The sequence below is a fragment of the Pseudomonas sp. Xaverov 259 genome, assembly GCF_019352915.1.
Taxonomy (GTDB): domain Bacteria; phylum Pseudomonadota; class Gammaproteobacteria; order Pseudomonadales; family Pseudomonadaceae; genus Aquipseudomonas.
In genome coordinates, this window is record NZ_JAAAFV010000031.1 from 758,182 (window position 1) to 815,852 (window position 57,671).

General features: G+C 58.9%; 41 protein-coding genes and 2 pseudogenes. 16 read left to right on the top strand and 27 right to left on the bottom strand.

From position 1 onward, the window contains the following. From K0H48_RS13890 to K0H48_RS13950, 14 genes and pseudogenes are all read right to left on the bottom strand, one after another. A pseudogene (locus tag K0H48_RS13890) lies at positions 1 to 1,998 on the bottom strand (hypothetical protein); the annotation flags it as partial. A 225-nt stretch (positions 1,999 to 2,223) separates the two neighbouring features. Beyond that, positions 2,224 to 2,379: pseudogene (locus tag K0H48_RS31050) on the bottom strand (ESPR domain-containing protein); the annotation flags it as partial. Positions 2,380 to 2,688: 309 nt separating this feature from the next. Beyond that, entirely contained in the window at positions 2,689 to 3,831 is a 1,143-nt protein-coding gene (locus tag K0H48_RS13895; RefSeq protein WP_257626940.1) for an EAL domain-containing protein, read from the bottom strand. 170 nt (positions 3,832 to 4,001) lie between these two features. Continuing rightward, positions 4,002 to 7,682: a transporter substrate-binding domain-containing protein gene (locus tag K0H48_RS13900; RefSeq protein WP_219267916.1), complete on the bottom strand. Its 3,681-nt coding sequence runs from the start codon at positions 7,680 to 7,682 to the stop codon at positions 4,002 to 4,004. Continuing rightward, positions 7,683 to 8,309: a response regulator transcription factor gene (locus K0H48_RS13905; protein WP_200432928.1), complete on the bottom strand. Its 627-nt coding sequence runs from the start codon at positions 8,307 to 8,309 to the stop codon at positions 7,683 to 7,685. Positions 8,310 to 8,462: 153 nt separating this feature from the next. Then, complete coding sequence (locus K0H48_RS13910; RefSeq protein ID WP_257626941.1) at positions 8,463 to 9,629, bottom strand: EAL domain-containing protein; 1,167 nt, start codon at positions 9,627 to 9,629, stop codon at positions 8,463 to 8,465. Between the two features lie 489 nt (positions 9,630 to 10,118). Next, positions 10,119 to 11,828 carry an SMEK domain-containing protein gene (locus K0H48_RS13915; RefSeq protein WP_219267918.1) on the bottom strand — a complete coding sequence of 570 codons (1,710 nt, stop codon included), beginning with the start codon at positions 11,826 to 11,828 and terminating at the stop codon, positions 10,119 to 10,121. A gap of 219 nt (positions 11,829 to 12,047) precedes the next feature. Continuing rightward, complete coding sequence (locus K0H48_RS13920; protein WP_219267919.1) at positions 12,048 to 12,629, bottom strand: DedA family protein; 582 nt, start codon at positions 12,627 to 12,629, stop codon at positions 12,048 to 12,050. Positions 12,630 to 12,712: 83 nt separating this feature from the next. Further along, positions 12,713 to 13,012, bottom strand: a complete 300-nt coding sequence (locus K0H48_RS13925; protein WP_219267920.1) for a hypothetical protein — start codon at positions 13,010 to 13,012, stop codon at positions 12,713 to 12,715. A 74-nt stretch (positions 13,013 to 13,086) separates the two neighbouring features. Then, entirely contained in the window at positions 13,087 to 13,701 is a 615-nt protein-coding gene (locus K0H48_RS13930; protein ID WP_219267921.1) for a dTMP kinase, read from the bottom strand. A 33-nt stretch (positions 13,702 to 13,734) separates the two neighbouring features. Then, positions 13,735 to 14,967 carry a phosphopentomutase gene (locus tag K0H48_RS13935; protein ID WP_219267922.1) on the bottom strand — a complete coding sequence of 411 codons (1,233 nt, stop codon included), beginning with the start codon at positions 14,965 to 14,967 and terminating at the stop codon, positions 13,735 to 13,737. Continuing rightward, entirely contained in the window at positions 14,964 to 16,271 is a 1,308-nt protein-coding gene (gene deoA / locus K0H48_RS13940; RefSeq protein ID WP_219267923.1) for a thymidine phosphorylase, read from the bottom strand. The genes K0H48_RS13935 and deoA overlap by 4 nt, the downstream gene beginning before the upstream one ends. Positions 16,272 to 16,281: 10 nt before the next feature. Then, the gene (locus tag K0H48_RS13945) at positions 16,282 to 17,547 is read right to left on the bottom strand and encodes a NupC/NupG family nucleoside CNT transporter (RefSeq protein ID WP_017135630.1); all 1,266 of its coding nucleotides are present in this window, start codon (positions 17,545 to 17,547) and stop codon (positions 16,282 to 16,284) included. Between the two features lie 54 nt (positions 17,548 to 17,601). Beyond that, positions 17,602 to 18,000, bottom strand: a complete 399-nt coding sequence (locus K0H48_RS13950; protein ID WP_219267924.1) for a cytidine deaminase — start codon at positions 17,998 to 18,000, stop codon at positions 17,602 to 17,604. Between the two features lie 266 nt (positions 18,001 to 18,266). Here K0H48_RS13950 and K0H48_RS13955 point away from each other — a divergent pair, with 266 nt between their 5' ends. Next, positions 18,267 to 19,469: a M48 family metalloprotease gene (locus K0H48_RS13955; RefSeq protein ID WP_219267925.1), complete on the top strand. Its 1,203-nt coding sequence runs from the start codon at positions 18,267 to 18,269 to the stop codon at positions 19,467 to 19,469. Then, the gene (locus K0H48_RS13960; RefSeq protein ID WP_219267926.1) at positions 19,457 to 24,895 is read left to right on the top strand and encodes a WGR domain-containing protein; all 5,439 of its coding nucleotides are present in this window, start codon (positions 19,457 to 19,459) and stop codon (positions 24,893 to 24,895) included. The genes K0H48_RS13955 and K0H48_RS13960 overlap by 13 nt, the downstream gene beginning before the upstream one ends. 51 nt (positions 24,896 to 24,946) lie before the next feature. Here the strand turns inward: K0H48_RS13960 and K0H48_RS13965 are convergent, their stop codons facing one another. Together K0H48_RS13965 and K0H48_RS13970 are read right to left on the bottom strand one after the other, a co-directional pair. Then, on the bottom strand, positions 24,947 to 26,260 hold the full coding sequence (locus K0H48_RS13965) for an LLM class flavin-dependent oxidoreductase (protein ID WP_219267927.1): 1,314 nt from the start codon (positions 26,258 to 26,260) through the stop codon (positions 24,947 to 24,949). Further along, a complete protein-coding gene (locus K0H48_RS13970; protein ID WP_219267928.1) occupies positions 26,257 to 27,228 on the bottom strand; it encodes an ABC transporter substrate-binding protein in 972 nt (323 codons plus the stop codon). The genes K0H48_RS13965 and K0H48_RS13970 overlap by 4 nt, the downstream gene beginning before the upstream one ends. 258 nt (positions 27,229 to 27,486) lie before the next feature. Here K0H48_RS13970 and K0H48_RS13975 point away from each other — a divergent pair, with 258 nt between their 5' ends. The 6 genes from K0H48_RS13975 (at position 27,487) to K0H48_RS14000 (ending at position 37,595) form a co-directional block, all read left to right on the top strand. Further along, entirely contained in the window at positions 27,487 to 29,067 is a 1,581-nt protein-coding gene (locus K0H48_RS13975; protein WP_219267929.1) for an efflux transporter outer membrane subunit, read from the top strand. A gap of 94 nt (positions 29,068 to 29,161) precedes the next feature. Then, positions 29,162 to 30,274: an efflux RND transporter periplasmic adaptor subunit gene (locus K0H48_RS13980; RefSeq protein ID WP_219267968.1), complete on the top strand. Its 1,113-nt coding sequence runs from the start codon at positions 29,162 to 29,164 to the stop codon at positions 30,272 to 30,274. A 9-nt stretch (positions 30,275 to 30,283) separates the two neighbouring features. Further along, positions 30,284 to 33,340, top strand: coding sequence for an efflux RND transporter permease subunit (locus K0H48_RS13985; RefSeq protein ID WP_219267930.1), 3,057 nt, complete (start codon positions 30,284 to 30,286; stop codon positions 33,338 to 33,340). Between the two features lie 138 nt (positions 33,341 to 33,478). Beyond that, positions 33,479 to 35,836, top strand: a complete 2,358-nt coding sequence (locus K0H48_RS13990; protein WP_257626942.1) for an ATP-binding protein — start codon at positions 33,479 to 33,481, stop codon at positions 35,834 to 35,836. After that, a complete protein-coding gene (locus tag K0H48_RS13995; RefSeq protein WP_219267931.1) occupies positions 35,833 to 36,618 on the top strand; it encodes an HNH endonuclease in 786 nt (261 codons plus the stop codon). Before K0H48_RS13990 ends, K0H48_RS13995 begins: the two co-directional genes overlap by 4 nt. An 80-nt stretch (positions 36,619 to 36,698) precedes the next feature. Further along, on the top strand, positions 36,699 to 37,595 hold the full coding sequence (locus K0H48_RS14000) for a LysR family transcriptional regulator (protein WP_219267932.1): 897 nt from the start codon (positions 36,699 to 36,701) through the stop codon (positions 37,593 to 37,595). 213 nt (positions 37,596 to 37,808) lie between these two features. Here K0H48_RS14000 and K0H48_RS14005 read toward each other — a convergent pair whose 3' ends face one another. Beyond that, positions 37,809 to 38,726, bottom strand: coding sequence for a cupin (locus tag K0H48_RS14005; RefSeq protein WP_219267933.1), 918 nt, complete (start codon positions 38,724 to 38,726; stop codon positions 37,809 to 37,811). A gap of 280 nt (positions 38,727 to 39,006) precedes the next feature. Here K0H48_RS14005 and K0H48_RS14010 point away from each other — a divergent pair, with 280 nt between their 5' ends. Beyond that, positions 39,007 to 39,876, top strand: a complete 870-nt coding sequence (locus tag K0H48_RS14010) for an oxaloacetate decarboxylase (RefSeq protein WP_017135623.1) — start codon at positions 39,007 to 39,009, stop codon at positions 39,874 to 39,876. Between the two features lie 58 nt (positions 39,877 to 39,934). Here K0H48_RS14010 and K0H48_RS14015 read toward each other — a convergent pair whose 3' ends face one another. Further along, positions 39,935 to 40,570, bottom strand: coding sequence for a hypothetical protein (locus tag K0H48_RS14015; protein ID WP_219267934.1), 636 nt, complete (start codon positions 40,568 to 40,570; stop codon positions 39,935 to 39,937). 464 nt (positions 40,571 to 41,034) lie between these two features. Here K0H48_RS14015 and K0H48_RS14020 point away from each other — a divergent pair, with 464 nt between their 5' ends. Next, complete coding sequence (locus K0H48_RS14020) at positions 41,035 to 42,357, top strand: OprD family porin (protein ID WP_065930055.1); 1,323 nt, start codon at positions 41,035 to 41,037, stop codon at positions 42,355 to 42,357. A gap of 73 nt (positions 42,358 to 42,430) precedes the next feature. Here the strand turns inward: K0H48_RS14020 and K0H48_RS14025 are convergent, their stop codons facing one another. Further along, positions 42,431 to 43,228 carry a hypothetical protein gene (locus tag K0H48_RS14025; protein ID WP_219267935.1) on the bottom strand — a complete coding sequence of 266 codons (798 nt, stop codon included), beginning with the start codon at positions 43,226 to 43,228 and terminating at the stop codon, positions 42,431 to 42,433. Positions 43,229 to 43,375: 147 nt separating this feature from the next. Here K0H48_RS14025 and K0H48_RS14030 point away from each other — a divergent pair, with 147 nt between their 5' ends. Both K0H48_RS14030 and K0H48_RS14035 read left to right on the top strand, forming a co-directional pair. Then, positions 43,376 to 43,756 carry a RidA family protein gene (locus K0H48_RS14030; protein ID WP_017135617.1) on the top strand — a complete coding sequence of 127 codons (381 nt, stop codon included), beginning with the start codon at positions 43,376 to 43,378 and terminating at the stop codon, positions 43,754 to 43,756. A 194-nt stretch (positions 43,757 to 43,950) separates the two neighbouring features. Then, the gene (locus tag K0H48_RS14035; protein ID WP_219267936.1) at positions 43,951 to 45,930 is read left to right on the top strand and encodes a U32 family peptidase; all 1,980 of its coding nucleotides are present in this window, start codon (positions 43,951 to 43,953) and stop codon (positions 45,928 to 45,930) included. Here K0H48_RS14035 and K0H48_RS14040 read toward each other — a convergent pair. Next, entirely contained in the window at positions 45,908 to 46,813 is a 906-nt protein-coding gene (locus K0H48_RS14040) for a DMT family transporter (protein ID WP_219267937.1), read from the bottom strand. The genes K0H48_RS14035 and K0H48_RS14040 overlap by 23 nt on opposite strands. A 109-nt stretch (positions 46,814 to 46,922) precedes the next feature. Here K0H48_RS14040 and K0H48_RS14045 point away from each other — a divergent pair, with 109 nt between their 5' ends. From K0H48_RS14045 to K0H48_RS14055, 3 genes are all read left to right on the top strand, one after another. Further along, complete coding sequence (locus tag K0H48_RS14045; RefSeq protein ID WP_219267938.1) at positions 46,923 to 47,363, top strand: Lrp/AsnC family transcriptional regulator; 441 nt, start codon at positions 46,923 to 46,925, stop codon at positions 47,361 to 47,363. 101 nt (positions 47,364 to 47,464) lie between these two features. Further along, a complete protein-coding gene (locus K0H48_RS14050; protein ID WP_219267939.1) occupies positions 47,465 to 48,322 on the top strand; it encodes an NmrA family NAD(P)-binding protein in 858 nt (285 codons plus the stop codon). A 286-nt stretch (positions 48,323 to 48,608) separates the two neighbouring features. Continuing rightward, complete coding sequence (locus K0H48_RS14055) at positions 48,609 to 49,067, top strand: transposase (RefSeq protein ID WP_219267940.1); 459 nt, start codon at positions 48,609 to 48,611, stop codon at positions 49,065 to 49,067. A gap of 235 nt (positions 49,068 to 49,302) precedes the next feature. Here K0H48_RS14055 and xylB read toward each other — a convergent pair whose 3' ends face one another. The 6 genes from xylB to K0H48_RS14085 all read right to left on the bottom strand — a co-directional run bounded on the left by xylB (position 49,303) and on the right by K0H48_RS14085 (position 56,009). Beyond that, complete coding sequence (xylB, locus tag K0H48_RS14060) at positions 49,303 to 50,757, bottom strand: xylulokinase (RefSeq protein ID WP_219267941.1); 1,455 nt, start codon at positions 50,755 to 50,757, stop codon at positions 49,303 to 49,305. Between the two features lie 7 nt (positions 50,758 to 50,764). Then, positions 50,765 to 51,766, bottom strand: coding sequence for a LacI family DNA-binding transcriptional regulator (locus K0H48_RS14065; RefSeq protein ID WP_219267942.1), 1,002 nt, complete (start codon positions 51,764 to 51,766; stop codon positions 50,765 to 50,767). A gap of 18 nt (positions 51,767 to 51,784) precedes the next feature. Further along, positions 51,785 to 52,717 carry an ABC transporter substrate-binding protein gene (locus K0H48_RS14070; protein ID WP_056860049.1) on the bottom strand — a complete coding sequence of 311 codons (933 nt, stop codon included), beginning with the start codon at positions 52,715 to 52,717 and terminating at the stop codon, positions 51,785 to 51,787. Positions 52,718 to 52,750: 33 nt separating this feature from the next. Continuing rightward, positions 52,751 to 53,728: a ribose ABC transporter permease gene (locus K0H48_RS14075; RefSeq protein ID WP_219267943.1), complete on the bottom strand. Its 978-nt coding sequence runs from the start codon at positions 53,726 to 53,728 to the stop codon at positions 52,751 to 52,753. Beyond that, entirely contained in the window at positions 53,721 to 55,253 is a 1,533-nt protein-coding gene (locus K0H48_RS14080) for a sugar ABC transporter ATP-binding protein (RefSeq protein WP_219267944.1), read from the bottom strand. The genes K0H48_RS14075 and K0H48_RS14080 overlap by 8 nt, the downstream gene beginning before the upstream one ends. Positions 55,254 to 55,514: 261 nt before the next feature. Next, positions 55,515 to 56,009, bottom strand: a complete 495-nt coding sequence (locus K0H48_RS14085; RefSeq protein ID WP_219267945.1) for a hypothetical protein — start codon at positions 56,007 to 56,009, stop codon at positions 55,515 to 55,517. Positions 56,010 to 56,180: 171 nt separating this feature from the next. Here K0H48_RS14085 and K0H48_RS14090 point away from each other — a divergent pair, with 171 nt between their 5' ends. Continuing rightward, positions 56,181 to 56,873: an aspartate/glutamate racemase family protein gene (locus K0H48_RS14090; RefSeq protein ID WP_219267946.1), complete on the top strand. Its 693-nt coding sequence runs from the start codon at positions 56,181 to 56,183 to the stop codon at positions 56,871 to 56,873. Here the strand turns inward: K0H48_RS14090 and K0H48_RS14095 are convergent. Beyond that, positions 56,870 to 57,382 carry a GNAT family N-acetyltransferase gene (locus K0H48_RS14095; RefSeq protein WP_219267947.1) on the bottom strand — a complete coding sequence of 171 codons (513 nt, stop codon included), beginning with the start codon at positions 57,380 to 57,382 and terminating at the stop codon, positions 56,870 to 56,872. The two genes, K0H48_RS14090 and K0H48_RS14095, sit on opposite strands and share 4 nt — an antisense overlap. Between the last annotated feature and the right edge of the window lie 289 nt (positions 57,383 to 57,671).

A 57,671-nucleotide genomic window follows, 5' to 3' on the forward strand; every position in this document is an offset into this window, starting at 1 on the left:
ACTGCTGGTGGCGTTCAACGCACCCGGTGCCACGTTGGTCAGCGTCGTCGCCGCACCACTTGGGTTGAGGGTAATTTGATTTTTTGTAGCCCCATCGTCGTATTTCACAGCAACCGCTGCGGTGTTGGTCAACCCGGCATTGAGGTTGCCCAGCACTGCACCGACGTTGTTGCTGGTCAGTGCGCCAGTGTTGGTACCGCTGGTATTGATGCTGTTAGTGACATAGCTCGGTGCGGTCCAGGTACCGGTCGTAGGGTCGAGCGCTGCGCCACCGCCCAAGGCAGTGGCCGTGTCCTGCCCTGCCTTGTTCAACTGACTGACGTTGACCGCGTCGGTGGCCGAAGCACCCGCGGCAAGGCCGGTGATGCGCCGACCGTTGGCGCCGTAGGCCACGTTGACTTCACCACCTGTGATGGCAGTGCCGCCGACGCCATAGGCAGCGGTGCCCAGGGTCGTGCCAGTGGCGGAAGACCCGCTGCCCAGGGCTACAGAGTTAGCCGATCCTGCCGTCGCGCCATTGCCCAGGGCTACAGTGTTATTGGCAGTGGAGCTGGCGGTGGGTCCCAGTGCGATGCTATCGACACCGGTGGCGGTGCTGTCAGCCAAGGTCGAGTTGGCGTGGAAGTATTTGATACCCGCGCCGTTGTTGATGTTATTGACAGTGGTGTTGGTGGCAAACAGCTGCGACCCGTTCACCGCATCCGTACTGGTGGCATTCAACGTCGCCGGTGCCACGTTAGTGATCGTCACCGGAGCACCTGCTCCGGCGCCACCCGTCGCACCCAAAGTAATCTTGGTGCCGCCGGCGGCATCGTATTTGACGGCGATATTGGCCGTGTTATTGACACTGGTGTTGAGCGCTGTCAAGGCAGCGGCAACGGTCGTCTGCGCTGTAGGTCCAGCCACGGCACCGGTCACGCTGACACTATTGATCGGCTGGCTGAAGCCGGAGATATTGCCCGTCGCCGGACTGTAGGTCGCGCCACCGCCCAGCGTGCTGGCTGTTGTGGTGCCCAGGTTGTTGACGCCGGTGACGACCGAATTCAGTTGAGAGCCGTTAATAGCATCGGTGCTGGTGGCAGAAATCACGCCTGCCGCAACGTTCTGGATCTGGCGCTCAGTACCTGCCGCACCCACCGACACCACACCATTGGTCGAAGCCGCTGCTTGCACGCCCGCTGCAGTAGCACCAAATTGCGCAGTAGTACCTGTATGCGGAGCAGCTGTCGTTGACTTCGAACCTAACGCCACATCGTTGGTATTGTTAGCCACTGCGGTATCGCCCAGCGCCACGGCGCCTGCTGCAGCCGCATGGCTGGCATTCCCCAGTGCCACCGAACCTTGACCGATCGCAGTATTACCGTTGCCGATGGCTACGGCGCCATTGGCTGCGATCGTGCCGGCCAGGTTGCCTGCCGCCGTATTATCAGCACCCATCGTCACCGCGCCGGTACCGTTCGCTACGTTCGGATCGCCGATCGCAACCGCGCCGTTGCCCGTGGCTTTCTGTCCGCGTCCGATGGCCACTGCACCGCCGGCAGCCGTGCTGGAATTAGCAGTGGTGCCGGACGAACCAATCGCAACGTTCTGGCCGGTTGCGCCACTGGTGATGCCGTCGCCCTGTGCAATACCGAAAGTGCCATTGACTGTGGCGCCATTGCCAACGGCTATGCCTGATGTAGCAGTCGAGACGACAGATGACCCGCTGCCGACTGCAATTGCATTCGTCGCAGCCGCTTGCGCGCCCACAGCGTTCGCAACGCCCGCAGCAGGGTACCCGCCGATTGCAATAGCTCCAGCTGCGGAAGTCTTACTCAAAGTGCCAATGGCGATGCTGTAGTCGAATGCGGTGGCTTGCGCGCCCATAGCGGTAGCCTGTATTCCTGCCTGACTCAGATAGCCAACCGCGGTGGCGTAGCTTCCAGTCGCGACCAAACCTGTGCCGGACAAGGTTGTGCCGATGAAGGTAGCTGCATTGCTGTCACAACCGTAAAGCATCGAAGTACTTCCCGCCCCATCCCCAAAAGTTCGAGTTTGGGTGGTACCGTCTACACCCGTATATTTAGCGGCACCGCCGTTGCAGCCTGCCCCGCCAGATGGAGGGTTGTATGAGGCATGTCCCGTTAACGGCAGCACCAAGATTAACGCCGCCACTAAACCTTTCAGCAAAAAAACGTCCCCGAGGGAAGCCCAACATGCTGAATCCCCCGACGACATGCCCCCGCCAAGGGCGCAACTGGACCCCGATCTCTTTCCTTTGGCCGAAACCAACTCAGAAACCACCGCCCAGCAACCTATCGAAGCGTTCCAAACAACAGAGTAAATTTTGTTCATTTTGTTAATTTGGCGAGAGCCAACCTCGAAATCCGCGTCATCCATTGCGTGATGACTTCCGCCTTCAATTCGATTGCGGATACAGAGCCTCGTCGACAGACATCGAATCCCCTCCACAAACGACGAGAATCGAACTTCGCTGACGTAGCGAGCAGACAACACAATGGAATTAAGTAAACGTATTTTCTCGACTGTCTGCACGGATTAAGTCAGGAAATTTCCGACTGTTTGTAGGAAGTTTCCCAGCAAATTCCACTCCAAATGCAAAAAAACGCCAAAGAACAAGTAATAAACGTTCTTTGGCGTTATTCGTTATTCTGAATAAGTTCAAGCAATGCGCATTGAGTGACGCGCTCAATAATTTGCTGTAATCCCTCGCTGAAGTTCCAGCCAATTCAATAAAATGGCCGCCGACATCGGCCGTGCACACAAGTAGCCCTGCCCTTGCTTGCAACCCAGTTCCAACAACACTTTGCGTTGCTCTTCGGTTTCGATTCCCTCGACCACCACCGACATGCCCAGCGCCTCGCCGAGGGCCAGCGTGGTACTGATCACAGCCCGTCGACGCGGTTCATGTTCCAGCCCGCGCACGAACTCGCCGTCAAGTTTGATTTCGTTGAACGGCAACTGGCACAGCCGCTGCAACGAAGAAAAACCCGCACCGAAATCATCGATAGACAGGCTGCAGCCCATCATTCGCAAACGCACCAGGCTTTCCAGGCTGATCGCCGGCTCTTCGAGCAATCCCGTTTCGGTCAACTCAAAGGTCAACCCCGACCCCGGTAGGTCATGAGCCACCAAGGCGCTCTGAATCTGGCCGGTGAGTTCCGGTTTGACCAGTTGCCCCGCATGCAGATTGAGCGCGACATTCAGGGCAAAGCCCTGATTGATTGCTTGGCGCTGGAGCCTCAAGCAGTGTTCCAGCTGCTGGAACAGCAACTCGTCCAGCAAGCCGCACCGTTCGATAACCGACATGAACACCGACGGTGGCAAGACCCCTTTGAACGGATGGTGCCAACGCGCCAGCGCTTCGACACTGCACACCTCACCCGTCTGCAGATTGAACTTGGGCTGAAAATACGTGTGCAGTTGATGGTCGGCAAGCGCCCGACGAACCTCTTCCTCGGTGGCCGGTACGACAGGCGGCACACCCGATTCGTTAATAGGCTCGTTCAAGTGTTTGGCTAGCAAAAAACGTAGCGCCCCAGGTTGCAAAGGCTTGCTGACATCGTCCAGCAGCGCCATGCCGAGCAGCGAAATCAGTGGCCCCAGCACACTGCGCGTATTGGCTGACAGCCTGCGGCTGATGATGATCGACCCCGTCAGCCCGGATCGGCTCATGGTCTGCACAAAGTCCTGAGCGCTCATACTTTCCATAGGCAAATCGCATAGCGTGATATCCACTGGACCGTTCTGCTCAAGGAACGCGAGAGCTGGCACGCTCTGGGTGGCCACAAAGACTTCCTGGCACCCGGCCTGGCGCAGGCGGTTGGCCAACTTTGAGCCACCGCAAGCCGTTTCGACAAGAACTAGAATGCGAAGAGGGAGCATGGGCATGGAAGCCGCTCACGTTGAAAGGAATGAGCCTATTGTCTGTGCCGAACCAGCAGGTATCGTTAGGAAACGTCCCTGTGGATGTAGGAGTTTTCCCAGTGACGCGACCAGCTCTAATCGACGTCGACGCTGTCCCCCTTCTCGACTGCGTCTGGATCAGCTATGTGCTGCTCCAGCGTATGCCCCAATCGCTCCATCGCTTGTTGCAGCGCATCCACGGTTTCTGTCAGCGCGGCATTGTCAGCCCCCCTGCAGACCTCTTCCAACCGCTCGCAACACTGAATCAGAATGCCTGCCTTGATAATCCGCGCCCCGCCCTTGACCCGGTGGGCGAGCGCGCAAAGGCCTGACAAGTCGTGCTCTCCGAACAACTTGATAAGCCGCAACATGTCCTCTTCGTTGCTGCTGGCCAGATTCCTCAGCAACTTCCTGATCGCGGTCTGATCGCCAAGGTTGAGTTGATGCAGGCTACTCAGGTTGATATCGCCCTCGACAACCGGGCTCACCACGGCGCCCTTCACCAGTGACTCTTCCCCAGGCTGTACAGAGGCGAGTCTGACACTCAGATCACTCAGGCTGATCGGTTTAAACAGGCAGTCATCCATGCCTTCGGCCAGGCAGCGCTCTTTTTCCTCCGGCTGAGCATTGGCGGTAAGGCCGAGGATCAGACACGGTTGCGCCCCCGATGAGCGTTCTTCGTCACGGATGGCCCGCGTCAATTCATAACCGTTCATGACGGGCATGTTGCAGTCCGTGATCACCACATCGAAATGGTCATTTCGCCAGGCACGCAGGCCATGGGCGCCGTCCTCGGCGTCGCTGACGTTGTGCCCGAGGTAGGACAATTGCTGCGAGAGCAGCAATCGGTTGGCTGGGTAATCGTCGATCACCAGGATGTTCAGTACGCTCATCTGGTCCGGGATTTTAGCGACCGAGCGCTCCGCAGCAGGCACGGGTTGCAGGATCAGAAGGTCGAGGCGGATATCAACCTGCGTGCCCTTTCCCGGCAAACTGGTCAGGTGCAAATGCCCATCCATCATTTCACACAAGGTTCGGCTGATGACCAGCCCCAACCCCGAACCGCCCCGCGCCGCCTGATGATTATTGCGGGCCTGGCCGAACGGGTTGAACAACAGCGCTTGATCCTCGGCGCAAATGCCGATGCCGGTATCCTTCACTTGAACATGAATCGCCAGGCGCTCGCCGCACGCGCTCAGTACCGCCTGAACGCTCAAACGCACCTCGCCTTCATCCGTGAACTTGATCGCGTTACTCAACAAGTTGGACAGTATCTGTTTGAAACGCAGCGGGTCGATTAATACATCGCGACAGGCCTTGAGGTCGAAATCCAGCAACAGTCGCACCCCCTTCTGCCTTGCCACGCCTTCGAACATGCGCACCACAGACTCGACCAGCTCGCGCAGGCTGGCGCGTTCCGGGGTCAGGGACAGGCGGCCGGATTCGATGCGTGATATGTCGAGAATATCGCCAATCAGGTCCAGCAACCCCTGGGCCGCGCCTGAGGCCACTTCGATGGCGAAGCGGTCCATGACGCCTTGGTCGGCCTTCTTCATCGCCAGTTCGAGCATGCCGATCACGGCATTCATCGGTGTGCGGATTTCATGGCTCATGGTCGCCAGAAAGGTCGTTTTCGCCCGGTTGGCGTCGTCTGCACTTTGCTTGGCGCTCTGCAGTTGATCCATCAGGCGTTGACGGTCGCTGATGTTGATCCAGCCGGCAATAATGCCCATTATCACACCTTCACTGGTGTGATATGGCAGCATCCAGTGATACACCGTGTGCACCACGCCATCGCTGTGGACATAGGTGCGATCTTTAATCCATCGAGTACCACTCTCCATGACCTTGATGTACTCGGCCTGGAATGTCTCAGCATCGGCACGGCCAACTACCGGGCTCTCGGTCAGTAGCTTACCTATTACGGCTTCGCGCGGCAGGCCCAGCGCGTCGAGGTAGGCCGAGTTGCAACTGATCAGCCGCCCTTCACAGTCGCGCACGTAAATCGGATGGGGCGTGCCATCGATCAAGGCATGCATGAATTCCATCTGATCATTGAGCGCCAGTTCGGCCTTTTCCCGAGTGGACTCCCGTTTGCGCAGACGAACGATCCAGACCAGCGCCAGCAGCAAAAATAGCGCTAAGATGACAAAGCCTTGGATGACCGCCGATCGGTAATGCAGCCAACTGTCGTTATCGATCACCACGTCGTGGCGCCAACGTCTGGTCAGTTCATCCAGTTCCTCCGGAGGAATGCTCTGCAGGACCTTGTCCAGAATCGAGTACAGCTCCAGCGCCCCACGATCGGTGGCGAACCCGGTCGGTGCCGACACAGGGCCGACAAGACTGGCCACCCGCAGACGATCGCGGTATTCACGCAGAATCATGTAACGCCCGTTGATCAGCGAGTTGAGGGCGCCGTCCGCATCGCCCTTGTCCACCAACGCCAAAGCCTGCGCTGACGTCGGTGTCTCGATCAACTGGATACCTGGGAATGTCTCGCGAATGTAATCCTGCAGCGCATTGCCGCTGCGCATGGCCAATCGTTTGCCCACCATGCCTTCCAGTGATTGCGGCCTGCCTGGGCCGTCCTGCGTGATCAGCACAAACGGGCTTGTCAGATAGGGCCGGGTAAACCGCAGTTGCCCATCACGGGCGCTGCTGGGGGTGAAGGCGACAATCAGATCTGCTTCACCGGACCGGATCTGATCAACCAGCTTCTGCATGGAGCTGCTGCGCACGAAATCAAATTTCAGACCGGTGCGCTGGCTGACCTGGGCCAGCACTTCGGCGCCAATACCCCGGAACTCACCCTGCCCATCAAAAAAGGAGACAGGCGGGAGACCGTCGTTGACGGCCACGGTTAGACGAGGATGGTTTTGCAACCAGCGCTGCTCGGTTTCTGTGAACTGGAGCGGGTCGAGGCGGGCAACGTTGAGGTCCCCCGCTCCCCACCGATGCAGAATCGTTACGCGCTCGCTGATTGGGATCACCTCCAGCGCAGCGTTGATAATGTGCAAGAGCCGACTGTTGCGCTGACTCAGCGCGAATGAGAAATGCGTGGACACACCCGACAACGCCGTCAGGTAGACATCATTGAGGAAGTACTTGCCGACCAAATAGTGAGTACTGACGGCATCGCCCAGATAAGCATCCGCCTTGTTGAAGGCCACCGCGCCGATAGCGCTTTGGACCGATGGGTGAAGCTGCAGCGCAGCCTTGGGATAGCTCGCGGTGATCGCATCCGCTGGCAGAGCGTGATCAACGATAGCTAGGCGGCTGCCTGCCAGGTCGGGCGGCAACATCTTGCCGGTGCCACTGCGCGTCACCAGCACCGATGGGGCCTGCACATAGGCACTGGTGAGCGCCAGCTCTGGAGCTGTCCCATCGAAGCTGTTGACGGTGCCCAGCAGGTCCACCTCGCCGTTCCTGAGCGCCTGCATCGCCTCGGCTCTGGAATCATAACGAAGCACTTCGATCTTTATGTGCAGCATGCCGGCAAGCAGCGCAGCGTAATCGGCCGTGACGCCCTCGTAATCCTGGCCACCGGTTATCATGCCGAAAGGCGCGTTGTCCGGCAGCGATACTCCCAGGCGCAGTGAGTCCTTGCCGCGCAACCAGCGCCAGTCCTCTTCATCCAGAACGACCGAAGGGCGTTCGCCATTCGAGCGACCGAAGAGGTTAAGGATTTGCACCTCAGCCTGTACCGGCGAAACACTCCCCAACTGGCAGAGCAGACAGGCGGCCAGTCCAAAACAACGCAGGAGAGTGTTCATCTAGATCAGGTTATTGCGCTTGGCAAAGTCAGCCAGATACACCACCGACTTCACATGGAGCTTTTCAATGAGGCGGGTTTTATAAGTGCTGACGGTCTTGTTACTCAACAACATGGCATCACCGATTTCTTTGTTGCTCATGCCTTTGGCCAGTTGCTGCAAGATGATCAGTTCTCGATCGGATAGGCCTCGGATCATCTCCAGCTCGGTGGAGTCGATATCACTGCGCCGTACAGAGTTGCCTGCAAGGTTGGGGAAAAAGGTATAGCCGGCCATCAGGGCCTTGATCGCTTTGCTCAGCTCGCTCAATTCATCGGTTTTCGAGATATAACCGGCAGCGCCAGCCTTTATGCAGCGCATGGCATAAAACGCCGCAGACTGAGAGGTCAACACCAGGATCTTGCTCGACAGTTTCAGCGCACTGATCCGGTTGATGACTTCCATACCGTCGAGGCTGGGCATGGCGATGTCCAGCAAAATCAGTTCCGGCTCGTACTTGCGAGCCATTTGCACGGCATCGGCGCCGTTGTCCGCCTCAGCAACGACTTCAAATTGCTCACGTTCAAGCAGTGCCCTCACTGTCGCCCGAATGAAGGGGTGATCGTCTACAACCAGCGCTTTATGCATTTGGAACCTCACAGCTATACGCACAGGAACTACCAGTGATGAGCGGTCCATGCATCACAAAAGTATGGAACAAATAACCCGCTTATGCTGCCCGACTACATTCATTAACCAGGCAGTTATATCGGTCTATTTCAGGACTGGAGAGTGACGTGCTCACGTGGGCGAGTCAGGCGCCTGCAACCACCGCAGGAACCTTTGGGCGTCCATTGGACGCCCAAGGTGGAAACCCTGGCCGAATGAACACCCCATCGCTACCAATCCGTCGTGGATAACCTGGCTGCCGACGCCTTCGATCACCAGGCTCATGTTCAGCGCCCGGGCCAGCGCCACGGTACTGGTGACCATCGCATGGGTGCGCTGATCCTCAATGGCGCGAACAAGCTCGCCGTCGAGCTTGAGCTGATTGAACGGCAGTTGGCAGAGCAAACTCAGCGATGAAAAGCCCATACCGAAATCATCGATCGACAGGCCGCAACCCATCATGCGCAGGCGCAACAGGTTTTCGCGGGTGGTGCGGGGCGCATTCAGCAAGCCGTTTTCAGCCACCTCGAACAACAACGTTCCTCCCGGGAAGTCGTGAAGCTTCAACAGCTGCTCAATGTGCTCAATCAGGTCATTGTGAGCCAATTGCGAAGCGTGAAGATTGAACGCCAACTCCAAGCTGTGACCGGATCGACGTAAGGTGTTGAGCAGGCTCATCCCTTGTTCGAGCATTTGCTTGAGCATTTCGTCGATCAGGTCATAGGCCAACACGGCGGCCAGAAAGTGCCTGGGCAACAACAAGCCTTTGATCGGGTGTCGCCAACGCACCAGCGCCTCAGCCCCGGCCACGGCAGAAGTATTTAAATCGAATTTGGGTTGGAACCAAGCCTTGAACTCTCCCTGAACCAGGCCCCGCCGCACGTCCTCCTCACTGGGGAGTCTGGAGAGGGACGCCGACTCGACGTCCGATGCCATCTGCTGGCGGGAGTAGCGTCCAAGGATTTCATGCAACGTATACAACTGCGTGCGCTTGCCCACGACACCGAGCATCTGCAACCCCGAAAGGCACGTCATCTGTTCAACTGCACGACGCAGTTCCGGCTTGAGTTCGCTACACAGTGCAACTGCACGCGCCATTCCGCTTTCCCCGATCCGGGTCAAAACGTCCATCCAGTTGACAGCGCTGTTGCTCAGATCACAAATCACGATATCAACGCCACCCTCCCGGCTTATCTGCGCCATCGCCCATTCGCTGTCGCCCGCCTGCAGAATGTCGTTGACGCCCAAATGCTGGAGCGCCTTCACCAACATTTCGCGCTGAAACGATTGATCATCCAAAACCAGAACACTGGGTGTGCACATCTCGCCCACTACTCGCTAATGACTTTAAGTCAAAATTCTGGCGACTCCACCTTACCGGGAGCGAAGGATTTATCTCGGCAAGCTGTAGGAAATTTCCCAGCGACGGTCCGGGCGAGCTTGCAAGGTGTCTAGAGATTCGTAGGAAATTCAGCTAAGACGGGCGGGAGAAATGAAGTCTATGAACGTTAATAGATGAACAGCCGTATTCATTTCAGAAGCATTAAGTCAGCAGCAGTAGACCCGCAAGCAGCTAATGAGCACCTGACATCGCCCACTTGTTAAATTATGTGTATCGCCCCGGTGATGGGCAACTTTCAGTCGGGCTCACTGCTGAACAGTCGTGCGGCCTATCTGCTCTCACCCGAGCCTCCCGCCACGCCGCATCAACACTTAACGACCGAGGCGATACCCACAGCTCGATCGTTCAACCCGCTGCAGTCTAGTTTTGTCGCTTGCTATAAATGACTAGCCTGCGTTTGCGGGCTCAAAAAAAATTTCATTCAACTCATCCACCAAGCTTCTCGTCCGATCTGGTAGATCAAGATCTTGATAAATTCCGGCTGCCAGGTCGAAATTCTCCTTCGACCGCGGAAGATGACCATGGGCTTTATATAACATGGAGAAACAACCAAATATCTCCGCCCTTAACTTAGGGTACCTGCCCCCTTCTTTTAGCTGCGCCTCATCCAAGTATTTTTCCGCGTCACTTAGCCCCCGTGTTTTAATCATTAGGTGTCCAAAATTTACAAGGTTCGTCAACTCCCCAAAATGGTCCTCATTACTGATCGCAGCGTTATAGGACTTCGTCAAATATTTTTCGGAAAGATCATATCTGTCCATGTCCTTATAGACGTTCGACAGGTTTCCGTAGTGACGGGTCAACTCAGTCTTTTGTTCACCCATTTCAGCGATGGTTATGGCATCCAAAAGAAGTGATTTAGCCTCATTCAATAGCTTTGGTTCACGACGCTTCCTTGCCAGATATCGCAGTTGGATGGCGGTATTTGTCAGCAAATTACTTTTTTTAATCATTAAACGTTTCCGCTCTTCAAGGTCGTCCTCAGACTCGATGGCCTTATCAATTAGCTCGCGAGCAACTTTTAAGCACCTACCTGCACGCCCGTATTTTTCGAGATGATTATAGCAACTACCTAGGTTGTTATAGTGGTTTGCAAACCCTTCTATATCTAGTTTACCTGTCAACTTTAGGGCTGTTCGCAAATACTCAACAGCTTCTGGATAACGGGATCTTTTTTTAGAAAGAATGCCAAGATTACCGTTTACATGCTCACGCTGGACTTGGGTCAGACCAGGAGAATCCAAGCATAATTTAAACGTCCTTTCGGCCTCGTCCAACTGACCAAGCCTCATCAGGTTTAGACCGTGCAGATTAGCCGACGCCACTCCTTCAGGATGCAAAACGGCGGCTTTCCGATAAAATAACTCAGCCTTCAGTGGGTCGACGAGCGTGTATAGATTTGCCAAACTATAGAGCTTACCACCTGCCTCTTTAAGTACAAACTGTGCACAATCATCCAGCTTCTTCTTTGCGAGATCTGTTTTCTTATCCTTCACTAACTGAATGACTTCCTTATGAAGAGGTCTTCCAATATCACCTTCATCGCCAAAGGTTTCATAGCTATTCAATATCTGGGTATCTAAAACACTACTGGAAACGTCAGTCAAAAAAGGCATGCTTCTTTTGATTTTCGTATGCAGTTCAGACAATACCTCGAAAGATGCGTGCTTAGCCTCAATTACAACTTGACAAAAATCAATCACATCTTTCTTATGGTCGAAATTCAGTGGATTAGGCTTTACGGTGTAATTTTTCTGCCTAGGGGATAGAGTGAAAACAATCAGTCGCGTTAAATTCAAACCATGACATGTGATGCAGGAAAGCGTGTCGTTTATCTTTGCTACACCTTTTTCTGAGGTAACTTGAACACCAATTCCTCTGTCAGGATCCAACAAATCAATGCACTCATGATTCGGTTTAACTTTATTAGCATTCACCAAGCTCCAGCCAAAAAGAGCATTCAGCAGGTCAGCCACTAAGTCTTCAGCTGCAATATTGGTATCTAAGAAATTAAGCTGTGTGTAGGTGGTTATAAAACTCTGCAGCGTGGAAAGCCCAATGTTTATATCGTCAAGCATTTTTTTGGCTTTCAGCATCTGAGGGTCCTTGATAGTAGATTTTCGTTAGCGAGAGGTTGTGCGCAAACTGCCATTATAATCATGTTTTGAAGGCATCAAAAAGCCATCGTATTGCTCGCAGATACTCGCGCCAAACGCACCATCGAGACCTACCGACACCACCGTAGTACGAGGACCCCGGCCTCTGCACCGCTGCTTTCGCCAACGGTTGTTCCCGCCGACCGAAACCCTGCCCACTCAGCGGTGAGACGCCTTGGTTCGGCGGCGCAAATACCGCACCAGCGCCGCAAGGCTCACTAGTGCTACCACTGCGATAAAGATCGGCAAGCGATACGGCCTCAGGTCGCCTAAGAAATGCTGTAACGCTTCGCCGGCCCAGTAGCCTGCGCTGACGAACAGAGTGGCCCAAATTGCCGCACTCAGCACATTGATCAAGGCAAAACGCCAGGGCGCCAGACCGCTTGCACCTATTACCATGGGGCCCACTAAGCGCATTCCGTAGAGAAAGCGTACGGCGAATACAGAGGTCATGGGGTAACGATGGATAAGGCCATCTACCCGTTCGATGGCAGACTGGTGACGCTTAAGTTTGGGCAGCAGGCGGCTCCCGAAATAACGTCCTGTCCAGAACAGTAACTGATCGCCGAGTATGCCGCCCAGGGTGGCCCAACCGATTACATGCAACCATTGCAGGGCGCCCTGGTGTGCAGCCATACCGCCGAGGATCAACACTGTTTCGCCTTCCAGCAGGCAGCCCACGAAGATTACCCAGTAGCCGTAGACTGCAATCAACGCGTTGAGGTCGAGATGTTCGAACATGGGTATTCCTGGATCTGGTGGAGGCAATAGCGGCAGTATTAATGGCAGAAATAGATCTTTGCCTCGATCGATTCACGCACTTCTTATTGACGAGAGTCGGCCTCCTCCGCGGGATAAAACTCGCCCTCCTTCCCGATTTTTTTCAGCCGTTCGCGCACAATTAACTCAACGCTGGCCACTGCGGCTTGATCGTCAGGGTTCACCAGCTGCAAGCACAGGCGTTGGACATTCTGATCGTGGGTGCCTTCGCTCATCATCTCGTGAGTGAAGACTTGTTCGCCACGCCATAGGCATAGCTGGGTATGAGTTCCGCCCAGCCATATCTCGTTGATGGACCTGAGGTCGGTGGTAGCCAGTTGATCCAGTGTGATTGTCTTATCCATTGCGCTGTACCTCACCAATGAGTAGATATGGGTAGACTCAAAGGCACAATGGGTCGTTCCAAGCGTGTGCAATTTCACCGCGCTAATACAGCATAAATCTCAGCAACCACCTGCGCCGTAGCCTGTTCAATCGCCCCTTCATTACGGCACAAAACCCACCCCTGATCACCCGCCACCCGCACAAACGCTTGGGTACATTCGACATGCTCTTGCAGCGTATGGATCAACGTACTGCCCAACCCGCGCCGTCGCTGAACGGCCCTCGACCATGAAATCCCGGGGTCGGTGATAACGCCCACATGCAGGTCCGGCACTCGCACGCTTCGGTCCAGGTTTAACTGCAGTATGTCTGCGAATGGGACTGTGCGGCGAAACGCGGCATCTGAGGGGTACCAACGGTCGATCAGGATGATGCTGTCGGGTGGTTGCTTAGTCAGCACGTTCTGGGAAATCCAGAGCCGGCTCTCAGCAAAGCGCTCACACACTCTCCACTCCGAATCATCGGTGGGGTTTCTGGCGTGAGCGTTAACCAGGGCCATGGTTTCAGCCCTGTAGGGGTCGCTTTTTCTCTCGCAAAGGCGGATCACCTTTTTGTTGTCTGCCCGCAGTGCTTGGGTGACGGCTTCCAACAGCGTGGTTTTACCGGTGCCTTTGGGGCCATCCAGGGAGACAAATAGTGGACGATTCATGCTTCACGTAATGATGGATAAGTGATGAGCACCTTAACATGGCTCACTCAGCAAAAAAGACGTGCCCCATGCCAACGGTTCCAACCCCAAGTGCACCGCCAGCGTCTGGCCGATATCGGCAAAACTGTCTCGCTCGCCCAACCACCCCGTCGCCACGCCTGCACCATAAGCCAATACGGGCACATGCTCACGGGTATGGTCGCTGCCCGGGCGCGAGGGGTCGCAGCCGTGGTCGGCGCTGATGATCAGCAACGTTTGCGGGTCCATCAACCCCAGTAATTCCGGCAGCCTGCGGTCGAAGGCTTCCAGCGCGGCAGCGTAGCCGGCCAGGTCTCGGCGGTGACCGTAGAGCATGTCGAAGTCGACAAAGTTGGCAAACACCAGGCTGTGGTCTGGCGCTTCGCGGTAGGCCTTGAGCGTGGCGTCGAACAGCGCATCGTTTCCATCGGCCTTGTACAAGCGGCTGATGCCTCGATGAGCGAAAATATCGCCGATTTTGCCCACCGCATGCACCGTGCCGCCGGCGTCGCAGAGGCTGTCCAGCAACGTCGCTGACGGCGGTGGCACGGTGTAGTCGCGGCGATTGCCGGTGCGGCGGAACTGGCCGGCGTGCTCGCCGGTGAAGGGTCGGGCAATGACCCTGCCGACGGTGTATTCATCACATAAGGTCCGGGCGATTTCACACACCCGGTACAGCGCTTCAAGGCCGAAATGGCTTTCATGGGCGGCGATTTGCATCACGCTGTCGGCCGAGGTGTAGCAAATCGGCTGCTGGGTGCGGATGTGCAATTCACCCAAATCGTCCAGCACCGTGGTGCCCGAGGCGTGGCAGTTGCCCAGGATACCCGGCAACCCTGCCCGCTCAATCAGGTCGGCCAGCAGTTGCGGTGGAAAGGAATCGGTCGGCCGCTCGAAATAACCCCAGTCAAACAACACCGGTACGCCCATCATTTCCCAATGCCCGGACGGCGTGTCCTTGCCGGATGATTGCTCCCGCGCATGGCCAAAGGCGCCGATCGGTGCCGCATCGCCCCAATTGCCTGGCAACGGTCCATTGCCACTGGCAGCCGCTGCGGCGCCCAATCCCAGCTGGCCCAGGTTTGGCAGGGTCAAAGGTCCCCGGCGCAATAAACCATCGGCCTCACCACGGGCACAGGCTTCGGCGATATGGCGCAAGGTGTCGGCGCCGGTATCGCCAAACAGCGCGGCGTCGGCGCTGGCACCGATGCCCAACGAGTCCAGCACTAATACGATGGCCTTGCTCATAGTATTGCCTGGATCAATTCGCGCGCGGCCGGGCGTTCACCGCCTAGCCGATACGCTGCGCGCAAGGCGGATGCGCCCTGCTCGGCCTGGTCTGGCGTGCGCGCATGCACCCAACCCAGTGGCCGTTTTGCATCCACCTGTTCGCCGACAAAGGCCAGCTCGCTGAAGCCCACGGACAAATCCAGCACGTCATCCGGATGGCTGCGTCCACCGCCCAATGTCACCACCGCCAAACCCACTGCGCGGGTGTCGATCTGGGTGACACAGCCCTCCTCCTCGGCCCACACCGGCACCGACACGACCGCCTTGGGTAAATGTTCATCGGGCGTGTCGGTAAAACCCTGCGGACCGCCCAGCGCAACCACCATCTGTTCAAAGCGCTGCAAGGCCGCCCCGCTCTGCCAGGCTTGCAGCAATTGATCACGGGCCTGAGCCTCGTCCCTCGCCAGGCCGGCCATCGTCAGTGCCTGGGTGGCCAGCGCCAACGTCACCGCCCACAGGCGTTCACTGCGCACCTCTCCTTTGAGCAGGGCTACCGCTTCCGCCACTTCCAGGGCATTGCCGGCACTGCGGGCCAGCGGCTGGTCCATGTCGGTGATCAGGGCGCGGGTATTGACCCCGGCGCCGTTGGCCACCGCAACGATACTCGCGGCCAGTGCTTGCGCCTGTTGCGGTTCGGCCATAAAGGCGCCGTTGCCGGTCTTTACATCCATGATCAGTACATCGAGGCCGGCGGCGAGTTTTTTGCCGAGGATCGACGCGGTGATCAGGTCAATCGACTCCACCGAACCGGTGACATCGCGGATCACATACAAGCGCTTGTCCGCCGGCGCCAGGTTGGCGGTTTGGCCGATGATCGCGCAGCCGACTTCAGCCACTATCGCGCGCAGGCGTTTAGTGCTGGGTTGGCAGTCGTAGCCGGGGATGCTTTCAAGCTTGTCCAGGGTGCCGCCGGTATGCCCCAGGCCGCGCCCGGAAATCATCGGCACGTAACAGCCGCAGGCCGCCAGCAAGGGCGCCAGCAGCAGGCTGATCATGTCGCCGACGCCGCCGGTGGAATGCTTGTCGACGATCGGCCCCGGCAGCGCCCATTGCAGAATCTGGCCGGAATCACGCATTGCCTCGGTCAAGGCAATGCGTTCGCTCACGTCCATGCCCTTGATGAACACCGCCATGGCGAATGCCGCCACTTGCCCGTCGCTAAGGCTGCCGTCGGCAATGCCGGCGACAAATTTTTGAATGTCCACTGCGGCCAGGGCATGCCCGTCGCGTTTACGGCGAATCACTTCTTGTGGCAACCACATACTGTGCTCCTTACAGCGAAATGAAAAAGCCGACAATCGCCGCACTCATCAGGTTGGAAAGCGTGCCGCCGATCATGGCCCGCAGGCCCAGCCGCGCCAGTTCTTGACGCCGTTGCGGGGCGATACCCGTGAGGCCGCCCAGTTGAATCGCAATCGAGGACAGGTTGGCAAAGCCGCACAGGGCGAAGGTGACGATCACTTGGGTGTGTGCCGACAACAGCGGCACCCCGGCTGCGGCGGCTTTGTCTGCGGTCAGGTAATTGGCCAGGTCGGCATAGGCGACGAACTCGTTGAGCACCAGTTTTTCACCGATAAAACCGCCGGCCAGCACCGCCTCATGCCACGGCACCCCGAGCAGAAAAGCGATCGGCGCCAACACGTGCCCAAGCACCAGTTGCAAGGTCAGTTGCGGGTAGCCAAACCAGTTGCCCGCCCAGCCCAGCAGCCCGTTGAACAAGGCGATCAACGCGATAAACGAAAGCAGCATCGCGCCTACTGCCAAGGCCAGGCGCAAGCCGACCTGCGCGCCCTCGGCCGCCGCGTCGATGATATTGGTCGGCCGATTCTCGGCCTGCCCCAGCTCTTCAATCACTTCGTCGGTGCGCGCCGCTTCGGTTTCCGGCTCCATAAGCTTGGCCATCAACAACGCCCCCGGCGCCGACATGAAACACGCGGCGATCAGGTATTTGAGTTCCACCCCAAGCCCGGCGTAACCGAGCAGCACCGAGCCTGCCACCGCGGCAAAACCACCGACCATCACCGCGAACAACTCAGAGCGCGTCAGCTTGGCAATGAACGGCCGCACCACCAACGGCACCTCCGACTGGCCGATGAAAATCGCCGACGTCACCACCATCGACTCGACGCGACTGGTACCCAGCAACAGGCGCAGGCCGCCGCCCACCAGCCGGATAATCCAGCCCATCACGCCGATGTAATACAGCACCGAGATAAAGCTGCCGAAGAACACAATCATCGGCAATACCCGGATAGCGAATACAAACCCGCCATTACCGAACACTTCAAACATATGCGGCGAACTCAAGCCGCCGAACAGAAACTCGATGCCTTTGTTGGCATACAGCTGCAGGGAGGCTACCGCGCCCGACAGTGCGGCGAGCACCGTCTGGCCCCAGGGAACGTACAGCGCGAACGCGCCGATCAAAACCTGGATTACAAAGGCGACCGAAACCGTGCGCCAGTTGATCGAGCGTCGCTGGTGGGACAAAGCAATGGCAATGACAATAAGGGTCGCTATTCCGACAAGACTGATCATGCAGGCGTCTCAACAAGGGACCAAGCGGACGCAGGCCAGTGGGCCTGCCCAGGATTAGAAAGCGTCGAAGGCGCCCGGCAGCAATTGCGCCAGGGTCCAGGAACGGGTGGCGGCCGGGTCACTGCCCTGGCAAATCACCACCGCATCCTTGGCCATCAACTCCAGCATCACCTGGCGGCAGGCACCGCAAGGGCTTATCAGTGAAACGTTGGGTGCGTAAACCGCGATGGCCCTGAAACTGCCCGGCGCATGGCCCTGGCTGATGGCACTGAACAAGGCGCTACGTTCGGCACAATTGGTCAGCCCGTAGGAGATGTTCTCGACGTTGCAGCCCTGTATGACCTCGCCGTCGGCGGTCAGTAACGCCGCGCCGACCGGAAACCTGGAATAAGGCGAATACGTACGCTCGGCCGCCCGCTTGGCCTGCTCCATCAAACGCTGTTCAATTGTCATTCACAGGGTCATCCCAAATTTTATTGCGCGCACGTCCAGGGAGGTCGTGGCGCTCTTATGGGTGTTATTAAAATAACATTTGATGTGAATACTCAATCTTTATTTTTGCCCGTGGGCAAAAGCGGGGGATGTACTTTCACAAGTAATTTGCTCTGCCTCTAGGTATGCTCCGCGTTTATTGCCTATCACTGCCACCGGGATGCCAGCCCACGCCTCTGCTGCCCAGGCGCAGCTTATGGAGCCGTATCCTCAAGGACGTTTGAACGATGAGTACCCCCGCGCTGGACATCAGCAGCCTGTCCCCCCTGCCTTACCACCAGCAGGTGGTCGACTACCTGAAAACCAGTGAACCTGCCGTGTGGAGCTGGGCCTCGTCCCTGGGCGTTCAGCAGGAACATGCCCAGGATGTGCGCGCGCAATTGTTGCGCGACACCTACCGCCTGAGCCCCGAGACTCATCCGCAGGCCTATCAAGCGTGTGCCACAGCGTTGCAGCACTTGCAGATCCAGGCTCCCGCCACCCTTTACCAAGCTGGCGATGGCGCGATGAACGCCAGCCTGTATTACCTGGCCGGTGAAGTGCATGTGGTGTTCTATGGCCCCATTCTTGAACGGCTGGACGCCCAGGAGCTGCTGGCATTGCTGGGGCATGAGCTGGCCCATTACCGGTTATGGTCAGAGCACGACGGTGACTACCTGACCGCCGAGCGCATTCTCAATCACGCAATGGCGGATGGGAATACGCCACCGAGCCTGGAACAGACTGCGCGTTTATACAGCCTGCACACCGAGATCTACGCCGACCGTGGTGCGGCCCTGGTTGCCGGCGGCCCCGAAGCGTCGATTACTTCGCTGGTCAAGATCCATACCGGGATTGTCAGCGTCGACGCTGCCAGTTATTTGCAACAAGCTCGCGAGCTGGACGGCAAGGACGCGCAACTGTCCCAGGGCGTTTCGCATCCAGAGACGTTTCTACGCTCCCAGGCGGTTGAGAGCTGGTGGCACCAGTTGCCGGAGACGGACGCCTGGTTGCACCGGCGGTTACGCGGGCCATTGTCGCTCAGCCGACTGGATGTGACCGACCAGATCGAGCTGACCGCCCTCACCCGTGGGTTCATTGCCAACTTTACGAGCGCCAGCGTGTTGCAGTCGCAGGTTGTGCTCAATCAGGTGCGCGGCTTCTTCCCCGACTGGAAAGACAATGAAGCACCGCTGGACCTGGCCACCCTGAATGCCGAGCGTATCGACGCGAGTATCCACGAATACCTGCACTTCATCATGCTCGACCTGAGCCTGGTGGACCGCGACCTGCGTGACGAAGCCTTGCTGCATGCTGCGCGTACCGCGAAGAAGCTCGGCAGCGCCGAGGATTTTATCAGCGTGCTCAAGCGCGACATCAAATTACCCAAACGTGAGCTCGACCCTATCGTTCGCGCACTCAAAGCGGAGGTCGACACATGGACCCAGTAAACCCACCCGTCACGTTCACTCAGGTGCTACAGACCCACGATGGCGCCGCCGTGCCCATCGACGACGTGCTATTCCTGGCACTGCCGCTGCTGCGTCAGGTGGCGCAGTTGCATGAACTGGGGCGTGTCGCCCAGCTCAGTTACCTTGATGTGATTCAAGGGCCAGAACGCACGCTGCAACTGCGCAACCCCGAGGGCGTGCTGCCGCGCCTGGCTCTGGAAGCGATCAAACAGGTACAGCCCAATCCAGAGTCGGCACTGAATATCGTCGGCAAGGTACGCCTGACCCGGGATTCAGCCAGTGGCGTGACAATTACCGACTTGCAAGTCCAGGAAGACCTTCACCAGGCCATCGACCACCCGGTGTTTCTCACGGGGTTGCACAGCTGGGAGCATAACGTCGGGCATCACGACGAAATCACCGATATCTTCCAACTCGGCCAGGTGTTGGCGTGCCTGGCCTGCGGTTTGGATTTTACCGACATCAACGACCTGAAGACGTTTGCCCTGCACCGGCGCAACCTGTTCCAGCTCAACAGCCGGCTCAATCCGGTGCTGGCCAACCTGATCGTCGAAATGACTGAGCTCAACCGTCATGAGCGCGCCACCGATGTCGACTCGCTGATGCGGCGCCTGGAGTCCTGGCGCGAGCAGCCGGCGAGCCTGGATGTCGAACGCGTACTGGCCCAGGCTGAAGGCCCGGCCTCACGCCGAACTGTCGTGCTGGAACATCTGCGCAACCGGCTGTTTGACCTGTCGCGACGTAATCGCCTGCTGTACTTCCGGCCGACTCAGGCCAACGTCAATTTGACCGTGGCCAGCGTGCCGCTGGTGATGCGTATAGAAAGTATCCGTCCCGAGGCGTTGTGTACCTGGCAGCCTACCTTCGGTGGTTTTTCGCAACAGATACTCAGTGGCAAGGCTGTGGGTCTACAACAATGGCTGCGGTTCGAAGACCAGACCTGGCTGCAGGCGTCACTGGAGCGCATCATCCAGGAAACCCGCCGCGACCGCGCCGAATTCGGTTTCAGCAACCTGCGCCTGGTCGCTGCGTTCATGCGCTGGCACAACCTCAAGGACACGCCAGAAGAACGCATCGTCACCCCGTTGCTATGGCTGCCGGTGGAGCTGAGCCGCAAAAAGGGCGTACGTGACCAGTTCATGTTGCAGTGCGATGAAACCGAGGCCGAGTTCAACCCGGTCCTGCGTCATCAATTGCGTCAGCTCTACGATATCCAATTGCCGGAAACCGTCGACCTGCAGAAGATTTCTCTGGAAGACATTCACGCCGATATTGCCCGTCAGATCAAACTGACCGAGCCTGGTGTCGAATTGCGCCTGCAAAGCAAACCGCAAATCGAACTGATCCACCAGAAGGCGGTGCAGCACCTGCACCACTTCCAGCGCCGCCGCGCCCGTCAGCGCTCGGCCATGCCATTGGTCAAGCCGGACTTCAGCTACGATCGCGAAGACTATCGACCGCTGGGCCTGCAATTGTTCCAGCAAAAAGTATTACCCAGTGAGTTGCCGTTGCGTCTGGCGGTAGGCGCCAAACCGTCGCTGCGCAGCCAACACCCGCAGATGGTCGCCAGCAGTACCGAAAACAGCACGTTCGCCATGCCCGACAATCAGGGCCACAGGTATGCCTGGGACATCGACCTGACCCAGGTGACCTTGGCCAACTTCAACTATCGCAAGATGTCGCTGGTGCGCGACTACGCGCAGTTGATCGACGAGCCCGCCCGGAACGAAGCGTTTGACCGCATGTTCTCCATTGAGCCGCGGGAGGTTGAAGTCCAGACCCCGGACCCGATTCCGTTACCCGAACAATGGAATGTGGTGGCAGGTGATGCGACGCAAAATGCGGCTGTCAGCCTGGCCCGCACCGGGCGTAACTTCATCATCCAGGGCCCGCCGGGCACCGGTAAGTCCCAGACCATTACCAATCTGATCGCTGACTACGCCGGTCGTGGCCTGCGGGTACTGTTTGTGTGCGAAAAGCGCGCGGCACTGGATGTGGTATTCCACCGCCTGCAACAGAGTGAGCTGGGCGACTTGTGTTGCCTGATCCACGACTCCCAGACCGACAAAAAGGCCTTCGTCGGCAACCTGCGCGAGTGTTATGAACGCTGGATCGCCGGTGATGCGCAATCGCAGCAACTGCAAGCCCGGCGCAGCGCCACGTTGGCGACCCTGAGCCAACAACTGGGGCTGATCGAGCGTTTTGAGCAGGCCATGACCGAGGTGCCTGAACCCCTTGCCTGTTCGGTGCGTGAGCTGGTCAGGCATCTCATCGAACTGCCGACCGTCACCGCCGAGCTGCCCCCAGAAGCCTTGGAGCGCTTGCCGCAGTGGCGTCACTGGCAGGCCCATAGTGAGCTGACCGGCCGCGTGTACCAGGCAACCAATGAGCGTTTCGGCCTCGACAGTTTTGCGCGCCACCCTTTCAGCCATTTGGCCTCCGGTCTCATCACCCACGAGTACGCCTACGGCCAGCTCAAGGCATTCCTGGATGAAGCCAGCGGGTTGATGGACAGTGTCGAGGCGCTGCTGGAGTCACCGGTGAGCCTGCTGTCGAGTGACACCAGCCTGACTGACGCGTGCCTGCTGACCCAGGCAGCGGAGCAACTGACCAGCGCCAATCTGGCCGAGCACCTCGACTTGCTCGAGCCAGGCTCTCCCGGTTCCCAGGCGCTGAGCACCGAACAGGCGGCGTTGCAGACACTGACAGTGCAGCAACATAACGCCCGTGAGGCCACTCGCCATTGGCGCGACAAGCTCGCACCACAAGACACCCAAGCCGCCCAGGATCTGGTGCAACGCCTGGAAGGTTCGGTGCTGCGTTGGCTGCAACCATCGTGGTGGCGTCTGCGTGGCGAACTGCAACGGCGCTACGACTTCAGCCAACACGCGGTCCAGCCCAGCTATCGCAGCGTGCTCGACAACCTGGCTGCCGAACACCGCGCCACCACCGAGTTGCAGGCCGAACAGCAGCGCCTGCAAAGTCGCTACGGTATAGCCGACATCCACGTATTCGTGCAAAACCTGCAAGACCTGCTCCATCAACTGAGTGCGTCACCGTTGCTGCGTCAGTGGGTCGAAGGCCTGCGCGGCAACGTAAATGCCCTGCCCGGCGTGCGTCAGGAAGCCAGCCTGCGCCAACCAGTGGCGCGCCTGGCCGAATCGGTGGCGCAGTATTGTGTGTTTGAACCGGCACCAAGCCTCGGAGCGTTGGCCGAATACCTGCGTGACCTGCGTGAAGAACTCGAAGAGTTACCCGACACCCTGCCCCTGCTCAATGAGCTGCACCAGGCTGACCCTGCTTGCCTGTCGGCCATGCAACAGCACGCCCTGACGCAGCCGGCACTGGAAGGCTTGGTTGCCCAGGAAAACCTTACCCGGCTGTATCGCGCGAATCCGCAACTGGCGCGTTTTGACGGCCCGGCCTTGAGCCTGGCAGCGCGTCAAGTCAGCCAGGCGCAAAGTAGCCTGCTCAAGCACAATGCCCATGTGCTCAGTGCCTCACTGCACCAGCGTTTTCTCGAGCATGTGAAGCAGTCGGCGATGTCGGTGACCCAGCTGGACGCTCAGGCCCGCGAGTTCAAAAAAGGCTATGCCAAAGGCCGTCGCGAATTGGAGCACGAACTGGGCAAGACCATGCGTTATCGGTCCATCCGCGAGATGGCAAGTGGCGACAGCGGTCGAGTGATCAATGACCTCAAGCCCATCTGGCTGATGAGCCCGCTGTCGGTGTCCGACACGTTGCCATTGGTTCCGGACTTGTTCGACGTGGTGATTTTCGACGAAGCCAGCCAGATCCCCAGCGAAGAAGCCGTACCGGCCTTGAGCCGTGCGCAGCAGGTGATTGTGGTGGGTGACGAAATGCAGTTGCCACCGACCAACTTCTTCTCCAGCGCCGGTGACCACGACGATAGCGAACTGATTGCCATGGAAGACGGCGAACAAATTGCAATCAATCTCGATGCCGACAGCCTGCTGAGCCAGGCCGCGCGTAATCTGCCGGCGACCCTGCTGGCCTGGCACTACCGCAGCCGTCACGAAGCGTTAATCAGCTTCTCCAATGCGGCGTTCTACGAAGGGCGACTGATCACCATTCCCGACCGCCGGATCGAGTGCCCTGCCCCGGCCCAGGCCGCCCTTGACTCCACGGATACCCAGGCAGTGGCGCAAGGCGCCGACACCTTGCTTAACAGCCCCATCAGCTTCTTGAAGATGAGCGATGGCGTGTATCTCAGCCGCAGTAACCTGGCCGAAGCGCGGTATATCGCCAACCTGGTGCGTGAACTGCTCCAGCGCGAGACAGGTTTGAGCCTTGGCATCGTCGCCTTCTCCGAGGCCCAGCAAGGCGCCATCGAGCAGGCGCTGGAGGACTTGGCCGCCAGCGACTCGGCCTTCGCCACGCGCCTGGAGCGCGAGTACGTGCGTGAAGACGCCGGGCAGTTCAATGGCTTGTTTGTCAAAAACCTGGAAAACGTTCAGGGCGATGAACGCGATGTGATCATCTTGAGCATCTGCTACGCGCCAGGTCCTAACGGCAAGATGCTGATGAACTTCGGCCCGATCAACCAGCGCGGCGGGGAAAAACGCCTCAATGTGATCTTCAGCCGCGCGCGCAAACGTATGGCGATTGTCTCCAGCATTGAAGCCGACGCTATCACCAACACCCACAACGATGGTGCTGCTGCGCTGCGCGCTTTCCTGCAGTTCGCCCAGGCCAGCGCCAGTGGCGATGCACCACGCTCCCAGGGCATTCTCGCCAACCTCAACCCCGGCGCCAAGCAATCCTTCGCCGTCGATTTACCCAAGGACAGCTTGCGCAGCGCCCTCGGCAGCGCGCTGCGCAAGCGCGGGCACAAGGTGCAGGAATATGTGGGGCGTTCGCAGTTTCGCTGCGACCTGGCAATCAGCGACGCCAACGGTGAGCACTTCAGCCTCGGCGTGTTGCTGGACAGCGATACGGCCGCTACCGCTGACGTGCGTGAACGCTATATCTTTCGCCCAACCGTGTTGCGCAGTTTTGGCTGGAAGATTATCGACATACCCAGCCAGGACTGGCTACGGGCCCCGGAAGACGTGCTCGATGGCATCGAGGCGCTGCTCAGGGGCGAAGAAGTCAGCGCCCTGCCGGAGCCTGAAGAGACAGCCGAGCCGCAAGCGATCGAGGCCCAACTGCCGCCAACCCTGGAAGCGACGCCAACCCTGCGCGAGTTCACATTTGGTGAAGGCAACTCGAACAAGTTCTGGCGTATCGGCGTCGACGGGGCGGACGTAGTGGTGAGCTTTGGCCGCATCGGAACCAAGGGCCAGACGTTGATCAAGTCGCTGGAAAGCCCCGAACGAGCACTACGCGAGGCAGAAAAACTGATCGCAGAGAAGTTGCGTAAAGGCTATCAAGAGCAGGTATGACGACACCAAGGCGCCCACAATGGGCGCCGCTACACATCACTGGCCGTTGTATCAACGCCTCGGAATCTCAAGCCCGAGGCTTTGGCGCAACGTCGTCCCTTCATACGCCGTGCGATAAACCCCACGTTCCTGCAACAACGGTATGACCTCCCGGGTAAACTGCGTGAACTGCCCCGGATGCCCAATATAAATATTGAAGCCATCCACCGCCCGCGCCTGGAGCCAATCGGCCATTTTTTGCGCCACAGTATCCGCCGTCCCCACAAATGCCCCCGGCCGCAACTGCCGGCCAAATTCCACCGCCTGACGCAAGGTAAACCCCTTCTCCCGCGCCTGGTCAGCAATGCGCTTGGCATTGGTAAAAAAGCTGCTGCGCGCCGCCTCCAGGCTCTCCTGTGGAAACGGCGCATCCAGGTCATATTGGCTGAAATCATGCCAGCCGAAATTGCGCCCAAACTCCTTCAGTGCCAGCTCAAAACTATGGTCGGCCTGGTGGTAATACTGCTCGACTTCACGTGCGTGCGCGTCGGTGTCGCCGACATAGATTTCCGCGCCGGGCATCACCAGTAACTGCTCCGGATCGCGCCCGTGTTGCAGTGCCCTGCCCTTTATATCCCGGTAAAACGCCTGGCCCTGCTCGATGCTGGCAGCATGGGTGAAGATCACATCCGCCGTAGCGGCGCCCAGGTCGCGGCCTTGTTCTGAGTCACCGGCCTGGAAGATCACTGGCTGGCCTTGCGGCGAGCGCTGGATATTCAGCGGGCCGACCACGCAAAAGTGCTCGCCCTTGTGGTTCAGGCTGTGCAGTTTGCTCGGGTCGAGGAACTGGCCTGTCGCACGGTCGCGCACGAAGGCGTCATCCTCGTAGGAGTTCCACAAGCCTTGCACCACTTGAACGTGTTCGGCGGCGCGGCCGTAGCGGGTGTCGTAGTCGTAATGCTCGTCGCGGCTGTAATTGCCGGCGGTGCCGGCATCGCCGCTGGTGACCACGTTCCAGCCGACGCGGCCTTTGCTGATCAGATCCAGGGAGGCCAAGCGGCGTGCCACGTTGTACGGCGAGTTATAGGAGGTCGTCAGCGTGCCGACCAAACCGATATGCCGCGTGCTGACAGCCAACGCCGATAGCAGTGTCAGCGGTTCCAGGCGATTGAGGTAATGGGACGGCGAGCCGGGCGTGATGAACTGGCTGTCGACGATAAACATCAAGTCGAACAACGCGGCCTCCGCCTGGCGGGCGATGTCGATGTACCAGTCAACATTGACGCTGGCATCGGCTGGTAACTCAGGATCAAGCCACAGGTTGTGGCGGCCGGGGCCGCCGCAACCCATCGTCAGGGCGCCAAGTTTTAGCTGTCTTTTAGTCATTTGTTCAGTGTTCCTTGAAGCGTTTTGGCCACGGCGGGTTGCAAGGCGGCCGCGAATGAATCGTCGAACAGGCTGGCCGCCGAATAGGATTTGACCAGGCCCTGGCTGGCAAAAAAGTCCACGGTCTTTTGCGCCTCGACCGGCGATTTGGCCGTGACCGGCTCCACCGTGGTGCGCGCGCGGGCAAACCAGGCGCGGGCGATGTCGGCATCGGCGCGGGTGCGCTTGGCCCAGGCATCTGCATACGCGTCGGCATTGGCCGGGCTTTGGCGTGTCCAGTCGCGGGCCTTCTTCAAGCGCTGCAAAAAGTCGCTGATGGGCGCGCGTTTGGCTTCCACGGCCTTGGCATTGGCGGCAATGAAGCTCTGCGCCGGAATCAACCCCTCAGCCGTCGCCAGCACCCGTGCGCCTTGGCGTTCCTGCTGGGTAACGTAGGGTTCCCAGGTGGCGATCACATCGACCGAGCCGCCTTCCAGTGCATGGGAAGCGTCCAGGGCGCTGAGGTAGCGCAGCTCCAGTGAGTCACGTGGCACGCCCGCCTTGTCCAGCGCCGTCATCAGCAGTTGCTGGCTCCAGGAGCCTTTCCAGATGGCCGCACGTTTGCCGGCAAGGTCGGCAAGGCTGTGGATCGAGGAGTCTTTTCTGACCAGAATCGCCACGCCTTCGAGGTTCTGTCGGCTGATACCAATCACCTTGATCGGCGCGCCGAGTGCACCCAGGAACAGCACCGGCGCATCCCCCAGCAGGCCGATGTCCAGGCTGTTGGCATTCAGCGCTTCGGCGACGGGCGAACCGGCGGTGAATTGCTTCCATTCCAGCGTGTAGGGCAGATCGTTAAGCACCCCCGCCGCTTCCATCACGGCCTGGGCGTTGTAGCTTTGGTCGCCTACCACCAGCGTTTGCGCGTGGGCGGTCAGGCATAACAAAGCGGCGGTCATGCCGGCCGCCAGTGTTGTCAGGTAACGCACGTTTTTCTCCAAATGCCTGTTTATAAGGACGCAGAAGATGAGGGATTGATCACTCGGTGTAAAATACTGATAATGCATATCCTAATTCTATAAGAATGCGGAATATGCATTTTATGGCGATCGGTGCCGCCGAAACCCTGGGGCCGACATTGCATAGCGCCCGGCACCACCTACACTGGTTTGAGTCCAGCGACCCTGATGCACCTTCATTCATTGCTCAACAAAAAAACAGTTAGCCAACTGATTAATAGAGTCAACATGAAAGAGCAGCCTCGGCAGCGTGCATCCTCCCTTCTGGTTCCCTTGAGCCTGCTGTGCATCGCCCTCGCCGGCTGCACCGTCGGGCCTGATTTCGCCCGCCCCGATGTGGCCGCGAACGCCGACTACTCAAAAGAAACACTCACTACCACCGCCCAGGCCGATATCGCCACCGGTGGCGCCGCGCAGCGGCTGATCGCCGGTATGGATATCCCCGGCCAATGGTGGACGCTGTTCCGTTCGCCCGCCTTGAACGCGCTGGTCGAAGAAGCCTTGAAGGCCAACCCGGATGTGAGCGCCGCGCAAGCCGCCTTGCGCCAGGCCAACGAGCTGGTTTACGCCGACCAGGCGTCGTTGTTCCCGTCGGTGAGCGGCAATGTGCAGAAAGCGCGAGAGAAAGTCTCGGGGGTCACCTCCGGTGTGCCGGAATCGCCAATACTCACGGTCAGTTCTGCGTCGCTGAGCGTGTCCTATGCCCCGGATGTGTTTGGCGGTACGCGCCGGCAAATCGAATCGACCACGGCGCAGGCCGAGTACCAGCGCTTCCAGCTGGAAGCGACCTACCTGACCCTGACCGCCAATGTGGTCAATACCGCCATCAGCCTCGCGTCGGTGCGTGATCAAATCGCGTCGACCGAGGAAATCATTCGCCTGCAAGGCGGCCAGCTGGATCTGCTGCAAGCGCAGCGGCGTTTGGGGGCCATTGGCGATACCGATGTGCTCACCCAGCAAACCGCACTGGCACAAACCCGTGCGACCTTGCCGCCGTTGCAAAAGCAATTGGCGCAAACGCGCAATCAGTTGATGGCCTATCTGGGGCGCTTTCCCAATCAGCACCAGGGCGAGCGTTTCAACCTGGCGTCTTTACGGCTGCCCGAAGAACTGCCGGTGAGCCTGCCCTCGGCCATCGTCGGCCAGCGGCCGGATGTGCGTTCTGCCGAAGCTCAGTTGCATCAGGCCAGCGCCAATATCGGTGTGGCCGTCGCCAATCAGTTGCCGCAGTTCAGCATTACCGGCTCGCTGGGCTCCACGGTGGCAAGCGGGACCAAGCTGTTTTCGTCGGGCTCCGGCGTGTGGAGCCTGGCGGGCTCGATTACCCAGCCGATCTTTGACGCTGGCGCGCTCGAACACCGCAAACGTGCAGCCGTGGCCGCTTACGACGAGTCAGCTGCGCGCTATCGCGGCACCGTGGTAACCGCCTTCCAGGACGTGGCCAACGCACTGCGGGCGCTGGAAGCCGACGCCGACGCCCTCAACCAGCAGGTCGTGGCGGAACGCTCGGCGCAAGCCAACCTGGATTTGGTCCAGGCCCAGTTTCGCCTCGGCGCTGTGGCGTATATCAACCTGCTCACCGCCCAGCAGACCTATCAGAACACTGCGTTGTCACGCGTCAAGGCCCAGGCCGCGCGCTACAGCGACACCACGGCGCTGTTCCAGGCCTTGGGTGGCGGCTGGTGGAACCGTACGGATGTGAACCCGGATACCAAAGGCCGCCCGGATCGCTTTGGCCTGCCGTCGTGGCAGGAAATCATGCCGGCCAAGAGCAAAGCCGCGCCGGCCGATGCTGCGCGGCTCAACTGAATCCACAGCGAGAAACCCCATGGCTGAAGTCACCCCTGTCTCTGCCCCACCACCGGCCCCCACGGGTACGCGCAAGCGGCGACTGTGGCGGCCGATGCTGATCATGATCGTGGTGGTGCTGGTGATTGTGGCGATCATTGCCGGGGTGAAGTTCGTGCAGATATCGGCGCTGATCGCCCAGTCCAAACAGCCCTTGCCTGCAGCGGTGGTGACGGCCATGCAGGTGCCATTTAGCGAATGGCAACCCAGCGTGTCGGCGGTGGGCTCGATGAAAGCCGTGCGCGGCGTTGACGTGACCACGGAAGTGGGCGGCATTGTGCGCACCATCGGCTTCAAACCCGGCCAGGAAGTCGAGGCCCAGGCACTGCTGGTGCAGTTGAATGCTGACTCGGATATCGCGCAACTGCACTCGCTGGACGCCACAGCCGATCTGGCAGTGATCGTGCTCAAGCGCGACAAGGCACAACTGGCGGTCAACGCCATCTCCCAAGCCCAGGTCGACACCGACACCGCCGACTTGAAGGCCAAGCTTGCCGCCGCCGAACAGCAGCGCGCGCTGGTGGCGAAAAAGACCATTCGCGCGCCCTTTGCCGGGCGCATCGGCATCACCAGCGTCAACCCCGGCCAATACCTCAACCCCGGCGACAAAATCGCCACGTTGCAGACGTTTGATCCCATCTACATCGACTTCAGCGTGCCGCAAACCCAGATGGAAGCCATCGCCATCGGCCAAGGCGTCGCAGTGACGGCTGACGGCCTGTCCAACCAGACGTTCAAGGGCCGCATCAGCACCATCGACACCCAGTTCGATACCACCACGCGCAACGTCACCGTCGAAGCAACCGTGGAAAACCCCAAGCAAACCCTGGTGCCCGGCATGTTTGCGCGTGCCGTGGTCAACTCGGGTGCCACCCAGCGCTACCTCACCGTCCCGCAAACCTCGGTGACCTACAACCCATATGGCACCACGGTGTTTATCGCCACGTCGAGCAAGAACGACAAAGGTGACGAGGTGCTCACCGCGCAACAGACCTTTATCAAGACCGGGCCGACCCGTGGCGATCAGGTCGCGATCCTGTCCGGGGTCAAAGAAGGCGACCTGTTGATCACCAGCGGCCAGATGAAGCTCAAGAACGGCTCGCCGGTAAAGGTCGATAACAGCACTGCGCCGCTGAACGACCCGGCGCCGACTCCCCAAGAACATTAAAGGTGTCCCATGAAGCTTACCGATACCTTTATTCAGCGACCGGTGTGGGCCATCGTCGTCTCGCTGTTCATCTTGATCCTGGGGCTGCGCTCGATCTTTGAGTTGCCGGTGAACCAATGGCCGCGCACTGAAAATACCGTGGTCACCATCACCACTTCCTACTACGGTGCCGACGCCTCCACCGTCGCCGGTTTTATTACCCAGCCGCTGGAGTCAGCGATTGCCCAGGCCCAAGGCATTGATTACCTGGCCTCGTCGAGCATCACCGGCATCTCGACCATCACCGCCACGCTGCGGCTGAACTACGACGCGAGCAAAGCCCTGACCGAGATCAACACCCAGGTCAACTCGGTCAAGAACCAGTTGCCGGCGCAAGCCCAGGAACCGGTGCTGACCATTGCCGTGGGGCAGACCACCGACGCGATGTACCTGGGTTTTTACAGCGACACGCTGCCGACCAATAACATCACCGACTACCTGGTGCGGGTGGTCAAGCCCAAGCTGGATTCGATCCAGGGCGTGCAAACCGCCGAGATCCTTGGCGGGCGCCAATTCGCCCTGCGCGCCTGGCTGGACCCGGACAAACTGGCGGCGCATAACGTCACCGCGCAGGACGTGTCCACGGCACTGGCCAACAATAACTACCTGTCGGCCGTCGGTTCCACGCGCGGGCAAACCGTGACGGTCGACCTCACCGCCGGCACCGATTTGCACACGGTGGATGAGTTCAAGCGGCTGGTGATCAAGCAAAAAGGCGATGCGCTGGTGTACCTGGAGGATGTGGCCACCGTCACCCTCGGCGCCGAAAGCTATGACAGCAGCGTGGCGTTCTCCGGCAAGCGCTCGGTGTTTATCGGCATCAAGGCGGCGCCCACTGCGAATATCCTCACCGTCGCCAGCAGCGTGCGTGAGGCCTTCCCCGAGCTGCAATCGCAACTGCCGGCCGGTGTGCGTGGCGAAATCGTGTATGACTCCACCGCGTTCATTAATACCTCGATCTATGAGGTGGTGAAGACCCTGGTCGAGGCCATGATCATTGTGTCAGTGGTGATCTACCTGTTCCTCGGTTCCTTTCGTGCGGTGATCGTGCCGTTGGTGGCGATCCCGTTGTCGCTGGTCGGCACCTTCTTTGTCATGTACCTGCTGGGGTATTCGATCAACCTGCTGACCTTGCTGGCATTGGTGTTGGCCATCGGCCTGGTGGTAGACGACGCGATTATCGTGGTGGAAAACGTCGACCGGCATATCAAGGAAGAAGGCAAAAGCGTGTTGGAGGCCGCGCTGGTGGCGGCGCGGGAGCTGGGCGGCCCGATCATCGCGATGACCGTGGTGCTGATAGCCGCCTATGTGCCCATCGGGCTGCGCAGCGGGCTGACGGGCGCATTGTTCAAGGAGTTCTGTTTCTCGCTGGCGGGTGCCGTGACCGTGTCGGCGGTGGTGGCGTTGACGCTATCACCAATGATGACTTCCAAGCTGTTCAAATCCGGGCAAGAGGAAGGTCGTTTCGCGCGCAAGCTCGATGAATATTTTGATTGGTTGCGCAAGCGTTACCACCGTGTGCTGTCGGGCGGCCTGAATATCTGGCCGGTGCTGGTGACCTTTGGTTTTGTGCTGTTTTTGCTGGTGGCCGCCAGTGGCATGACCGCCAAGAGTGAACTGTCGCCCACCGAGGACCAAGGGCTGGTATTTATGCAGATCAAAGGCCCGCCGACCGCTTCGCCGCAGCAGATGGAGCGGATTGCCGACCAGGCCTTCCAGATCGCCAACAAAGAGCCGGAATACGCGCAGATGTTCCAGCTCACCGGCCTGCCCGCGCTCAACCAGGGCCTGGGCGGCGTGCTGCTTAAAACCTGGGACGACCGCACACGCTCCCAGGCCCAGCTGATTCTGGATTTGCAGCAGAAGTGGAACCAAGTGCCGGGCGCCACCATTGCCGCCTTTCCGCTGCCGTCGCTGCCGGGCGCCCAAGGGCTGCCGGTGCAGTTTGTGATCACCACCACCGATTCGGTGGAAAACCTCAACGAAGTGGCGCAGGCCGTGGTGGCCGAGGCACAGAAACAGCAGCTGTTCTGGTTCTCCGACATGGACTTGAAGCTCGACAAACCCCAAGCCAAGCTGGTGGTGGACCGCGAAAAAATCGCCGCGCTGGGCATGACCCAAGCGGACGTGGGTGCTGCGCTGTCCGCAGCGCTGGGCGGCAACTACGTGAACTACTTCTCCACCGCCGGGCGTTCATACAAGGTCATTCCCCAAGTATTGCAGGTGGATCGCCTCAACCCGGACCAGATCCTCGACTACTACATCCGCACGCCATCGGGCAGCATGATCCAGGCGCGCACCGTGGCGCATATCGAGACCTCGACCCAGCCGGAATCGATCAACCACTTCCAGCAACTCAACTCGGCAACGCTGTCGGGCGTCAGCGGCGTGGCCCAGGGCGAGTTGCTGGCCAAACTCAATACCATCCTCACCAACGTGGCGCCTTCGGGCTACACCTCGGATTTTTCCGGCGAGTCGCGCCAGTTTATCCAGGAGTCCGGCGGCTTCGTGGGCTTGTTGCTGTTCTCGATCCTGATCGTTTATCTGGCCCTGGCGTTCCAGTTCGAGAGCTTTCGCGACCCGGTGGTGATTCTGTTCTCGGTGCCCCCCGCGCTGTTCGGCGCGCTGGCGTTTATCACCATGGGCTACGCCTCGATCAACGTGTACACCCAGGTCGGTTTGGTGACGTTGCTGGGGTTGATCACCAAGCACGGCATCCTGATCGTGCAGTTTGCCAACGAATTGCAGCGCGCCGGCCACAGCAAGCGTGAGGCGATTGAAGAAGCCGCTGCAGTGCGGCTGCGGCCGATCCTGATGACAACCGCCGCCATGGTGTTGGGCGTGGTGCCGCTGGTGTGGGCCTCCGGCGCCGGCGCTGCGGGGCGGCATGATATGGGCTTGGTGATTTTCAGCGGGTTGTCGATTGGCACATTGCTGACGCTGTTTATGGTGCCGGCGATGTATATGTTTATTGGCGAGACGCATCACCAGGAAGCTGACCATTCACATGCGGGACACAGCATTTGACTAGAGTGAATTGGCAAATGGCCTTGGGACTTCGTGGAAACAAATTAACCTATCGGTTAAAGGATGGAATCCTACAGTGAAGGCAAAATGACATACACTGACGCCCTTTTTTGAGTTTAAGCCTCTAAGGGACTAGGTATGGTTGATGAAGTAGAACGGCTCGATGAAATGGAGCAGCTCAACGAACGAAATATTCACGCCAACAAGCTATTTCATTCATTTCTTTCAGTACACACCGACTTAACGCCAGATCGTTTCAACGCACTGCTGCTGTATTTTGTCACCTATCTGATTCAGACAGCCTGTAAAAGCGATGAAACAGACGTGGAACGAATTTTTGTTCGACGTACCGTTGCGGACGTGGTTGAGGGCATGACTGGCCTGATCAAATACCACAGTAATGGCCTCGCAGCCAGAGAGGGGTTGATTGAGGCGCTGTCAGAAAACGTACTTACCCAACTGATGGACCAATTCCAGTATCTGGAACCCCGTATATTTCGAAAGACGGGCTTCGCCCGGCGTGTATTCGACGTGATGCTGCGTCGGGTGTTAACCGAAGACTATCAAATCAGCCTGTTCCATTCTCACGTGGTGGCATTGCTCGCCGTTAGCCTTTGCAAGACAAACACACGCCTCATTGAAACCTATCCTTACAGCGGTGCAGCGTCTGTCACCGCCCAAGTCCTGAAAAAAGACGTCGAAACGTTATATCGAGAACTGCACGGTTGCCCCTACAAACATCAAGATTTGATCAGCCTGCGCTTAAAGGTGCGTGGCCTGTCATCGCAACCGCTGGCAGAAGTTGAAACCAACGACATGACGTTGCTGGATGGCGCCCAGCTGCTGGAGCCTCAAAACTCGGTGTTTGCAACCTTGGAACAGCTGATAAAACAAGGAGCGCTTAGCGACTCTTTGCTTGTGATTGTTGATCGCGACCAAAGCCGTGCGTTGCCCGACACGTTGCGTGCTCACTTTGAAGAGCACAATCTGTTGGAAGCTGTTATTGATCTGCCGAGCAAGGACGCGTTCGAGAACGGCACTGAGTTCACGGCATGGCTGTTGAACACTGATAAAGACCGGGAGAACGCCGGCGAAACTCTGTGCATCAACGCCACGCGCATGCAAGAAGACGCCGGCTATTTTGAGCTTGCCGGGGTATCTGCCGCGATCGTCAAACGGTGGCGGTCATCCCACTACAAAATCGATGAAAGGTTCTTAAAAGAGAGCTTCGATAGCCCGCTCGTGCCGGAGGTGCTCAATCATTTCAAACATCATTACAGAAACCTCCCAGGCCTATGCCGTGTGTTTCCCATCGAAACGGTTCTGCGCGCCACGGAGATCACCGCACGCCAACATCTGATGTTCGAGGCGTTCGATCTGAAACTCTACAGACCAGAAAGCAGTTTTCTGCGGGACATACTGATCGGGCCAAAGACAGTCCCCAGTTGCATATACATTATTGGCAACAATGGAACGGGTAAAAGCTTGCTGCTAAGAGACCTGATCGACGATCTTGGGCAGGCAAAGCTCAACTCGGTCGGTATTGCGTTCGGCGCTATAGACCGGTTTCCCGTCGAGTCGTCTGAGGCGCCGTTGTTTGAGTATCAAGGCGCACGTCGCCATCTCGATGACCCATTCCAATTAGATTGGCTGCACGGACTGGGTCAAGCGTTATACGCTATCTATCAAGAACCTTATCGTCTGAATATATTCAACGAAGCACTGCAGTTGCTTGATTTCAAGCATCGCCACTATCTCGTTCCCGTCAGTGATCCGCACAACCCGATCACGGACTGGGAGCGTGGCATTTCCAGCTTCGAGCTCTACGAAGGGGTAACCGTGTCCACGGGGGATAGGCTCTATGAGCCGGGCTTACTGCAAAAAGAAGGTCACCCGGTAGCGCCTTTCAGTGACTTGAGCTCCGGAGAGCAGCAGGTGCTCTCACTGTTGATCAAAGTATGCGCCAAGGCCAATTCTCACACCGTCTTCCTCATCGACGAGCCTGAAATCAGCTTACATGTGAGTTGGCAGCAGCAACTGCCAAGCTTGCTGTCACTTGTCGCTGAAGCGTTTGGCTGCTCGTTGGTCATTGCTACCCACTCCCCGCTGATAATCGCAAATGCACGCGACGCAATCAGCCACTGTTTTCTGACGAAGGATCGTTTACTCATCCCCATTCCTGCGCATCAGCGGCACTCCGTGGAGTCTATTTTGCTTGACGGTTTCAAAACCTATACCCCAGATAACAGTGAGGTCAGCGAACGTTGTGCGGTACTCGTGTCGCGGGCTATCCAAGTGACCAATTCGCCAGGCAAGGTCGATCACCGTCAGAAAAAGAAACTGATCCAAACACTCAAAACCTTGAGAGATACACTTGAGAAAACTGCTGGCGCTCAACGTAATCAACGTTACCAGCAAGACCTCACGTTGATTGAGCAAGCGCAAGCAGCCATCAACGAATTGTTTGAACGTGCCAAAAAAGACAAGCAACAATGAGCGCGACACTGACCGATGTTGAACAACAGGCCCAATGCAATGCCTATCTACTGCGAGCGCATGAAGTCGACAGTCATATTAAAGATACCGTGACCTTTTTGCGCACGCTCAACAGGTACTCATACCTTAAGGCCGATGTTTGGAAGGAGCTTTCAGCTCACAATGAAGCCAAGGCCAGCGGCGTGACGGGGCCCCTGATCAAGCAAGCGTTTAGAAAATTTGTGATTGAGTTACAAGGCAACCGCTGCTGCTACTGTCGTCGCTGGTTACTCAATATCGCCCATGCCAAGCCCATTGAACACATACTGCCCAAAGTCCACTATCCACAATTTTCTTTGCACTTCTGGAATTTGGCTGTTGCCTGTTTCGACTGTAACCAACTGAAGCAGACATCTAACTGGAGCACCGTCGCACTGAATCAGCTCGACTACCCGACAGCAGCAATGTGCACTGATTTCTATCACGCACGTTTTCACCGCTACGCCGAGCACGTCAGTTATGAACGAAGGGAAAGCAATCACGCCAGCAACGTGACCTACACGGGGCATACTTCACAGGGCAAACACCTGTGCCGGGAAATGCTCTACATCATTGCCGCTCGCGAAAATCTTTATAGCAACAACCCAACCCTGGCAGAAGCCGTTATCGGTATTCAGCAATTTCAAGATCGGTACCAAAGCGGCGAGTTACCGCATTTGGAGGCTTTCCGTAACGGGCTGAACGCGTCTCTACAGCTGCAATTGGACAAAAGTGGTGTGGACGCGGCGCCTCTCAAGAATTAGCCGTTAGCGGGCCGCTGACAAGCTTGCGCGACTCGCTAAACTCTGGACGATTACCTTCTTGCTCGCTACCGAGGTCGCACTTGGACTACTTTACGGCACTCACCGCCTTCGTCGAAGCCGCCGAAGGCAATAACTTCTCCAGGGCGGCCGAACGGCTCGGCATCAAGGCGTCCACGGTGTCGCGCTACGTGAAGGACCTTGAACAGGACTTGGGCATTGCCCTGTTCAATCGCTCGACACGCACGCTGCACCTGACCGAAGGCGGCCAGACGTTCCTGCTGCACGCTCGCCGTGTGCTGGATGAGTTGGAGCAAGCCAAGGCGGCGACTTCGGCGCTCAACCAGCAACCGCGTGGGGTGCTCAAGCTTAATTTACCGCCGGCGTTTGCCCGTCACCACATCCTGCCGGTGTTGAACGCCTTCCTGGCGCGCTACCCGCAAATCAAGCTGGAACTGGTGCTGGATAACACCCAAGTCAACCTGATTCACTCAGGCGTAGACCTGGCCATTCGGATTGGCGCCCTGCCCGACTCCACGCTCAAGGCGCGCAAGATCTGCGCGGGAAAGTACCTGTTGGTGGCCAGCCCGGCGTTTTGTGCGCAACACCCGGCCCCGACGACTCCGGCAGACCTTGCCGGCCTGCCAGCCATCCTGGGCACCCAGGATGTTGCCTTCGAGGCCTGTGGTGAAGTGTTGCCGCTGGTGTACAGCAACTGTATCCGCATCAACGATCTGGACGCGCAATTGCTGGCTGCATGCCAAGGCCTGGGCTTTGCCTTGCTGCCTGATTGGCTGGTGAGCAAAAGCATTGAGGCGGGCGAGCTACATGTCTGGCTGCCGCACTGGAGCATCCTGGGGGCTGAAGAAGCGTTTGCGGTGTGGTTTGTCTACCCGCCCAAGCGCATCGTGTCGTCCAAGGTGCGCTGTTTTATCGACTTTATCGTCGAGCAGCTCGGCGAAACGCCCTATTGGAAATAAGGCGTTTCTGTAGGAGCTGGCTTGTCGAGTCGTCGCACCGCTGCGGTGCTGGCGTCGCAGTATCAAATGCAAAGCAAAAGCCTATCTACCTGACGCAACGCGGTCTAAATGTGGGAGCGGGCTTGCTCGCGAATGCGCAGGGTCAGTCAATGCATCTGTCACTGACCCACCGCATTCGCGAGCAAGCCCGCTCCCACAGTTGACCGAGTACTGTCAACTGAAGCGGATATCCAGCGCCCGCAAGTAAGTTTGCAACCCGGCGTCCTGAATCGGGATCAGGAATGCCTCGGTGTCTGACTCATTGAAGTGCGCATGCCAGTAACCCGGCGGCGTTACGAACGCCAGCCCCGGCGACCAGTCCACACGCACCGGATTGCGGATCTGGCCATCGGCGTCCAGCTCCGTGCCCACCAGTGAGTAACAGCCTTTAGGGCAGTCGATGATGAAGTCCAGCGCAATCGACTGGTGCCGGTGCGGCTTCTGGATCGAACCCGCCGGCAGAATGCCGTACATGGCCCAGAGCACATGTGTGACGGTTCGGGTCTGGGGGAAATTGCGGTTGCCGAGCAAAATGCTGATGCGACTGCGGTCCTGGGCACGTGGGTCATCCGCCGCTTCCCGCAGCTTCTGGTTGGCCAGCGCGGCGGGATACAGCGTAGGCACGAAGCGATCAGTGCTGCGCGTCGCGCCCAGGTAGTGCAACAGCGGTTCATCATGCACGTAGTACAGGCGTGCATCCTGTGAAGCACTGAAACGCGCGGGCTGCAGGCCCGGCAGCGCGATAAAGCAACCGCTGGACCACTGGATCTCATGTTCGCCCTGCACCACGCGGCCCTCGCCTGCGATGACATAAAACACCTGTGAGGTCGCATTGGGGTGCAGCTCCAGGGCATCACCGGCGTTCAAGCGGATAAAGTTGGCGCACAACCCCGGCCCGGTTGCCGGGCCTTCACAGCCCAGCGCTTCGCTGAGGTCAAGCGCGACGACACGCGAGGCGCCGCTGTCGTACAGCGAGGCCGGGAAGCTGTGGTATGGAATCCGGGGAATCAGATTGGCGCTGATCGGGTTGGCCGCCTTGCTGTACTCGAAGTACTCGGCGTCGGTCAGGTCGGGCTTGAATTCGCTGTTCATGGTTCACCTCAGGCTTGGGCTTGTTTGCAATGACTATAGGCATTGCCTCCACGGGGATTAAGTCCTCGACTGGCACAGCAGTTGTGCAGGATGGGGCGGCTCTGCCCTGTGACGGTGCAATCGGCCTGTCCAGCGCCTGAGCGTGAACCCATGATCCATGTACTCAGCGTGTATCTCATGCTCAAACGTCATAATCCCCGGTTCCTCTGCGTGGTAATCTTGGCGCCACCACGAATAGACATTGATCGTCACATGACGATGACCAAAGCCAGGAAAGAACATGCCAAAGATTTCTCACTCAGCGCTGCGCCGCAACTTCCGTGAACTGCTTGCAAAACAAATCTGCGTTGAAACCGCCTCCGTCTTCGACCCCATGTCCGCGCGCATCGCCGCCGACCTGGGTTTTGAAGTCGGCATCCTCGGTGGTTCGGTCGCCTCTTTGCAGGTACTTGCAGCCCCCGATTTTGCGTTGATCACACTGAGTGAGTTCGTTGAACAGGCCACCCGCATCGGCCGCGTCGCCCAATTGCCGTTTATTGCCGACGCTGACCACGGTTACGGCAATGCCTTGAACGTGATGCGCACCGTCGAAGAACTTGAGCGTGCCGGTGTGGCCGCGCTGACCATTGAAGACACGCTGTTGCCGGCGCAGTTCGGGCGCAAGTCCACCGACCTGATTTCCGTCGAAGAAGGCATCGGCAAAGTGAAGGCGGCGCTTGAAGCGCGTGTCGACCCGGAACTGTCGATCATTGCCCGTACCAACGCCGGTGTGCTGCCCACCGAAGATGTCATCGCCCGCACCAAAGCCTACGAGAAAGCCGGCGCGGACGGGATCTGCATGGTTGGCGTCAAAGACTTCGACCACCTTGAGCAGATCGCCGCCAACCTGACGGTGCCATTGATGCTGGTGACCTACGGCAACCCGCAGCTCAATGACAGCGAGCGCCTGGCGGCCCTGGGCGTGCGCATTGTGGTGGCCGGCCACGGTGCTTACTTTGCATCGATCAAAGCCACTTACGACAGCCTGCGCGCCCAGCGCAAGCTGACCAGCAGCACGTCCAATCTCAGCGCTACGGAGCTGACCCATACCTACACGTTGCCGGAAAGTTATGTGGCGTGGGCTGAAGAGTTTATGGACGTTAAAGAGTAATTGCCGCGACGGTGCTGATTGTTGCAATCAGCACCGGATGCTCGCGGTGCGGGCTGCTTCAATCAAGCCTCCAGCGTTCCCCGCGATTATTGCCCGTGCCTTTGTAGCCGCCGTCTCCATCCGGCTCCCAGCCGCCTCCCGCATTCAAGCCCGTGCCGATAAAGCCACCGCGACCATCGGATTCAAGCCCCCTGCCCTCGTTCTTGCCGGTGCCTATATAGCCGCCACGACCATCGGACTTGTACCCACGCTTGCGGTACTCGCCGGTGCCTTCATACCCGCCGTTACCATCGGAGCGCCAACTGGCGCCTGAGGCCTTGCCGTCGCCACGGAAATAGCCTTTGCCGTCCGACCGATAATCCTCACCAGCGTTAAAACCTGTGCCCTTGTACCCGCCCGATCCGTCCGGGCTGAACCCGCGGCCATTGTTGTAGCCGATGCCTCTGAGGCCACCGTCATCGGCGGGAATATAGCCTTTGCCGTTATTTTTACCGGTGCCCCTGAGCGAACCATCCTTTTGCAACTCATAGTCACCGCCCAGGTTTCCCCCGGTGCCTTTAAGGCCGCCACGGCCGTCCGGCTCATAGCCGTTGCCTGTGTTGATGCCGGTGCCGATAAAACCTTCGGCTGCCAGCGCTGAGGCGCTAAGCCCCAATAAAACAGCAGCGAGCAGGGTATATGACGCTTTTTTCATGAGGCCTCTGGTCCTTTCAGAGAGGATGATGTGCGCCATGATAGGACATGGGTTTTGCGCCGCAAGTGCAACAGTCTTGTTACAAGCAAATAATTAGACGCGCGCAGTCATACCCCGATTACTCATGGCGAGCTTCAAGTATCAACATTTATATATAAGGATCAAAAAATCCGCCGCAGAGCCTGCGGCGGCAAACCAAAGGTTTTTGTCGAAGCAGAGCGGCTAAGACCTGATCAACGCTACACCCGTAGAACATTAAAAGAGGTGAAGTTTAATTAATCGAATTTAATCCTAGGCGCCGCTGCAGGCTGCGAAAAATATGATAAAAATCAGCTTCGACAACCACGTCGAGCAGAATAAAAACAGCACCACGCTCACCTGAAACATCTGCCATAAAACCTTAAGCGCTCTTCAAGCATGCGGTGTTTCTGTGCACGCGTTAATTATTCCGGGGAAGCAATAACATGATCAAACAGTGGAGCCTGTTAACGCTGGCGGTGTGCGCCAGTATCAGCCAAGCGGCCCTCGCCGAGTCGGTCAGCGACCAGGCCGATTCCAAAGGTTTTATCGACGGCAGCAGCATTACCGGGCTGTTGCGCAACTATTACTTCGACCGCGACCGCCAAAGTGGCAAGGCCGACAACCGCGACTGGACCCAGGGCGCGATGCTCAACTACGCCTCGGGCTTTACCCAGGGCACCATCGGCTTTGGCGTGGATGCCTACGCCTACGGCGCGATGAAACTGGATGCCACCCACGCCGATGCCGGCACTGGTGAGTTGCCAACCAACCGCAATGGCGACCCGGAAAATGGCTATGGTTCGGTGGGCGCTGCGGTGAAGATCAAGGTCTCCAAGACCCAGCTGAAATTCGGTGACATGCAACCCACTGCGCCGGTATTCGCCACCGGCGGCACGCGCATTCTGCCGCAGACCGCCACCGGGTTTGACCTCACCAGCAGCGAAATCGCCGGCCTGGACCTGGAAGCCGGGCACTTCACCAGCACCAACAGCGGCATGACCAGCAACCATGACCACGATATCTACGCGACCTACGCCAACGTGGCGGCCAACAGCGCAAGTTTTGTCGGCGGCAAATACACCTTCACGCCATCGTTGAGCGCGACCCTGTATGCGGGCGAGCTGGAAGACATCTGGCGCCAGTACTACACCAACCTCAACTACGTGATCGCGCTGGGGCACGACCAGTCACTGGCGCTGGACGGCAACCTGTACCGCACCCTCGACACCGGCAGCGCCAAGGCCGGGGCCATCAACAACACCACCTACTCGGTGGCGGCGGCTTACTCGTTCCTGGCGGCGCACACCCTGACGCTGTCGTTTCAGAAAGTCCACGGCGACACGCCGTTCGACTACATCGGCACCGGCAACAATGGCGCGGGCGAAGGCGGCGACTCGGTATTCCTCGCCAACTCAATCCAATGGGGCGACTTCAACGGCCCGGGCGAACAGTCGTGGGGCGTGCGTTATGACCTGAACATGGCCAGCTACGGCGTACCGGGCCTGAGCTTCATGACCCGTTACGTCAACGGCTCGGACATCAACGGCACCCACACCCCGACCAACAGTGCCTATGCCGGCGACTATGGCGCCGATGGCGACCACCACGAGACCGATGTGGAAGCCAAATACGTGCTGCAAAGCGGCCCGGCGAAAAACCTGTCGTTTCGTGTGCGTGACGCCATGGTTTCATCCAACGCCGACCAACGCGACGGCAAGTTGAATGAGCTGCGGGTGATCGTCGACTATCCGTTTACGCTGCTGTAAGTGACTTGGATGTGCGGGCCAATGGTTTCGTGGCCCGCACATTCAGACGCTATGCCGCACGTGTTAGAACGTCTCAGGGCCTGACAATGAATCCGCTGTAATCGGTCGACGGCTGCATTTCAAAGTAAGTCTGCTGAGCATTAAGCGTAGGAACAGGACCGTGCAGGAATAATCTTACGTGCTGGCCACTGGTCCACCCTTCGGCCACAGGGTCATTGGGTTTGATTTTCACCCGGATGGGCACGGACTTATTGGCTGTCTCGAACTTCAGCCAAGTCACGACCAAGATGGCTTTGTCCAGGACAGTGGCAGTCGCTTGGGCATAAATGACTTTCTGATCACATCCCAGCAACGCGATGTTCTTCTGGGATCCGTTCATCTGAGCGAAAGCGTCGAGGTAAGCCAGTTGCTGCCCGGCGATCGATAACGGCACTTGCTGACGTTTACTCACTGACATCGCGGACCATGCGTCAACCACCTCGGCCAAGGTGCCCGGATGCATGGCCGGCGCCTTACTCACCTGTGCTACCAAAGCTTGCATTTGCGCCTGCGAAGGTTTGGCGCCTTTACGTCGCTTGGCCAGTTTGCCCAGATGACTGGGAATCAACGGCGGCGCTACATAGGCAGGTCTTGGAGTGAGCTGCACAGGAACGTCGGACGCTTGAGTTTTCTCCTTTTCGTGTGCGCAGCCTGGCATGTGTGAATTCAGGGCTTTGAAAAAAAAGTTATCCCTTTGCGAAATTGAAGCCACAACTTCTTCGAGGCAACCATCGCAAAAATAAAAGAGTGTTCTGTCGCTATGGGCAAAGCTGGCTGACACCTTCGCGTCCATGTCCCAACACACTGCCTCCGTCATCAGTTCTTTTGCCATCAGGTGTGGTTACCGTTTACTTAGTTGTTTAGCGCACCAGCTTACCTATCAATGCTGTGAGCAACCACAGGAACGGACGCCGTGACCTTGACGCCCCCTGTGTTTAAACTGGACGCCAACATTCGTTCAACCTTTTATGAGGCACTCATGGCCAACCACGACCTGTCCTTCACCCCCGACCCGGATGCCGACTCCATCTCCAGCGACGTCATCGGTTTCAACGGCATCCTGGTTTCCACCCAGATCCCGACCCACGCCGACGGCAGTCTGGAACTGGGCGATATCACTCTGCAAAGCGAATGCACCCTGCAAGCGCTGAAGGTCGCGCTGGAGAAAGCCGGCAGCTCCATGGACCGGGTGATGCACCTGACCATCTACCTCACCGACATGGCGGATCGCGCGGCATTCAACGAAGTCTACAAGCGCTTTTTCGCCAAGCCCTGGCCTGTGCGTGCAGCCGTCGGCGTGGCTGCTTTGGCGGTAGAAGGCATGCGCGTGGAAGTCACCGCGATGGCGGCCAAGGCCTGAGTTATCACCCGCAATACACATCTACTGTGGGAGCTGGCTTGCCTGCGATTACATCACCTCGGTGTGCCTGATGTACCGAGTTGCCTGCATCGCAGGCAAGCCAGCTCCCACACGTCGCCCTGCGGTAGATGCCGGTCAGGCATTTCACAGCTACAATGCGCGCCTCAACCGTGACAAGCCTGACTAAAAAAACTATGTCCTTGCCCAAGCACCACCTGGAATTGCTCAGCCCTGCCCGCGATGTCGCCATCGCACGCGAGGCTATCTTGCATGGCGCCGACGCCATCTACATCGGCGGCCCAAGCTTCGGCGCGCGCCATAATGCGTGTAACGAGGTGAGCGATATCGCTCAACTGGTCGAATTCGCCCGCCGTTACCACGCGCGCGTGTTCACCACCATCAACACCATCCTGCATGACAATGAACTGGAGCCCGCGCGCAAGCTGATCCATCAGCTGTACGACGCCGGTGTCGATGCGTTGATCGTGCAAGACCTGGGCGTGATGGAGCTGGATATTCCGCCGATCGAGCTGCACGCCAGCACCCAGACCGATATCCGCACCCTGGCCCGCGCCAAGTTTCTCGACCAGGCCGGTTTCTCGCAGTTGGTATTGGCCCGTGAGCTGAACCTGCAGGAAATCCGCGCAATCGCCGACGAGACCGACGCCGCCGTCGAATTCTTCATCCACGGTGCGCTGTGTGTGGCGTTCTCCGGGCAGTGCAACATCTCCCACGCGCAGAATGGCCGCAGCGCCAACCGTGGCGACTGCTCCCAGGCCTGCCGCCTGCCGTACACCTTGAAAGATGACCAGGGCCGCGTCGTTGCCTTTGAAAAGCACCTGCTGTCGATGAAAGACAACAACCAGAGCGCCAACATTCGCGCACTGGTCGAAGCCGGCGTGCGTTCGTTCAAGATCGAAGGCCGCTATAAGGACATGGGCTATGTGAAGAACATCACCGCCTATTACCGCCAGCGCCTGGATGACGTGCTCGAAGACCGCCCCGACCTCGCCCGCGCCTCCAGCGGCCGTACTGCGCACTTCTTCCTGCCCGACCCGGAAAAAACCTTCCACCGTGGCAGCACCGACTATTTTGTCACCGACCGCAAGGTCGACATCGGCGCTTTCGATACCCCGACCTTCACCGGCCTGCCGGTGGGTGTGGTGGAAAAAGCCGGCAAGCGCGACTTGCAGGTGGTCACCCATGAGCCGCTGTCCAATGGCGACGGCCTCAATGTGCTGGTCAAACGTGAAGTGGTGGGGTTCCGCGCCAACATCGCCGAGCCTAAAGGCGAATTTGAGGAAGACGGTGAAAAACGCTACCGCTACCGCGTCGAGCCGAATGAAATGCCGGCCGGCTTGCACCAGTTGCGCCCCAACCATCCGCTGAACCGCAACCTCGACCATAACTGGCAACAAGCGCTGCTCAAAACCTCCGCCGAACGCCGCATTGGCCTGGCCTGGGTGGCACGCCTGCGTGAAGACCAGCTCGAAGTCACCGCCACCAGCGAAGAAGGCATTAGCGCCAGCGTCACCCTGCCCGGCCCGTTTGGCGTGGCCAACAAGCCGGAACAGGCGCTCGACACCCTGCGCGATCTGCTTGGCCAACTCGGCACCACCGAGTACCACGCCACGCACATCGAGCTGGATGCGCCGCAGGCGTTCTTCATCCCCAACTCGCAGCTCAAGGCCTTGCGCCGCGAAGTGATCGAAGCGCTGACCGCCGCACGCATTGCCGCGCACCCGCGTGGTGGGCGTAAAGCTGAAACCTCGCCGCCGCCGGTGTACCCGGAAGCGCACCTGTCGTTTCTGGCCAACGTGTATAACCAAAAGGCCCGCGACTTCTACCACCGTCACGGCGTCAAGCTGATCGACGCCGCCTTCGAAGCCCACGAGGAAACCGGCGAAGTGCCGGTGATGATCACCAAGCACTGCCTGCGTTTCTCGTTCAACCTGTGCCCTAAACAAGCCAAGGGTGTGACCGGCGTGAAAACCAAAGTGGCGCCGATGCAGTTGATTCACGGCGACGAAGTGCTCACCCTGAAGTTCGACTGTAAGCCGTGCGAGATGCACGTGGTGGGCAAGATCAAGGGGCATATCCTTGGGTTGCCGCAGCCGGGCAGTAAGGTGGAGCACTTCAACCCGGAAAACATCATCTTTCAGGGTACGCACTGACCCTTGGCGGGCGGGGCCACCACCAGCCCCGCTGTAACCCCGCTGCCGCCAGCAGGATTGCAGCCACACCCAGCCATTGCAGCCAACCCAGGCGATGGCCGAAGGCAATCCAGTCGACAAAAATCGCCGCAATCGGATAGATAAACGACAGTGCACCGGTAATGGCAGTGGGCAGTTTCTGGATCGCGCCGTACAACAACACGTACATCAAGCCGGTGTGCACCACGCCTAGCGTCAGCAGTGCAGCCCACGCATTGGTTGACACCGGCAAGCTGTTCCAGGGCACCAGCGGCGCGAGTAACAGTGCGCCGGTGGTCACCTGGATCAACGCTATCAAATGCGGCGGCACTTCCTTCAGGCGTTTGATGATCAGTGCAGCAATCGCATACAAAAATGCCGCGCCCAAGGCCAGGGCGATACCCGCCAGGTAGTCAGCGCCACCGCTTTGCTGCTCGCCGTGGGCCGTGACAATCGCCAACATGCCGAGGAACGCGACGCTCAACCACGCCAGTTTCTGCACGGTGATTTTTTCACCGAGAAACACCGCGGCCAGCATCACCAACATAAACGGCTGCACGTTGTAGACCGCCGTGCTGATGGCGATTGACGCGTGGGAATAGGACTCGAACAACAGCAACCAATTGCCGACGATGGCCACGCCGCTGAGCATCGCCAGGCCGAACTTGGCCCAGGTGAGCAACTCCAGTCGCAGATAACCCAGCAGTGCGCAGACCAGCAACAGGGCCAGCGCGCCGATGACGCAGCGCCAGAACACTACTTCGATCACCGACACGCCCGACACCAGCACAAACCAGCCGATAGTGCCCGAAATCAGCATGGCGGCGACCATTTCCCACGACCCGCGACGGATAGATGTGTCCACGATCAAAGCTCCTCAAGTGAGGCACAATTATGGCAATCTGCTGGTCAGCGGCTCCAGCGACTAAAAAAGGCAAACACCTTTATTCACCTATTGTTATTAGGCAGACAGCATGATTGACACCATCGACCAGCAACTGATCGCCGCCTTGATGGACGACTCGCGCCTGTCGCTCAAGGCCTTGGCGGGCATTACCGGGCTGTCATCGCCCAGCGTCGGCGAACGCTTGCGCCGGCTTGAAGAGCGCGGTGTGCTCACCCACTACACCGTCGATATTGACCCCAGGCATTTTGGCTATTTGCTGCAAGCCATCGTGCGCATTCGCCCCTTGCCCGGCAAGTTGCAGGAGGTGGAGCGCCAGATCCAGGCGATCCCCGAGTTCACCGAGTGCGACAAGGTCACCGGTGACGACTGCTTTATCGCGCGCCTGCATGTACGCACCATGGACCAGCTCGACAGCCTGCTCGACCGTCTCAACGCCTATGCCGAAACCAACACCGCCATCGTCAAGAAAACCCCGGTAAAACGCCGTTTGCCGCCCCTGGCTGATTAGTGATTTTGCGTCACCAACGCAGTGACGCAATCGCTATTCTGTCATCACTGGCAGGTCTTTATGCTGGGCTCCACTGATTGGAACCCACAGGTATAAAGCTCATGTACGTGATTACTGGCATTACTGGCAAAGTCGGCGGCGCCCTGGCGCGCAACCTCATCAAGGCAGGCCAACCGGTGCGCGCGGTGATGCGTGATGCGGGTAAGGCGGCCTACTGGGCCGAGCAAGGTTGCGATGTTGTATTTGCGCAGATGGACGACGCACAGGCATTAACCGAAGCGTTCAAGGGTGCAACCGGCGTGTTTATCCTGCCGCCTCCCGGGTTTGATCCGCAGCCTGGTTTTCCCGAGGCCCGAGCGGTAATTGCCGCCGTCTGCCAGGCGCTACAGGCGGCTGCACCGAAAAAGGTGCAGTGCCTCTCGACCATCGGCGCCCAGGCGACTGAGGTCAACCTGCTGACCCAACGCACCCTGATGGAACAGGCCCTAAGCACGCTGGACATTCCGGTGACCTTCCTGCGCCCCGCCTGGTTTATGGAAAACGCGCTGTACGACGTGATCAGCGCGCGGGAAACCGGCGTGATCCACAGCTTTCTGCAGCCGTTGGAAAAAGCCGTGCCGATGATCGCCACGGCGGATATCGGCACCCTTGCCGCGCAGCTGCTGCAACAGGCGTGGGCCGGCCACCGGGTGGTTGAACTGGAAGGCCAGTGGGTCAGCCCCAACGACATCGCACATACCTTGTCCCATGTGCTCGGCCGCGACGTGCGCGCTGAAGCGGTGGCGCGTGACACCTGGGAGGCCTTGTTGCGTGCCCAGGGCGCTCAAAACCCATTGCCACGTATGCGCATGGTCGATGGGTTTAATGAAGGCTGGATCTGTTTTGAGCATGAGCAGGTGCTTAAGGGAAGAACATCGTTGCTTACGGTGCTGCGTGAACTGGCGGATAACACTCACTGATTACGGCAAACAGGCTTCCTGTGGCGAGCAGGCTTGCCCTGCGCTGGGCTGCGCAGCAGCCCTAAAACAGTCACCGCGTATTTCCAGCTGTATTGCATGGTTAGGTATAGGGGCCGCTTCGCGCCCCGACGCAGGGCAAGCCTGCTCGCCACAACAGGCCTGTTCGCCACAGGAAATCGGTTCAACACGGGGATGGGCGTAGAAATATCGGGACACGCAAGTGTTCCAGGCTGGGCCGATTGCGCTGCTAGCGTCAAAGCTTCTTATTCAAGCAAGGAACAACGGATTGTCTCCTCAACCCAACTCCCATCTGTTACGTCGTGGCCGCTATTCAGAAACCGGTCGAGCTTATTTGGTCACTGCCGTGGTGCATCAGCGTCTGCCCTTGTTTCGGGATATTCAGCTGGGCCGTTTGTTGGTCGCAGAATTTAAACGAACTCACGAAGCGGGCCTGGTCAACTCACTGGCGTGGGTGGTGATGCCGGATCATTTTCATTGGTTGTTCGACCTGAACAACTCAACACTGCGCGATGTGATGCGCCAGACCAAGTCGCGCAGCACGCTCAGCATCAATCGAGCGCGTGGCAGTCGAGAAAGGTTCTGGCAGCGTGGTTACCATGACCGCGCCGTTCGCGCCGATGAAGATCTTCTGAAAATGGCCCGCTATATCATCGCCAACCCTCTGCGAGCCGGGCTGGTTGAGCACATTGGTGATTATCCGTTATGGGATGCGGCCTGGTTATAAAATTGACTTACTGGATGAGCAAACTTGTTATGGCCAACAGGCTTGTTGTGGTGAGCCTGCTTGTTGTGGCGAGCAGGCTTGCCCTGCGTTGGGCTGCGTAGCAGCCCCAAAAACACTCACCGCGTATTTCCAGGTGTATTGCGTCGTCAGGTATAGGGGCCGCTTCGCGCCCCAGCGCAGGGCAAGCCTGCTCGCCACAACAAGCCTGCTCGCCACAAAAGCTGTGTTCGTCGAGTTAGTCGTGCAACGCTTTTGCAGCAGTCAGCAAGCCTTGGAATTTGCAGTATCGGGCCTTCAGCGTCATTTGTTGCCGGGTATCCGGGATGTAGCGCATTTTCACCCTCATCCCTGCCGCCAACAGGTCTATGCCAATCGCCATAAACCCCAGCTTCGCCGCCCCCACACACGCGCTCAGTTCACTGCCGTGCAACGTAAAAATCTCCCGCTGGAGGATATTGGCCAGCAACTGCGCCCAATACTCACTCCGCGCCCCGCCGCCGACCAAGGCGCAGGCGGTCACATCGGCACCGGTCGATTGCACCGCACGCAGCGCATCGAGCAGGCCGAAACCCACGCCTTCCATCACGGCATAGCCGAGCATCGCAGGCGTGCAGTCATGCCCCAGGTTCATAAACCCACCACGCAATAACGGGTCGTTGTGCGGTGTACGCTCCCCGGCCAGGTACGGCAGAAACAACGGCGTCGACAGCGGCACCGGCTGGTCGATGGGCAACTGCGCCTGCACTTGATCCAACAAAGTTTGTTCATCCACTTGGCCAGTCAACCGCGTCACCCAGCGCAAACAACTGGCCCCGGCGAGCATCGCGCCCATGGTGTACCAGCGGTTGGGCAACGCATGGCAGAAGCTGTGTACGGCACTGGCCGGGTTACCGGCGGCGTGGTCGGTGATGGCGACGATGGCCGCGCTGGTGCCCAAGGTGATGAAGCCGTCACCGGCATTGACCGCACCGATGCCGACCGCCGCTACCGGGTTATCGCCGCCGCCACCGGCAATCACCACCGTGGGCGACAGGCCCAACCCGTCTACATTCAGTACACCACTGGCTGCGCCGCCTTCCACCAGCCGGGGCATTTGCGCAGGCGAAAGCCCCGTGGCGTGCAGCATCGGCGCAAACCATTCACGCTGCGCGACGTTCAGCCACAGGGTGCCGGCCGCATCCGACATATCGCTGATGCGCTCGCCGGTCAGGCGCAACCGCAGGTAGTCCTTGGGTGACAACACGCATTCAATCGCCTTGAACACCTCGGGTTCGTGCTGTTGCAGCCACAGCAGTTTGGGCGCCGTCAGCCCGGCCATGGGCAGGCTGCCGGTGACTTCGGCAAACTCACTGCCCAGTTGCTCGGCCTGGGCCACTGCGCGCGCGTCATCCCACAGGATGGCCGGGTACAGCACGCGATCATCCTTGCCCAGCAATACCGCGCCATGCATCTGCCCGGACAGGCCGATGCACGCCACACGCGCAAACGCCGCGTGCTCGCGTAACTGCGCCAGCGCCTGCAAACAGGCCTGCCACCAGTCTTCAGGGGCCTGTTCGGACCAGCCGCTGTGGCGCCGCGAAACGCTCAGGCGCACACCGGCGTGGGCCAGCACGCTGCCGTCGAGGTCCATCAGGATCGCCTTGAGTTCTGAAGTGCCGAGGTCTATGCCGAGGGAAACAGGGGTGCGCATACGTAGGTTATTCCACTTCAATACAGCCACAGGAGTGACGCCGTTGCAGGCTCGGCGCCAGGCGCACGCTTTGGGTGGGTGCGCCGGGCGTGGCCATGCGTTGCAACAGCATATGCACCGCGCGGGCCCCTAGCTCTTTGACCGGCTGGGCGATCAGGGTCAGGCGCGGCACGAAGAAATCCGCCCAGTCAAAATCATCAAAACCCACCAGGGCCATCCGGTTTGGCACCTCAATGCGCGCATCACGCAGGGCGTGCATGGCGCCCAGCGTCATCAGGTTATTGCCGGCCATGATGGCCGTGGGTGGCGCCGGTAACGCCAGCAACTGCGCCGTGGCTTGCCGCGCCGGTTCACTGTTGGAACCGCCGTTGACCAATAACTGCGGGTCGAACACCAGCCCCGCCATCTGTAACGCCGCACGGTAACCGGCCACACGCTCATCGGTGGTGCCCAGCCCTTCGCGCCCGGCAATAAAGCCAATGCGCCGGTGCCCATGTTCAATCAGGTGTGTAACCAGCGCCTGGGTGGACTGGGTGTTCTCCACCCCGACCTGATCAAACTGCTCGCTCATCATGCGGTCCACCAGCACCGTCGGCATCTCGTTGGCCTGCAGATACTCCAGCGCCCTGGAGCCGGTCGACGGCGCCAATAGAATCCCGTCAACGCGCCGGTGATGCAGCGCGGTGACCACCCGCAACTCCTGTTCCGGGTCGTCGTGCGGGTCGGCAAACAGCATCATGTAGCCGTGGCGCGCGCACTCGGTTTCAATCGCGTGCACGGTTTCGCTGAAGTAATGGTTGGACAGCGCCGAGATCGCCACGCCAATGGTATTGGTGCTGGATCGCGCCAGCGAGCGCGCCAGGGTGTTGGGGATGTAACCCAGTTCCTGAATCGCGCGCTGCACGGCCTGCACCGTGGCCGGGCTGACCTTGCGGGTGCCGTTCAACACGTGGGACACGGTCGAGGTCGACACCCCGGCCCGGCTTGCCACGTCATCCATGGTGACCACGACGCTTTCCCCTTTAACTCAATGTTTACTCGACCAGCCGCTGTACGTCGCCACGTTGTCGCGGGTGATCAGTTTTGGCGTGAGCAGGGTAACCGCTTCGGCCGGGGCTTTGTCATTGAGAATGTCATTGCCGACGTTGACGGCAGTCTGGGCCATGGCCCAAGGGTCCTGGCTGGCGGATGCCTGGATCTGGGTGTCGGTCTTCAGCGCATTTTCGATATCCGGCGCGCCGTCCACCGAGGTAATAATGATGCCGCTGCGCTTGAGCTGTTTGGCCGCCAGGTCGCTGCCGATGGCTTGCGGGTCATTGATCGCGAACAGGCCGTCGATTTTCGGGAAGCGCGTGAGGTAACCCTGCATCACATTCAAGCCACCTTCGCGTGAGCCTTTGCCGTCCTGATCATCGGACAGCACCTTGATGTCCGGTGCGCCGGCCAATGCCGCCTTGCAGCCTTTGACGCGGTCGGTCACGGCGGTAACCTGCGGGCCGTTCTGGATAATCACGTTGCCCTTGCCCGCCAGCTTGTCCACCAGGAACTGGCAGGCCAGTTTGCCGGCTTCGACGTTGTCGGTTTGCACTGTGGCGTTTACGCCCTTGGCGTCCACATCCACGGCCACCACCACAATGCCGGCATCCCGGGCTTTCTTGATCGCCGAGGCCATGGCCGACGGGTCGACGGCATTCAGCAGGATCAGGTCGACCTTGGATGAGATGAAGTTGTCGATCTGGGAAAACTGCTTGCTCAAGTCATAATCGGCCGACACCGAGGTGACCTTCACAGCAGGGTTCAGCTCTTTGGCCCGCGCAGTGGCGCCGTCGGCCAGGGTCACAAAATACGGGTTACCGAGCGAGCCCATGCTGATGCCCAGGGCTTTGAGTTCGCGGGCCTCCACGCCATGGGACATCAGGGCAGCCAAGGCCATAACGGGAAAGATACGTTTGAAGTTCATACCGGTCTCTCTTGTGATTGTTGTTGAGGTGAATCAGGTACGTGCGCCGGACTGGCGATAGCGATCCAGCGCCACTGCGCCGATGATCACGATGCCCTTGATGATGTACTGCCAGATATCCGATACACCCAGCAGCACCAGGCCGTTGGTGAGCACCGCGATAATCAGTGCGCCGATCAGCGTGCCGCCGATGGTGCCAACCCCGCCGGTAAAGCTGGTGCCACCCAGGATCACCGCCGCAATCGCATCTAGCTCATAGGATTGCCCCAGTTGCAGGCCATTGGCGGCGAACAGGCGCGACGCGCTCATTACGGCGCCAAGACCGGCCAGCGCGCCGGACATGGCGTAGACAAACAGCAGCACTTTCCACACCTTGATGCCCGACAGCCTCGCCGCCTCCGGGTTGCCGCCCACCGAATAGATCTGCACGCCCATCACGGTGCGGCGCAATATGAACCACGACAGCAGCACCACGGCCACGGCGATGATCACCAGCCACGGCACGCCGAGCACCGAGTCATTGCCGATAAATGCAAACGGCAGGTCGGGGTTGAATACAGTCTTGTCATCGGCCAATAAACGCGCCAGCCCACGCATGGCGGTCAATGCGCCAAGCGTGACGATAAACGGCGGCAAACGCATGAAGGCGATCAGCCCGCCGTTGACCAGGCCCAGCAACAGACCAAAACCGATGCCCGCCGCAATCCCGAACATGCCGAACTGCGGCGACATCGATGCCTGCAAGGCCACCACCGCAGACGCCGCCAGAATCGCGCCCACCGACAGGTCAATACCCGCCGTCAGGATCACAAAGGTCATGCCCGCCGCCAACACCACATTGACCGAGGCTTGCTGGGTGATGATCGACAGGTTTTGCACCGTGAGGAAGTTCTCGCTGGCCAAGGCAAAGCCCACCAGCAGCAAAACCAGCACGGGCAGCATGCCGACAGTGCGCATCAGTTCACGCAGGCGCTCGGCCTTGCCGGTTGTTGCAATCATTGAATCAGCCATGGGCAGCCACCTGATCGCCACCGGTGGCGAGGTCGATAATACGTTCCTGGGAAATGACGTGGCCTGAAGCCCCACCGACTTCGGCCACCAACTGGCCTTCGCGCATGATCAGCACACGGTCGCAGGTGCCGATGATTTCCGGCAACTCGCTGGAGATCACCACAATGCCCACACCGGCCAGTGCCAGTTGATTGATGATGCGGTAGATCTCGGACTTGGAGCCGATGTCCACGCCGCGAGTCGGTTCGTCGAGGATAAGCACGTGCGGCTTGACCTCCAGCAGCCGCGCCAACAGCACCTTTTGCTGATTGCCGCCGGACAACGCGCCGACATTGACCTTGCCCGACGCCACGCGAATCGACAGCGACTTGATCGCATCATTGGAGCGTTGCGCAGCGTGCCCACGGTCCAGCACGCCACCGGCATGCGCATCCGGCACACAGGCGCAGACGTTGATGTTGTCGGCCACGCTCATGTCCAGGAACAGGCCCTGAGCCTTGCGGTCTTCGGTGAGGTACACCACACCTGCGCGAATCGCATCCGCCGGGTTTCGCAGCTGAGTAACGGTTTTGCCGACTACCTCCAGGGTGCCGGAGGTGCGCGGGTCGGCGGCGAAGATCAGCCGCGCCAGCTCCGTGCGCCCTGCCCCGACCAGCCCGGCAATGCCCAGCACTTCACCGGCATGCAGGTCGAAGCTGCAATTGCGCACGCGTTTGCCGTCGGCCATGTCGCGCACGCGCATTACCACGTTGCCGGGGTTGTACGCGGCGTGTTCCTTCTTGTAGAAGCCAGACAGATCGCGGCCGACCATCATCTTCACCAGCACTTCGGCTGACAGCGCATCGCGGGTCAATTCGCCGATGTACTGGCCGTCGCGCAGCACCGAGACCCGGTCCGACAACTCGTAGATCTCGGCCATGCGATGGCTGATGTAAATGATTGCCAGGCCCTGGCTGCGCAGTTGTTTGATCAAGGCAAACAGGCGGTCGGTTTCACGCGATGACAGCGGCGTAGTCGGCTCGTCCATCACCAGGATGCGTGCATGGGCATGCAGGGCGCGGGCGATTTCGACCAATTGGCGCTCGGCAATCGACAGGCTGCTGACGGGCGTCGCGGGTTTGAACTCGGCGCCCAGGCGTTGCAGCACTTCGACGCAGCCTGCCTGCATACCCTTGCGGTCGATGGTCCAGCCACGCCGCAGTTCGCGGCCCAGGTAGATGTTCTCGGCCACGCTGAGGTTCGGGCACAGGCTCAGTTCCTGGTAGATCACGGCGATGCCGAGGGTCTTGGCAGTGGCGGGGTCGAAGGTGGCGACGGGCTGGCCGTCGATGCGGATTTCACCGCCGGGATCGGCCTGGTAAGCGCCGGAAAGGATTTTCATCAAGGTCGACTTGCCGGCGCCGTTCTCACCCATCAAGGCGTGGATTTCACCGGGGTAAACCTTCAGGCCGACATTCTTGAGCACGCGCAAACCGTTGAAGGTTTTGCTGATGCCCTGCATCTCTAGCAAGGGGTCAAGGCTCATGGATGAGCTCCTGGATTTATTATTTTTGTAATCGAGTGTTGCCGACTCTATGCCAGAAGCATTTTCGTACGCAAGCGCTTGCGTGTGCCTTTTGTCGTTTGATTAAACGTTTCATCAAGCGCAAAACGAAGAAATTCGCCCTGCGCACCCAAAAATGAAATGAATGTTAAAGCCCCTCGAATTAAAAACCCGCCCAGCCCACAGGCACCCGGTCACACCGGCACCCCACGCCCGCACTTGACCGAGTCCAGCCAATAGCTTTCAGCCGCGCTCACGCGGGATCAGACTCTGCAGTTGCGTGGCCAGGAAGTTGGCATCGAAGGCAAAAGTGTCCGGGTCTTTCAAACCATTGGTTTTCTTCCACAGCCAATCATTTTTGTCGACCGCCAGCACCAGCGACACACTGCCGTGCCGCGCAGCGGTAAGGCCCATCACTGACACCGATATCAAACCACCAGCGCCCATGACTTCCGGCACAAATTCCACGGCCTTGCCAGTGATATGCACGGTGAGCTTCTCGGTCTTGAAGGTTGAACTCTCAGCCGGCAGGCCAGGGCCGCTGGCGACATAGGCTTCACGCTGGACTTCAAGCAAGCCGACGCTCTTGACCGGCTCCAGCCACTGCTCGATCTGCCCGAACACCTCACTGAGCTTTTGCGCCCAGCGCGCCGACTGCAGGTCAAATTGCTGTTTTTTATGCGCTTCGCTGTCGGCGTAATGACGAAGCATCTCGCCCAGTTGCTGTACATCGTCCATTGCAAGTTTCCTTGGGTAAGCCAGGTTGCGAGCGACGATCATGGCAGATGCGGCCGCTGACCGTATGATTAACGCCTGCGCAACTGCACCGGTGATTTGGCCGGCAACTGCGTATGACTAATCCATGGCCGATGGGTATGGTGAAGCAACATTCCTGTTCCGGAGCATCGCATGCGCACCATCGGCCTTATCGGCGGCATGAGCTGGGAGTCCAGCGCCGAGTATTACCGCATCATCAACCAGCGGGTGCGCGACCAGCTCGGGCCGCTGCGCTCGGCGCAACTGTTGATGTACAGCGTGGACTTCGGCCCGGTGGAACAGGCCCAGCATGCCGGGCGTTGGGATGACGCCGCGCTGATTCTCGAAGACGCTGCGCGCCGCCTGCAAGCGGGTGGCGCCGACTGTGTGGTGCTGTGTACCAACACCATGCACCTGGTGGCGCCGCGTATCGAGGCGGCCGTGTCGATTCCGTTCCTGCATATTGCCGATGCGGCGAGCGCTGCGGCAGTCGAAGCCGGCACCTTGACAGTTGGCCTGCTGGGCACCGCGTTCACCATGGAACAGGACTTTCTCACGTCCCGCCTGGCCGCACAGGGTTTAACCGTATTGGTGCCCGAACCGCACGAGCGCGAGGCCGTGCACCGGATCATCTATGAAGAGTTGTGTGTCGGGGTGATCAGCGAGGCTTCGCGCCAGGTTTACCAACGGGTGATCGAGTCATTGGCGGCACGGGGTGCCCAGGCGATCATTCTTGGCTGCACGGAAATCGGCCTGTTGATCAAGCCGCAGCACAGCCACCTGCCACTGCTGGACACCACCGAGCTGCATGCGCAGGCAGCGGTGGCGTTTGCACTGGCGGATTAGGCCGATTGGCGCAGGCGCGCCATGCTGACAGTGTCGACAAACTTGCCATCACGCAGGGCGTAATCGCGCAACAGGCCTTCTACTTCGAAGCCGAACTTTCGGTACAGGCCTTGCGCGGCTTGATTGTCGGCGTACACCGTAAGCTCCACGCGGTGCAGGTTCATCCAGTTGTCGGCCACCTCCAGCGCGGCCGCCAACAGTTTGGAGCCCACGCCCTTGCCCTGCCACGCCGTGGCCACGCCCATGCCGAACGAACCGACATGGCTGCGCCGCACTCGCAGGGTCTGTTCCAGGCCAAGCTGGCCAATCACCTCACCGCCATGCACCGCCACCAGCTGCAGCAGTCGCTCGTTATCGAGTTCCAGTTTGTTGCGCCAGGCCTCCACCGATTGATAAGGCATTTGCAGCACCTGACGGCACACGGCCGCGTCGTTATAGAGCGCAGCCACGCCTTCAAGGTGGGCTTCGGTAAAGCGCTGGATCACGATATGGGGTTCAGGTGTGTGCATTGTGTTTCATCCTTTGAAAAACAAGTGGCCGGCCAGTGTAGGCGGCAAGGTTGCACGATGGCTAGAGGCCGATAGCTGCGCATACAGGCTTGTGTGGCAAGTGAGCTGTTGTGGCGAGCAGGCTTGTCCTGCGTTGGGCTGCGCAGCAGCCCCAAAAAACAGACGCAGAGTGCTTTCAATAGTATCTCGTTGCCTACCTGGGGGCTGCTACGCAGCCCAACGCAGGACAAGCCTGCTCGCCACAGGAGAAAGTGGCGGCCTTCAAAAGTTATGTAGATACCTATGGCTA

Bases quoted from the DNA above. Each gene is read 5' to 3' on its own strand.
- K0H48_RS13900 (WP_219267916.1), bottom strand. From the start codon at position 7,682: ATGAACACTCTCCTGCGTTGTTTTGGACTGGCCGCCTGTCTGCTCTGC.
- K0H48_RS13905 (WP_200432928.1), bottom strand. From the start codon at position 8,309: ATGCATAAAGCGCTGGTTGTAGACGATCACCCCTTCATTCGGGCGACA.
- K0H48_RS13915 (WP_219267918.1), bottom strand. From the start codon at position 11,828: ATGCTGAAAGCCAAAAAAATGCTTGACGATATAAACATTGGGCTTTCC.
- K0H48_RS13920 (WP_219267919.1), bottom strand. From the start codon at position 12,629: ATGTTCGAACATCTCGACCTCAACGCGTTGATTGCAGTCTACGGCTAC.
- K0H48_RS13925 (WP_219267920.1), bottom strand. From the start codon at position 13,012: ATGGATAAGACAATCACACTGGATCAACTGGCTACCACCGACCTCAGG.
- K0H48_RS13930 (WP_219267921.1), bottom strand. From the start codon at position 13,701: ATGAATCGTCCACTATTTGTCTCCCTGGATGGCCCCAAAGGCACCGGT.
- K0H48_RS13935 (WP_219267922.1), bottom strand. From the start codon at position 14,967: ATGAGCAAGGCCATCGTATTAGTGCTGGACTCGTTGGGCATCGGTGCC.
- deoA (WP_219267923.1), bottom strand. From the start codon at position 16,271: ATGTGGTTGCCACAAGAAGTGATTCGCCGTAAACGCGACGGGCATGCC.
- K0H48_RS13945 (WP_017135630.1), bottom strand. From the start codon at position 17,547: ATGATCAGTCTTGTCGGAATAGCGACCCTTATTGTCATTGCCATTGCT.
- K0H48_RS13950 (WP_219267924.1), bottom strand. From the start codon at position 18,000: ATGACAATTGAACAGCGTTTGATGGAGCAGGCCAAGCGGGCGGCCGAG.
- K0H48_RS13955 (WP_219267925.1), top strand. From the start codon at position 18,267: ATGAGTACCCCCGCGCTGGACATCAGCAGCCTGTCCCCCCTGCCTTAC.
- K0H48_RS13960 (WP_219267926.1), top strand. From the start codon at position 19,457: ATGGACCCAGTAAACCCACCCGTCACGTTCACTCAGGTGCTACAGACC.
- K0H48_RS13965 (WP_219267927.1), bottom strand. From the start codon at position 26,260: ATGACTAAAAGACAGCTAAAACTTGGCGCCCTGACGATGGGTTGCGGC.
- K0H48_RS13975 (WP_219267929.1), top strand. From the start codon at position 27,487: ATGAAAGAGCAGCCTCGGCAGCGTGCATCCTCCCTTCTGGTTCCCTTG.
- K0H48_RS13980 (WP_219267968.1), top strand. From the start codon at position 29,162: ATGCTGATCATGATCGTGGTGGTGCTGGTGATTGTGGCGATCATTGCC.
- K0H48_RS13985 (WP_219267930.1), top strand. From the start codon at position 30,284: ATGAAGCTTACCGATACCTTTATTCAGCGACCGGTGTGGGCCATCGTC.
- K0H48_RS13990 (WP_257626942.1), top strand. From the start codon at position 33,479: ATGGTTGATGAAGTAGAACGGCTCGATGAAATGGAGCAGCTCAACGAA.
- K0H48_RS13995 (WP_219267931.1), top strand. From the start codon at position 35,833: ATGAGCGCGACACTGACCGATGTTGAACAACAGGCCCAATGCAATGCC.
- K0H48_RS14005 (WP_219267933.1), bottom strand. From the start codon at position 38,726: ATGAACAGCGAATTCAAGCCCGACCTGACCGACGCCGAGTACTTCGAG.
- K0H48_RS14010 (WP_017135623.1), top strand. From the start codon at position 39,007: ATGCCAAAGATTTCTCACTCAGCGCTGCGCCGCAACTTCCGTGAACTG.
- K0H48_RS14015 (WP_219267934.1), bottom strand. From the start codon at position 40,570: ATGAAAAAAGCGTCATATACCCTGCTCGCTGCTGTTTTATTGGGGCTT.
- K0H48_RS14020 (WP_065930055.1), top strand. From the start codon at position 41,035: ATGATCAAACAGTGGAGCCTGTTAACGCTGGCGGTGTGCGCCAGTATC.
- K0H48_RS14025 (WP_219267935.1), bottom strand. From the start codon at position 43,228: ATGGCAAAAGAACTGATGACGGAGGCAGTGTGTTGGGACATGGACGCG.
- K0H48_RS14030 (WP_017135617.1), top strand. From the start codon at position 43,376: ATGGCCAACCACGACCTGTCCTTCACCCCCGACCCGGATGCCGACTCC.
- K0H48_RS14035 (WP_219267936.1), top strand. From the start codon at position 43,951: ATGTCCTTGCCCAAGCACCACCTGGAATTGCTCAGCCCTGCCCGCGAT.
- K0H48_RS14045 (WP_219267938.1), top strand. From the start codon at position 46,923: ATGATTGACACCATCGACCAGCAACTGATCGCCGCCTTGATGGACGAC.
- K0H48_RS14050 (WP_219267939.1), top strand. From the start codon at position 47,465: ATGTACGTGATTACTGGCATTACTGGCAAAGTCGGCGGCGCCCTGGCG.
- xylB (WP_219267941.1), bottom strand. From the start codon at position 50,757: ATGCGCACCCCTGTTTCCCTCGGCATAGACCTCGGCACTTCAGAACTC.
- K0H48_RS14070 (WP_056860049.1), bottom strand. From the start codon at position 52,717: ATGAACTTCAAACGTATCTTTCCCGTTATGGCCTTGGCTGCCCTGATG.
- K0H48_RS14075 (WP_219267943.1), bottom strand. From the start codon at position 53,728: ATGGCTGATTCAATGATTGCAACAACCGGCAAGGCCGAGCGCCTGCGT.
- K0H48_RS14080 (WP_219267944.1), bottom strand. From the start codon at position 55,253: ATGAGCCTTGACCCCTTGCTAGAGATGCAGGGCATCAGCAAAACCTTC.
- K0H48_RS14085 (WP_219267945.1), bottom strand. From the start codon at position 56,009: ATGGACGATGTACAGCAACTGGGCGAGATGCTTCGTCATTACGCCGAC.
- K0H48_RS14090 (WP_219267946.1), top strand. From the start codon at position 56,181: ATGCGCACCATCGGCCTTATCGGCGGCATGAGCTGGGAGTCCAGCGCC.
- K0H48_RS14095 (WP_219267947.1), bottom strand. From the start codon at position 57,382: ATGCACACACCTGAACCCCATATCGTGATCCAGCGCTTTACCGAAGCC.